This is a genomic window from Staphylococcus equorum (assembly GCF_029024965.1).
Classification (GTDB): domain Bacteria; phylum Bacillota; class Bacilli; order Staphylococcales; family Staphylococcaceae; genus Staphylococcus; species Staphylococcus equorum.
Map to the genome: position 1 here is coordinate 2,306,858 of NZ_CP118982.1, position 57,671 is coordinate 2,364,528.

54 protein-coding genes and 3 pseudogenes (1 of these 57 cut by a window edge) are annotated in these 57,671 nt (G+C 32.3%); 16 read left to right on the forward strand and 41 right to left on the reverse strand.

Annotation, left to right across the window (positions count from 1 at the left end):
• The 4 genes and pseudogenes from PYW44_RS11275 to PYW44_RS11290 all read left to right on the forward strand — a co-directional run.
• Positions 1-343 carry the 3' portion of a MerR family transcriptional regulator gene (locus tag PYW44_RS11275; RefSeq protein ID WP_057511680.1) on the forward strand. The gene continues 5 nt to the left of window position 1, outside the view, so the window shows 343 of its 348 coding nt (coding positions 6-348); its start codon lies off the left edge, out of view; its stop codon occupies positions 341-343.
• A 17-nt stretch (positions 344-360) separates the two neighbouring features.
• Positions 361-1,329: a type 1 glutamine amidotransferase family protein gene (locus tag PYW44_RS11280; RefSeq protein ID WP_057511681.1), complete on the forward strand. Its 969-nt coding sequence runs from the start codon at positions 361-363 to the stop codon at positions 1,327-1,329.
• A gap of 28 nt (positions 1,330-1,357) precedes the next feature.
• Positions 1,358-2,293: a low temperature requirement protein A gene (locus PYW44_RS11285; protein WP_057511682.1), complete on the forward strand. Its 936-nt coding sequence runs from the start codon at positions 1,358-1,360 to the stop codon at positions 2,291-2,293.
• Between the two features lie 195 nt (positions 2,294-2,488).
• Positions 2,489-2,893: pseudogene (locus PYW44_RS11290) on the forward strand (HAD-IA family hydrolase); the annotation flags it as partial.
• 61 nt (positions 2,894-2,954) lie between these two features.
• Here the strand turns inward: PYW44_RS11290 and PYW44_RS11295 are convergent.
• Entirely contained in the window at positions 2,955-3,374 is a 420-nt protein-coding gene (locus PYW44_RS11295; RefSeq protein WP_057511683.1) for a MarR family winged helix-turn-helix transcriptional regulator, read from the reverse strand.
• Positions 3,375-3,497: 123 nt separating this feature from the next.
• Here PYW44_RS11295 and PYW44_RS11300 point away from each other — a divergent pair, with 123 nt between their 5' ends.
• Complete coding sequence (locus tag PYW44_RS11300; protein ID WP_057511684.1) at positions 3,498-4,469, forward strand: oxidoreductase; 972 nt, start codon at positions 3,498-3,500, stop codon at positions 4,467-4,469.
• A 184-nt stretch (positions 4,470-4,653) separates the two neighbouring features.
• Here the strand turns inward: PYW44_RS11300 and PYW44_RS11305 are convergent, their stop codons facing one another.
• The 5 genes from PYW44_RS11305 to PYW44_RS11325 all read right to left on the reverse strand — a co-directional run bounded on the left by PYW44_RS11305 (position 4,654) and on the right by PYW44_RS11325 (position 10,149).
• Complete coding sequence (locus PYW44_RS11305; protein ID WP_031867995.1) at positions 4,654-5,391, reverse strand: SDR family oxidoreductase; 738 nt, start codon at positions 5,389-5,391, stop codon at positions 4,654-4,656.
• Positions 5,392-5,688: 297 nt separating this feature from the next.
• Entirely contained in the window at positions 5,689-7,062 is a 1,374-nt protein-coding gene (gene melB / locus PYW44_RS11310) for a melibiose:sodium transporter MelB (protein WP_107510956.1), read from the reverse strand.
• Positions 7,063-7,149: 87 nt separating this feature from the next.
• A complete protein-coding gene (gene melA, locus PYW44_RS11315) occupies positions 7,150-8,448 on the reverse strand; it encodes an alpha-glucosidase/alpha-galactosidase (protein ID WP_115076060.1) in 1,299 nt (432 codons plus the stop codon).
• Positions 8,449-8,584: 136 nt separating this feature from the next.
• Positions 8,585-9,469, reverse strand: coding sequence for an AraC family transcriptional regulator (locus PYW44_RS11320; protein ID WP_115076061.1), 885 nt, complete (start codon positions 9,467-9,469; stop codon positions 8,585-8,587).
• Positions 9,470-9,789: 320 nt separating this feature from the next.
• A complete protein-coding gene (locus PYW44_RS11325) occupies positions 9,790-10,149 on the reverse strand; it encodes a winged helix-turn-helix transcriptional regulator (RefSeq protein WP_232621036.1) in 360 nt (119 codons plus the stop codon).
• A 121-nt stretch (positions 10,150-10,270) separates the two neighbouring features.
• Between PYW44_RS11325 and namA the strand changes: the two genes are divergently transcribed.
• Positions 10,271-11,305: an NADPH dehydrogenase NamA gene (gene namA, locus PYW44_RS11330; RefSeq protein WP_107510952.1), complete on the forward strand. Its 1,035-nt coding sequence runs from the start codon at positions 10,271-10,273 to the stop codon at positions 11,303-11,305.
• 211 nt (positions 11,306-11,516) lie between these two features.
• Here namA and PYW44_RS11335 read toward each other — a convergent pair.
• The 10 genes and pseudogenes from PYW44_RS11335 to PYW44_RS11380 form a co-directional block, all read right to left on the reverse strand.
• Positions 11,517-12,181 (reverse strand): annotated as a pseudogene (locus PYW44_RS11335) (DMT family transporter).
• 306 nt (positions 12,182-12,487) lie between these two features.
• A complete protein-coding gene (locus PYW44_RS11340) occupies positions 12,488-13,288 on the reverse strand; it encodes an ABC transporter permease (protein ID WP_069801728.1) in 801 nt (266 codons plus the stop codon).
• 472 nt (positions 13,289-13,760) lie between these two features.
• On the reverse strand, positions 13,761-14,528 hold the full coding sequence (locus PYW44_RS11345; protein ID WP_069828181.1) for a hypothetical protein: 768 nt from the start codon (positions 14,526-14,528) through the stop codon (positions 13,761-13,763).
• A 149-nt stretch (positions 14,529-14,677) separates the two neighbouring features.
• A complete protein-coding gene (locus PYW44_RS11350) occupies positions 14,678-15,526 on the reverse strand; it encodes a M23 family metallopeptidase (protein WP_236593607.1) in 849 nt (282 codons plus the stop codon).
• A 594-nt stretch (positions 15,527-16,120) separates the two neighbouring features.
• Positions 16,121-16,951, reverse strand: a complete 831-nt coding sequence (gene yidC / locus PYW44_RS11355) for a membrane protein insertase YidC (RefSeq protein WP_081359085.1) — start codon at positions 16,949-16,951, stop codon at positions 16,121-16,123.
• Positions 16,951-18,054 (reverse strand): helix-turn-helix domain-containing protein, encoded by a 1,104-nt coding sequence (locus tag PYW44_RS11360; protein ID WP_071665193.1) that lies wholly within the window; start codon positions 18,052-18,054, stop codon positions 16,951-16,953. The genes yidC and PYW44_RS11360 overlap by 1 nt, the downstream gene beginning before the upstream one ends.
• Positions 18,055-18,303: 249 nt before the next feature.
• Complete coding sequence (locus tag PYW44_RS11365) at positions 18,304-18,675, reverse strand: DinB family protein (RefSeq protein WP_256092446.1); 372 nt, start codon at positions 18,673-18,675, stop codon at positions 18,304-18,306.
• A gap of 185 nt (positions 18,676-18,860) precedes the next feature.
• Positions 18,861-19,841, reverse strand: a complete 981-nt coding sequence (locus PYW44_RS11370) for a ketoacyl-ACP synthase III (RefSeq protein ID WP_069828401.1) — start codon at positions 19,839-19,841, stop codon at positions 18,861-18,863.
• A gap of 240 nt (positions 19,842-20,081) precedes the next feature.
• The gene (locus PYW44_RS11375) at positions 20,082-20,288 is read right to left on the reverse strand and encodes a nitroreductase family protein (protein ID WP_069828361.1); all 207 of its coding nucleotides are present in this window, start codon (positions 20,286-20,288) and stop codon (positions 20,082-20,084) included.
• Positions 20,289-20,327: 39 nt separating this feature from the next.
• The gene (locus PYW44_RS11380) at positions 20,328-21,293 is read right to left on the reverse strand and encodes an NAD(P)H-dependent flavin oxidoreductase (RefSeq protein WP_069813542.1); all 966 of its coding nucleotides are present in this window, start codon (positions 21,291-21,293) and stop codon (positions 20,328-20,330) included.
• Between the two features lie 125 nt (positions 21,294-21,418).
• On the opposite strand from PYW44_RS11380, the gene PYW44_RS11385 reads away from it, so the two are divergent.
• Positions 21,419-21,772, forward strand: a complete 354-nt coding sequence (locus tag PYW44_RS11385) for a winged helix-turn-helix transcriptional regulator (protein ID WP_056935298.1) — start codon at positions 21,419-21,421, stop codon at positions 21,770-21,772.
• Between the two features lie 78 nt (positions 21,773-21,850).
• Here the strand turns inward: PYW44_RS11385 and PYW44_RS11390 are convergent, their stop codons facing one another.
• Positions 21,851-22,459 (reverse strand): alpha/beta fold hydrolase, encoded by a 609-nt coding sequence (locus PYW44_RS11390; protein WP_236593598.1) that lies wholly within the window; start codon positions 22,457-22,459, stop codon positions 21,851-21,853.
• A 279-nt stretch (positions 22,460-22,738) separates the two neighbouring features.
• Between PYW44_RS11390 and PYW44_RS11395 the strand changes: the two genes are divergently transcribed.
• The gene (locus PYW44_RS11395) at positions 22,739-23,053 is read left to right on the forward strand and encodes an antibiotic biosynthesis monooxygenase family protein (protein WP_115076063.1); all 315 of its coding nucleotides are present in this window, start codon (positions 22,739-22,741) and stop codon (positions 23,051-23,053) included.
• 209 nt (positions 23,054-23,262) lie between these two features.
• Here PYW44_RS11395 and PYW44_RS11400 read toward each other — a convergent pair whose 3' ends face one another.
• Positions 23,263-24,024, reverse strand: coding sequence for an MBL fold metallo-hydrolase (locus PYW44_RS11400; protein ID WP_115076064.1), 762 nt, complete (start codon positions 24,022-24,024; stop codon positions 23,263-23,265).
• 115 nt (positions 24,025-24,139) lie between these two features.
• On the opposite strand from PYW44_RS11400, the pseudogene PYW44_RS11405 reads away from it, so the two are divergent.
• Positions 24,140-24,546 (forward strand): annotated as a pseudogene (locus PYW44_RS11405) (Lrp/AsnC family transcriptional regulator).
• 202 nt (positions 24,547-24,748) lie between these two features.
• Here PYW44_RS11405 and PYW44_RS11410 read toward each other — a convergent pair.
• From PYW44_RS11410 to PYW44_RS11430, 4 genes are all read right to left on the reverse strand, one after another.
• A complete protein-coding gene (locus tag PYW44_RS11410; protein ID WP_069813548.1) occupies positions 24,749-25,489 on the reverse strand; it encodes an SGNH/GDSL hydrolase family protein in 741 nt (246 codons plus the stop codon).
• 417 nt (positions 25,490-25,906) lie between these two features.
• Positions 25,907-26,890 (reverse strand): aldo/keto reductase, encoded by a 984-nt coding sequence (locus tag PYW44_RS11420; protein WP_069828364.1) that lies wholly within the window; start codon positions 26,888-26,890, stop codon positions 25,907-25,909.
• Between the two features lie 283 nt (positions 26,891-27,173).
• Entirely contained in the window at positions 27,174-28,250 is a 1,077-nt protein-coding gene (locus PYW44_RS11425; protein ID WP_046465042.1) for a branched-chain amino acid aminotransferase, read from the reverse strand.
• 317 nt (positions 28,251-28,567) lie between these two features.
• Positions 28,568-29,524, reverse strand: a complete 957-nt coding sequence (locus tag PYW44_RS11430) for an NAD-dependent epimerase/dehydratase family protein (protein ID WP_021339672.1) — start codon at positions 29,522-29,524, stop codon at positions 28,568-28,570.
• 458 nt (positions 29,525-29,982) lie between these two features.
• On the opposite strand from PYW44_RS11430, the gene PYW44_RS11435 reads away from it, so the two are divergent.
• Positions 29,983-30,219, forward strand: coding sequence for a hypothetical protein (locus PYW44_RS11435; protein ID WP_002511796.1), 237 nt, complete (start codon positions 29,983-29,985; stop codon positions 30,217-30,219).
• A 102-nt stretch (positions 30,220-30,321) separates the two neighbouring features.
• Here the strand turns inward: PYW44_RS11435 and PYW44_RS11440 are convergent, their stop codons facing one another.
• Entirely contained in the window at positions 30,322-30,807 is a 486-nt protein-coding gene (locus PYW44_RS11440; protein ID WP_002508484.1) for an SRPBCC domain-containing protein, read from the reverse strand.
• A gap of 418 nt (positions 30,808-31,225) precedes the next feature.
• Between PYW44_RS11440 and PYW44_RS11445 the strand changes: the two genes are divergently transcribed.
• A complete protein-coding gene (locus tag PYW44_RS11445) occupies positions 31,226-32,233 on the forward strand; it encodes a fatty acid desaturase (RefSeq protein ID WP_002508485.1) in 1,008 nt (335 codons plus the stop codon).
• 87 nt (positions 32,234-32,320) lie between these two features.
• Here PYW44_RS11445 and mmuM read toward each other — a convergent pair whose 3' ends face one another.
• Both mmuM and PYW44_RS11455 read right to left on the reverse strand, forming a co-directional pair.
• Positions 32,321-33,223, reverse strand: coding sequence for a homocysteine S-methyltransferase (mmuM, locus tag PYW44_RS11450; protein ID WP_002508486.1), 903 nt, complete (start codon positions 33,221-33,223; stop codon positions 32,321-32,323).
• Positions 33,224-34,561, reverse strand: coding sequence for an amino acid permease (locus PYW44_RS11455; RefSeq protein ID WP_021339673.1), 1,338 nt, complete (start codon positions 34,559-34,561; stop codon positions 33,224-33,226). It abuts the gene before it with no gap.
• Positions 34,562-34,848: 287 nt separating this feature from the next.
• Between PYW44_RS11455 and PYW44_RS11460 the strand changes: the two genes are divergently transcribed.
• The 3 genes from PYW44_RS11460 (at position 34,849) to PYW44_RS11470 (ending at position 38,554) form a co-directional block, all read left to right on the forward strand.
• Positions 34,849-36,093: a Glu/Leu/Phe/Val family dehydrogenase gene (locus tag PYW44_RS11460; protein WP_002508488.1), complete on the forward strand. Its 1,245-nt coding sequence runs from the start codon at positions 34,849-34,851 to the stop codon at positions 36,091-36,093.
• Positions 36,094-36,369: 276 nt separating this feature from the next.
• A complete protein-coding gene (locus PYW44_RS11465) occupies positions 36,370-37,314 on the forward strand; it encodes an agmatinase family protein (RefSeq protein WP_002508489.1) in 945 nt (314 codons plus the stop codon).
• 16 nt (positions 37,315-37,330) lie between these two features.
• Positions 37,331-38,554: an Nramp family divalent metal transporter gene (locus tag PYW44_RS11470; RefSeq protein WP_002508490.1), complete on the forward strand. Its 1,224-nt coding sequence runs from the start codon at positions 37,331-37,333 to the stop codon at positions 38,552-38,554.
• 84 nt (positions 38,555-38,638) lie between these two features.
• Here PYW44_RS11470 and PYW44_RS11475 read toward each other — a convergent pair whose 3' ends face one another.
• The 10 genes from PYW44_RS11475 to eda form a co-directional block, all read right to left on the reverse strand.
• The gene (locus PYW44_RS11475) at positions 38,639-40,267 is read right to left on the reverse strand and encodes a ribulokinase (protein WP_021339674.1); all 1,629 of its coding nucleotides are present in this window, start codon (positions 40,265-40,267) and stop codon (positions 38,639-38,641) included.
• A gap of 153 nt (positions 40,268-40,420) precedes the next feature.
• Complete coding sequence (locus tag PYW44_RS11480; RefSeq protein ID WP_021339675.1) at positions 40,421-42,142, reverse strand: ABC transporter ATP-binding protein; 1,722 nt, start codon at positions 42,140-42,142, stop codon at positions 40,421-40,423.
• A gap of 248 nt (positions 42,143-42,390) precedes the next feature.
• On the reverse strand, positions 42,391-43,212 hold the full coding sequence (locus PYW44_RS11485) for an SDR family oxidoreductase (protein WP_002508521.1): 822 nt from the start codon (positions 43,210-43,212) through the stop codon (positions 42,391-42,393).
• Positions 43,212-44,243 (reverse strand): mannonate dehydratase, encoded by a 1,032-nt coding sequence (uxuA, locus tag PYW44_RS11490; protein WP_002508522.1) that lies wholly within the window; start codon positions 44,241-44,243, stop codon positions 43,212-43,214. The genes PYW44_RS11485 and uxuA overlap by 1 nt, the downstream gene beginning before the upstream one ends.
• A 2-nt stretch (positions 44,244-44,245) precedes the next feature.
• Entirely contained in the window at positions 44,246-45,652 is a 1,407-nt protein-coding gene (uxaC, locus tag PYW44_RS11495; protein WP_069802451.1) for a glucuronate isomerase, read from the reverse strand.
• Positions 45,653-45,667: 15 nt separating this feature from the next.
• A complete protein-coding gene (locus tag PYW44_RS11500) occupies positions 45,668-46,963 on the reverse strand; it encodes a TRAP transporter large permease (RefSeq protein WP_002508524.1) in 1,296 nt (431 codons plus the stop codon).
• Entirely contained in the window at positions 46,960-47,469 is a 510-nt protein-coding gene (locus tag PYW44_RS11505) for a TRAP transporter small permease (protein WP_002511374.1), read from the reverse strand. Before PYW44_RS11505 ends, PYW44_RS11500 begins: the two co-directional genes overlap by 4 nt.
• Positions 47,444-48,481 carry a TRAP transporter substrate-binding protein gene (locus tag PYW44_RS11510; RefSeq protein WP_107515360.1) on the reverse strand — a complete coding sequence of 346 codons (1,038 nt, stop codon included), beginning with the start codon at positions 48,479-48,481 and terminating at the stop codon, positions 47,444-47,446. The genes PYW44_RS11505 and PYW44_RS11510 overlap by 26 nt, the downstream gene beginning before the upstream one ends.
• A gap of 29 nt (positions 48,482-48,510) precedes the next feature.
• Positions 48,511-49,482: a sugar kinase gene (locus tag PYW44_RS11515; RefSeq protein WP_107515361.1), complete on the reverse strand. Its 972-nt coding sequence runs from the start codon at positions 49,480-49,482 to the stop codon at positions 48,511-48,513.
• Between the two features lie 2 nt (positions 49,483-49,484).
• Entirely contained in the window at positions 49,485-50,102 is a 618-nt protein-coding gene (gene eda, locus PYW44_RS11520; RefSeq protein ID WP_002508528.1) for a bifunctional 4-hydroxy-2-oxoglutarate aldolase/2-dehydro-3-deoxy-phosphogluconate aldolase, read from the reverse strand.
• Positions 50,103-50,249: 147 nt separating this feature from the next.
• Here eda and PYW44_RS11525 point away from each other — a divergent pair, with 147 nt between their 5' ends.
• Positions 50,250-51,194, forward strand: coding sequence for a LacI family DNA-binding transcriptional regulator (locus PYW44_RS11525; protein ID WP_046465030.1), 945 nt, complete (start codon positions 50,250-50,252; stop codon positions 51,192-51,194).
• A gap of 831 nt (positions 51,195-52,025) precedes the next feature.
• On the opposite strand, the gene cidR is transcribed toward PYW44_RS11525, so the two are convergent.
• The 3 genes from cidR to isaB form a co-directional block, all read right to left on the reverse strand.
• Positions 52,026-52,901, reverse strand: coding sequence for a cidABC operon transcriptional activator CidR (gene cidR, locus PYW44_RS11530; RefSeq protein ID WP_002508530.1), 876 nt, complete (start codon positions 52,899-52,901; stop codon positions 52,026-52,028).
• Between the two features lie 40 nt (positions 52,902-52,941).
• Positions 52,942-53,790, reverse strand: a complete 849-nt coding sequence (gene bla, locus PYW44_RS11535; protein WP_002508531.1) for a class A beta-lactamase — start codon at positions 53,788-53,790, stop codon at positions 52,942-52,944.
• 196 nt (positions 53,791-53,986) lie between these two features.
• The gene (isaB, locus tag PYW44_RS11540) at positions 53,987-54,583 is read right to left on the reverse strand and encodes an immunodominant staphylococcal antigen IsaB family protein (RefSeq protein ID WP_069802445.1); all 597 of its coding nucleotides are present in this window, start codon (positions 54,581-54,583) and stop codon (positions 53,987-53,989) included.
• Positions 54,584-54,806: 223 nt separating this feature from the next.
• Here isaB and PYW44_RS11545 point away from each other — a divergent pair, with 223 nt between their 5' ends.
• Positions 54,807-55,112 carry a monooxygenase gene (locus PYW44_RS11545; RefSeq protein ID WP_002511369.1) on the forward strand — a complete coding sequence of 102 codons (306 nt, stop codon included), beginning with the start codon at positions 54,807-54,809 and terminating at the stop codon, positions 55,110-55,112.
• 108 nt (positions 55,113-55,220) lie between these two features.
• Here the strand turns inward: PYW44_RS11545 and PYW44_RS11550 are convergent, their stop codons facing one another.
• From PYW44_RS11550 to PYW44_RS11560, 3 genes are all read right to left on the reverse strand, one after another.
• Positions 55,221-56,060, reverse strand: coding sequence for a sialate O-acetylesterase (locus PYW44_RS11550; RefSeq protein ID WP_069802481.1), 840 nt, complete (start codon positions 56,058-56,060; stop codon positions 55,221-55,223).
• Between the two features lie 146 nt (positions 56,061-56,206).
• On the reverse strand, positions 56,207-57,169 hold the full coding sequence (locus tag PYW44_RS11555; protein ID WP_071563041.1) for an ornithine cyclodeaminase family protein: 963 nt from the start codon (positions 57,167-57,169) through the stop codon (positions 56,207-56,209).
• Positions 57,170-57,178: 9 nt separating this feature from the next.
• A complete protein-coding gene (locus tag PYW44_RS11560) occupies positions 57,179-57,598 on the reverse strand; it encodes a hypothetical protein (RefSeq protein WP_069802439.1) in 420 nt (139 codons plus the stop codon).
• Between the last annotated feature and the right edge of the window lie 73 nt (positions 57,599-57,671).

Consider the following 57,671-nt stretch of genomic DNA (forward strand, 5'->3'; position numbering starts at 1 on the left):
AGTAAAGCAAGTAGCCGATAATTTAGGCATCAGTGAACATACTATTCGATACTATGACAAAGCAGGGCTTTTTCCATTTGTTACCAGAAATAAGAATGGCTATAGAGATTTTTCAGTAGAAGACCTATATTGGATTGAATTTATAAAATGTATGCGTCAGACACATATGCCTGTATCAAAGTTAAAAGAAATTGCTGAATTGTATCATCAAGGAAGTTCTACCAAAATGAAACGAAAAGACATATTTTTAGAACATCAAAAAAATTTAATAGAACAAAAAAGACTTATAGATGAAGGTCTTAAAGTATTAGAAGAAAAATTCAAATTATTGGAAAACGAATAAGAGAATCGAGGTATACTATGAAAAAACAAGCTTTAATAATTATATCATCAGCAAATGAACTACCATTAAATAATCCCACTAAACAAAAAATAGACACAGGATTCTTTTTAGTTGAAATGGGAAAAATATTGGACACTTTTAAAGACGATTATGAATTTATTTTCGCTACGCCAAATGGCGAAAAACCGACATTAGATATTAATGGGGAATCTTTAAGTATGCAAGCTGGAGAAAAGCTAGGCATTGCGTCTGTGAAAGAAAAATTTTATAAAGATCCCACTAATTATCGTCAAAAGAATACCAAACTTGTCGACCGCAGAGAAAAGGAATTAAACACTTTATACGATTTACTTGGAAAACTGCCTGTATCGCAAAATTTGAGTAACACAGATGAAGAGACGAAAGAATTTAGAAAACAGATTGTTAGAAAAATGGATGACTTAGAAGAAAAGAAATTTTATTCTTTAAAAGAATTATTGGAAAACAATGCTGATAATAACAATGATTTTAGTTTTGAAAATTTATCATTCGTGCACCTACCTGGAGGGCATGCGCCTATGGTAGATTTCTTAGATAACCCAGAATTAGGCGAAGTGTTAAATCAATTGTCAGAACAAAAAGTCATCACTTCTTTAATATGTCATGCGCCCATTGCTTTAACGTCTGCTAGACTCAGAATTGATGATAAAGGTAAACCGTATAATTATGACAAATCATTATACGAAGGCGCCCATATAACTACAGTACCTAAAATAGGTGAGTTGTTCATGTTAATATCTGGGTACCCTAAAATAAAAAATAAAAAGACGCGGTTACACTATTACGTAGATAAAAAGTTAATTTCCTATAATTTCAATGTTAAAACAACAAAAAACTTTACAAAATCGCTTGTTGTATATGATAAAACCAGAAAATTATTAACTGGTAATGGACCACAAGCTATAGATGATCAAACAGATAAACTGAAGGAAATTTTACCTAAATAATTAAAAGACCAGGTTTAGGAGTGGAAAAATGAAGAAAAGAGAAGTCAGCATGACAGAATTATTTTTCGATTTAATATTTGTTTATATTTTATCTACTATTAATCAGACTGCAGAAGGCATTTCACATAATTTAATGTCTTTAGAAGAACTAGGAAAAAGCTTCATGCTTTTTCTCGTCTTTTTCTCTATATGGGTTTACCGTACACTTTTAGTTAATAGGTTCTTCAATCAAAAATGGTATCAATACATCTTTGTGTTTATAGATATGTATTTAATCGTTATATTGTCTAAAGCTATAAATAGCGATTTTCAACAAACATTTCTTCCATTTGTTTTAATGTCAGCCTTGGTATATCTAAGTATTTTTATACAATACTTCATTAATTATAAATTTACCAATGCGAAAGTAGATATGAAATTGGTTAAAGTTTATATGATTGGTTTATTATTAACAATTATTCTTTCTATAATATCTATAATGTTGCCATCACCGATTAATTTTAGGGTGTATTTTATAGGAATTTTTATCGTAGCAGTCTTTCCGCTACTCTTTTATAAGACTTCATATCGTAACCCTATATTCTTTAACCATTTGACTGAACGATTAAGCTTATTAGTGATTTTATTATTTGGTGAAGGCCTAGTTTTATTAATACAAAATATTGAATTGACCCGCTTAAATATTTTATATGCATTATGTTTCGCCTTTATTACGTGTTTATTTGTTATATATGTTCATCACTATAAATCAACAGATAAAAACACAACAAACAAAACAGGATTCACAACAATTTATGTACATTTATTATTAATATTTTCATTAGATATGATGTTTTTAATTATGAATAAACTGTTATCTCATGAACATCTGAATACATCTGAAATATATGGATTCATACTATTCTTAGTTTTATTTATAGTCAGTATATTAACAAATATAGGCTTACATAAGGAGAAAGCATAAATTGCTCTTTATACTTTTCTTTTTATAGTTCTTTAACTTTATAGAAAAAAATTACGCGTGAGATATTATATTAAAATAAACTGCAAAAATCCTTCAGTTATAGCTGAAGGATTTTTACAATTTATTAGAGAAACTTTATGCAATAGAAAATGATATCCTCAATTTTATATTGAGAGATTTTGTATCACAAACAATCTTTTAAAAGAATATTTGTATCTTACTCCCTATTCAGAAGTTAAAGAAGTACTAAATCAATTAAAAAATAAAAAACTTGCTGTGTTTTCAAACGGTTCACATGATATGCTAGACCCTCTAATTGAGAAATCTGAATTATCAGGTGAATTTGATCAAATAATTAGTGCTGACGAAGTAAAACATTTTAAACCAACTATCGAGTCATATCATTATGTATCACAAATTTTAGAAGTCAAACCAGAAGAAGTGTTATTTATGTCTTCAAATGGATGGGATATATCCGGTGCAAAAAATTATGGTTTTCAAACCGCTTGGATAAATCGTCAAAATCTTCCGATTGAAGAATTGAATTTAGAACCCAACATCATTTATCAAGATTTAAGTGGTATATTAGAATGGAAATAAAATATAAAAGAGGGGGCTTAAGAAAATCATTTCTTAAGTCCCCTCTTTTATACTATGAAAATTAAAAATCACTTTTATTTATTTTTAGTAATACCTTTTTAAAACTTTCAATTTCCTCATTAGTTAGATTTGAAAAGTAGTCATTATTGAGTTGATTGGCTATTTTTTCTAATGTCGGCCATAAGTCTTTTGCTTTATCTGTACTACTAATTAACACAGTTCTTCTGTTTTCATTATCAGTTCTACGTGTTATCAGCCCTTTTTTTGACATCTTATCTAGTATTCCAGATATTGTTGACGGTTCTAAATTTAAAGTATTACCAATCGCTTTAGGTGTATTTAATTTACTATTAATTAAACAATTCAAAACACCATATTCTGCCGGAGTAGTATTGTAAGGATTTAATAAACTTTTAAAATGTTTAAACACTTTATTCTGTGAAGTACTTAGTAAATAATTTATACAATTATCTAATTCCATAATTAAAACCTCACTTAAATTAATAATATTGACTAGTTTATTATATCATGATACATTCTAGCAAGAAATAGTTTTGTTACAAAAATATATTATGCCAAAATTATTATGAAAGAAGGCTAATAAATGTTCAATGCGCTAGTAGTGAAAAACAGTAAATCAAACGTTAGTTATAAAGTAGAAACCGTTGATGAATCTCATTTATCGGAGGGGGATGTATTAGTAAAAGTGGAGTACTCTTCTATAAATTATAAGGATATGCTCGGTTTGCAATATAAAGGCGGCGTAATTAGAGATTATCCTATGATTCCTGGTATAGATTTTTCTGGTATTGTTGAATCAAGTTCGAATGAAAAGTTTAAAGAAGGCGATAATGTTTTAGTTACGGGTTACGACGTTGGTATGACACATACGGGCGGATTCTCAGAGTATGCCCGGGTGCCAGGAGAATGGATTATTCCACTACCCCAAGAGATGTCTATTAAAGAATCTATGGTATACGGTACAGCCGGTTTTACCGCAGCATTATCCATTTTTGAATTAGAAAAACAAGGAATGAATATAGAAGCACAACCTGAAATTTTAGTGTCTGGTGCTACAGGTGGTGTGGGCAGTGTTGCTATACAAATTTTACGTAAAATTGGATATGAAAATATTACTGCTATCGTAAGAAAAGAGAAACAAATAGAAATAGCAAATGATTTAGGCGCAAAACAAGCGATAATAATTGAAGATGATAACAAACCACTTAAAAAAGGCACTTTTGATTATTTCTTAGATACAGTAGGTGGTAATGTAACATTATACGGTTTAAAACGTCTAAATTATCAAGGTGTTGCTACCGTATGTGGAAATGTAGCAGGAAATTCACTTAACGCTAATATTTTACCGTTTATTCTTAGGGGTGTTAAATTAATTGGTATTGATTCTGTATATGTTGAACATAATATACGTGAAGATATATGGAGTAAGTTAGCGAACGAATGGAATATAGGAAATTCACTTCTATATAATGAAATTGGATTTGAAGAATTTTATAAAACGATAGATCAGCTTTTAAAAGGACAACATTTAGGTAGGACTATTTTAAAAGTGTAATTTTTTGAAATAGTTCACAATAGGAAGGGCTCTACAAAACATCTAATTGTAGAGCCCTTCCTTACTTTTTATTTAGTTAAAATAGCCTATTTTATATAATATTCAAAATGATAATATATATTTACTCTTAAAAACATACTAGATTATTTACTAGTTCTGCTATTTCATATTAAATATTTTCTAATTATAGAATTTGATTACTTGGACGAATAATAAATTCGTTAACAGACGCATTTTCAGGTTCATTAATTGCATAGCTAATTGCTCTTGCAATAGCATCTGGTTTAATTGCATCTTCATATAATTCGTCTACGCCTTTTTTAATCTCTTTATCACTAATATGATCTGTTAATTCAGTATCAATAGCTCCCGGAGAAAGTATAGTAGTTCTAATCTTTGAACCTACTGTTGCTTCTTCTTGTCTTAACCCTTCTGTTATAGCTCTTACCGCATATTTTGTTCCACTATAGACAGCGCTTCCTGGGAATACTGCATGACCTGCTACAGAAGCCAAGTTAATAATATGTCCTGAATTTTGTTTTCTCATATAAGGTAAGGCAGCACCGATTCCATATAATACACCTTTTATGTTAACATCTATCATTTGATTCCATTCATCTTGTTTGTTTTTATCTAAGAAAGATTGAGGCATAAGACCAGCATTGTTAATTAAAACATCTACACGTCCAAAATCATTATATGCTGTTTCAATTAATGTATTAACATCCTCTGCATTAGTGACATCTGTTTTTTGTATACTCACATTATCACCAATTTTTTGTTGGATTTCTTCTAACTTATCGATACGTCTTGCACCTAAAACAAGTTTAGCTCCATTTTCAGCGAGTAGACTTGCTGTTTCTTCACCGATACCACTAGATGCTCCAGTTATAACTACTACTTTACCTTTTACATTATTCATTATATTACCTCCTTATGTTACGAAGAACTAGTATAGTATTAATTATATTCATTAGTAAAACGAACTGTTTTAAATTTGTAATAAATATAATCTCATTGCATTAACATAAAAATTCGTTATAAAAAGACATATTAAAAGAGCATCATTCTTAAAATCAAATACTGTCTATATAAGGAACCCATTAGAAAATTAAAGCAATAATCTTGTTTATAATAAAAGTACGCTAAAAGAGACTCCTTATTCAAAAGGAGTCTTTTTATTGTTTCAAAATAAAATTTTATCTTACTAAGAATTATTTTATGAATTATTTTCTTTTTTTCTAATGTTTAATACATTTACCACATCTTTAATATAAGCACCTTTTAGATTATAACTGAATTTATAAATAATATAACTTGCAATAACGCTTATAATCGGTAATGCAATCATCACAAAACGCAATCCATTCTTAGTGTAATCACTTTGTATCTGGCCAGGTTGATAGCCAAAAATTTCTAACCCCCAACCTGTCAATAAAGCGGCAACTGCCATAGCTGTTTTCATTAAAAAGGTTTGTGTAGATGTAATCACACTTTCGTTTCTTTGGCCAAATTTCATTTCACTATAATCTATAACATCTGCTATAGACACAGTTATAACCCCCATGATAAATCCTGTACCTATTTTAACAAAAGCAGTCCCAATAATTACAGGGATTGCAGCAGTAGGAGCTACATAACTCGCAAATAAAAGTATGATTAATCCTGCTGATAATGATATAGTTGCGATTGGGAAAACTTGTTCTCTCGTTAGCCATTTTGAAACTTTAGGGAATAGTAATAATGCGATAATTTCCATGAAGCCCATTCCGTTATAAAGAGCAAATAAAGCTTTAGATTCAGCAACATAACTAAAGTAATATATAGCTACATTACCTAAAATTTGAATACTCAAGAAAAATGTAACTAGAACACCAATGTATGCAAGTAACTCTTTGTTTGTAAATAAAATTCTCCAAATATCTTTAAAACGTAATGTAATACCTGTTTCTATGTTAGTTGGAGCTTCATATACATTTCTTACAGTAATAGATATTGCAATTATAAATATAACTGCAATTATAACTGTTATTATAAAGAAACCAGCAGATTGATCACCATTTCCGAATATATTGTCGAAATATAAGACAGCAGTTAATCCGAGGGTACCAACAAGTAGATTAGCGAAACTTGCAAATACTCTAGGGATAATAGAAACTTCTTCTCGCTCGATAGGATCATTAGTTAAGTTCGGTAACCATGACCAATAAGGCACATCCATCATTGTATATGTCATACCCCATAATATATATAAGACTGACACAAACACATATAAGCTCGTCCCGGTTAAACCAAAATTTGTGAATATGATAATAGTTATAATAGCATTTAATAATGTACCAATAACTAACCAAGGCCTGAATTTCCCCCATTTAGTTTTGGTTTTATCTACAATCATACCCATCACAGGATCATTTACAGCATCCCATATACGGGCAGCGAAAAATAATGTGCCTACAAAACTAGCTGCAATACCTAATACATCCGTAAAATAAAACATTAAAAACGTACCTGTTAGCCCAACAACTAAATCTTTACCAAATGCGCCAATACCAAACGAGTATTTTGCTTTACGGGTTACCTGTCTTTTCAAAAAAAGTCCCCCTTTAATCCACACATTTTTAAAGCGCTTACAAAAAAGTGTGTGAATTTTTATTTGTTAATTACTTTGACTTATACTTTATTCATAGGCAGGTAACCAAGCTCCATGTACTTCAATTAAATCATCACATAATGAAATTATATCTTCTATAGATAATTCGGAAGCCGTATGTGGGTCTAACATTGCTGCTTGATAAATTTTATCTTTCTTTTGAGTCAATGCGGCTTCAATAGTTAATAACTGAGTGTTAATATTTGTACGATTAAGCGCAGCAAGTTGTTCTGGTAGTTCTCCAATATAAGTTGGAGTTACACCGCTAGTATCGACTAAGCAAGGCACTTCCACAACTGCATTTTTTGGTAAATTACTAATTAATCCTCCCGTATTCAAAACATTCCCACCAATTTTATACGGTTTATTTGTTTCCATAGCTTCGATAATATAGGAGCCATATTCGTGTGAACGCTCATGTGTTAAATTTTGGTCGTTTACAATATCATCACGCATATCTTGCCACTCTTCGATTTGATTTACACAACGTCTTGGATATTCATCTAGGGGAATATTATACTTTTCAATTAATTCAGGATATTGGCTTTTAATAAAATATGGATGATACTCGGCATTATGTTCTGAGGATTCTGTAACGTAATAACCAAATTTATTAAGTAATTCAAAACGTACCATATCATTGTGTATTGTTTTTTGTTTTTCTTTTGCACGTGCTTTAATTTCTGGATATAAATCTTTTCCATCACGAGTAATTTCTAGTAACCACGCCATGTGATTGATACCAGCAATTTTTGAATGTATACGATCTGTAGGAAGTTCCAATGACTCTAACAGATCACTCGCACAAACTTGAACACTATGACAAAGGCCAACAGTTTTTATACCTTCTTTTAACATGATATTTGTTAATACAGCCATAGGATTTGTATAATTTAAAAACCAAGCATTTGGACAAACTTCTTTTATATCTTTTGCAAAATCTTGCATCACAGGTATTGTTCTCAAATTACGGAAAATACCACCAATCCCGAGCGTGTCTGCAATCGTTTGACGTAAGCCATAATTTTTTGGAACCTCGAAATCAGTAATTGTTGCTGGATCATAGCCTCCGACTTGTATAGCATTTATGACATATTTTGCTCCTCTTAATGCTTCTTTACGATTGCGATATGAACGTACTTTAACGGTAGCATTCATACCTTTTTTTAGATTGTTTAACATCATTTCAGAATCTTTCAAACGTTCTTCATCTATATCAAATAATGCAAATTCAAAATCTTGTAAAGCTTCTACTGTCATACAATCTCCTAAAACATTCTTAGCAAAAACAGTACTACCTGCACCTAAAAAAGTGATTTTGTTCATCAAATACTCCTCCTAAATAGATAATTTTTAGATATTTATAAAATCATTAAACTGGCTATAGCTTATATTTAGATTAGTTGTAATTTTCTAAAAATTCAATCGTAAATATTTCTAAAAAGAGTAATATGTTGCTCTTTTAGTCAGTAAATATTTTATTAACTGACATCGTTATTGTATCTTTCCTATACCTATTTGGTGATACACCTATAATCTTTTTGAACACTTTACTAAAGTAATTACTAGATTGAAAACCGACTTCTTGAGCAATCCATTCTACACTTTTAGTATTTGTAGAAAGAAAGGGAAGTGCATTGTTAATTCTTATATTTGTTAAATAACTAATTGGTGTGTGGTTGACGTATTTTCTAAATTGCCTAGTAAAATGGTATTTAGATAAATTAGAAATCACAACGATATCATCCAAAGTAATATCCTCTCTATAATTTTCTTCAATAAATTGAATTGCTTTAACGATAGGAAGTGGGTAATTGTTAGATTGTTGACAGCCATGTTCAAAATGTTCCAAACATTTCATGATAAAAGTATAGGCATAAGCAGAGGCGATATATCCGTGGTTAATACCAAGTGTTTTTATTTTTTCGAGTGTTTCTAATATGTATTGAATAGGTTCTGCATGTAAAGAAATTTCGAAAATGTGACCATGTGTGTCTGTAACTTGATGGAATAATTGATTAGCAACATCACCATATATAGTAAAATATAGAAACTCCCATTCATTTGAATCCTGAGGTAAATAATATTTATGATTACTTGGGACATGTACAAAGAAAGCATCGCCAGATTCTAAATATGTGGTTTGATTATCAACTCTAATAGCGCCACGTCCTTTCAAAGTATATTGGAAAATAAAAATATCTTTTTCTCCTCTATTCAGACCATTCCACTGATAATCGTGAGTCTGTTGAAGTTCATAGCCAATGGCATTTAGTCCTGCAACACTGTTTTGATACTCGCCTTTAAATATAAAACCATAAGAATTATAATCAAAATTTTTTTCCATAACTATTCCTCCACCTTTGAATATTGACCTATAAATATGTTAATCAACATTATAAATAAGGTCCAATCATTAACATAACCCATTATTATCAAAAGACGTATTAAAAGAGGCTCTTTTTCCGTAAAGAACCTCTTAATTGTTTCAAAATCAAATTTTATTTTAATAATAATAAAATGATGACTATATATAATTAAACATATACTTTCAACAAATTTCCAAGAATAGTTATTATATTTGGAAGAAGATCCTTTTAAACAACTACTATCAAAGTAAACGGTAAAAAATGAAAATACCCCCTTATTTTAAATTATTGTTACTTATTAAAGATTCTCTTGTTTATCCATATTTTTTTCATGATGTAATTTTTCATAGTCCTCCCCCCACTTTCTCATCATCATTATAATAGGTTTAAGTGTCTCACCTAATTCTGTTAATGAGTATTCAACTTTTGGAGGGACCTGATGGTAAACTTTACGATTAATAATACCATCTTTTTCGAGTTCTCTAAGCTGTAAAGTTAACATTCGTTGTGTAACATCAGGCATTAAACGGCGTAATTCATTAAAGCGATGTGTTTTAATTAAGTGGTAAATAATAAGACCTTTCCACTTACCACCAATTATATTAACAGTCGTTGATACAGGACATGCATCAGGATTAGGACAATTAGTTTTTTTCAATCTAAATTCCTCCAATAATCAGTATACTTCTTGATACTACATAACAAATATGTGCGTACTTACATAAATGAATTATAAGTCATAAAATATATTTATCAAATAAATATAGGAGGAGATTATATTGACGAATAAATTATTTTCAACTTTTAAGATTAAAAATACAGAATTTAAAAATAGAATAGTTATGTCACCAATGAGTATGCATAGTTCTGACGAAGAAGGCGAGGTGAAAAATTTCCATTTAACACATTATACATCGAGAGCGTTAGGTCAAGCTGGTCTTATATTCCTTGAAACTCTCATTGTGGATCCAGATGGTTTAGTTGGTCCAGGAGATTTGGGGATATGGGATGATAAACATGTTAAAGGATTGAGTGAACTTGTAGAACAAATACAAAGTTTTGGCAGTAAAGTGGGTGCTCAAATAGGGCATGCTGGAAGACTTGCTAAAAAAGAAGGTGTAGATTTAATAGCTCCATCTGCAATACCATTTAATGAAGATAAAAAAACGCCTTTAGAAATGAACAAAGAAGATATTAATTGCCTTATTTCAGAGTATAAAGAGGCTGCACAGCGCGCAAAAGAAGCTAATTTTGATGTTCTTGAAATCCATTGTGCTCATGGATATTTATTAAACGAATTTTTATCTCCACTATCGAATCATAGAAATGATGAATATGGAGGAAGTTTTGAAAAAAGGTATCGAATTATTAAAGAAATTATAGATACAGTCAAAGAGGTATGGCAAGGTCCTTTATTTGTTCGTATTTCAGCGACAGATTATCATAAAGATGGAAATACAAATGAAACTTATATTGAATACGCTAAACTAATGAAAGAACAAGGTATTGATTTAATAGACTGCAGTTCGGGAGGAATTGCTCCAGTTAAAGTAGATAGTTATCCTAATTATCAAGTCCCAGCTGCTGATAAAATCAAAAACGTAGTAGGTGTTCCAACAGGAGCTGTAGGATTAATTACAACAGGCAGACAAGCTGAAGAAATTCTTAAAAATAATCGTGCAGACTTAATTTTTGTAGGACGTGAAATTCTTAAGAATCCATTTTGGCCGCGCCAAGCTGCAGAAGAATTAAATGTTACTATTGACGCTCCCATTCAATATACAAGGTATGGATCAAGATGGTTAAGTCACTAATATATTAATAAATACTATATAAGTTTAAAACCCTAAGACACTTAGTCTTAGGGTTTTAAACTTATCTCATGAAAATATTAGTACATGAAACTTAATTTCTAAAATACTCTACTGTACTCAATTAGTGTTAGGACACCAAATTTTGGAACGTATCCTTTATTCATATAATCAGCAATATAACTACTAATGCCCGATTAAATTTCTTCATATTTTAAGAAGCTTTTTTGAATGATAGCAATAAAATTAAAATAATGATAAGTATAATACCTAATAATTGATAAGATAAAAATGTAACATTAAGCCATGTCGAGCTGGAAATAATAGCCATTACAGGTTCAATCGTTCCAAATAACGTAGTTTCTTTAGCAGTTAAATAATTTAAGCTTTTAATAAAGAAAAGAAAAGCTATTGCAGTTCCCGCAATAATACCAAAAACTAAATATAAACTAGTTGGGACATCAAGCGTTGTAAAATCAAACCATTTAAATGTTTCTTTTCCTCTAATGACACACCATAAAATAATATAAACAGGTGCTATATACTGCAATAAAGTAGCTACTGCTGCATTACCATAATTAATAGAAGCCATATATGAATATTGACGATTAACATTCCAAATATTGAAAAGATTAACAATTCAAGCAAACTATATTTACTTATAAAAATACTAAATAATGATCGTTGTTTATTCATTATTTTAAATATTGTTAAAAGAAATACGCCACTGATGAGTTGCTTAGTCGTGACATACCAATTTACGTCAATATGCCTTTGTTGAAATAAGAAATCCGATACTGTGCCGCCTAATCCCCAAAATGAGGCTCCGATAATTGCTAGTATTATACCTTGCAAATGTTGCTTATTTTTATTTATCATTTGATCACCTGTAAAATATTAATATAGAGGCCCTTAATAGTTTCAAAATTTATTTTATTAATGGATGTTAATTTACATAATTGACGATTATCAGAAGATATATTAAAAAAGACTCCCTATTCAATAAGGAGTCTTTTAATCGTTTCAAAATTAAATATTGTCTAAATAAGAATGATTATAGGAACTAGAATTATATATTTCAAATAAAGAGTTACTTTCTAAATTTAAAGAGGAAACAAACCTTTAAAAAGATATTAATTCCAATGCGTATTTTTGGAGTCGGTACATTAGTTTCAAACCATTTTATTACATATAATCGGCAAATCTATCTCTAAAGCGCATATGTAATATTGATCCTAAACTAAAGATTATAACAAATAGGAAAACATTGTATAATGCTAGTTCCCAATGCGTAATAAAATACCATTCGTGATGCAATATGGCTGCCCTATATCCTCCAGCTAAAAAATATATAGGATTAAATTGCATGACTGTTCCAACTATTTGATTATTTGGTAAATAGAGTATAGAAGAAACGAAAAATATCATCCTCATTAAAGCTTGTAGAATTAAATGTATGTCTCTAATTAACATACTTAATGTTGAGGCTAATAACGCTATAGCGTTGGTTAAAACTAACGCATAAAATAAGTATATAAATAATTGTAAAGTATATATAGAGGGCCTATATCCCCCAATGAAACAAACACCCATAACAATCACTAGTAGAAAAATATGGCCATAGAACTTACTAAAAACGACATAACTAGGAATAATAGAAAGTGGGAAATTCATTTTAGCTACTTGATTAAATTTTGTAGTAATGGACTTACTACCTTCTAGGACACCTTCATTTACGAAAAACCACATACTGATCCCAACAATGAGCCAATATATAAATGGGACGCCCTCCATTATCTTATTACTTCTTAGAGCTAAACCAAAAATAAACCAAAAAACCGCAATTTGCATAGTAGGGTTAATTAATTCCCAAGCCATTCCTAAATAGTTCTTTTTGTTAGAAATTCTTAATTGAAATTCGGCTAATCTTCTTATTAAATATAAATTTTTCAATTGTTCTTTTAATACAAACCATATTGAATTCATTTAAACATATCACTCTTTCTAACTATAACGTTGATTTTACAAATAAATTAAATGTTGATATATTTAATTTTAAATATAATTTTAATGAAAATATACATCGTTTATAATGATTATTTTTAAATTCTCTAAGCATGTTTTTTAGCATTACTAAACTTTACAATAACTTAATAAAAGACACAACTATTTAAATATATAAAATAAATAATAGGTAGGTAAAAAAATGAGTATCGCTGTTAATATTCAAAATGTAAGTAAAGAATATCGAATTTATCGTAATAATAAAGAACATTTTTAATACTCTAATCATACATACAGAAATACTGTTTTACTAGCATCGATAATGGTTCGATTAGGGTAGGCTCTAGAGGTACAAAATGAGTTGTAGAAATGTTAGAAGAAGGCAAAAAATTAGTAATATTTCTACAGAAGTAAATAATACAAAAAAGAGGTTCTCATATAAATATAAGAACCTCTACGCTATTTTTTTCTTATCTTGTTTTTTTACTATTTTTCTATATTTTTTATCATGCTTTTTTAACATTGTATCCGTTTGATCAACAATACCATATTGTAATTTATAGTCAAAATAAATTACAAAGCTATTAATAAACATAAATATTATTGATATGATAGTGACGGAAATAGTAAAATCATTTTTATTTTGGTCATATATTAATAAAAACATATTTAAAGCTAATAATGGGAATGCAAACGAAGTAATTATACTTAAAATATTGTATATAGTTGCCTCTTTATGCAAACGATGTTTGTTACTACGTTTTTTGTTAATTTCATTTATTTTTACTTTACAATTTAACGACCCATTAATATAATCGTATGCAATAATTTCACTGATAGTCTTAGCATATTGATTGAAATGCTTTCGATCTTTTTCAAATAACTTATTATCTTCTGCTATGATAAATGCATTTTTACGCTTATACCAATCTTTAAATAAAAATAGCACAGATGTTATTATTCCTGCTGTTGCAACTATCAATATTGATATAAGTTCCAATAATTTGCTATCATATGAGGAATTTAGAATTATAAAATAATAGTAAATTAGTGCAATAATATTAACCACCATATAAGAAGCAAAACTCCCTATTATACTTTGTCCATATATTCTTAGTTTACTTTCTGGATTATCTTTAAGATATTTCATAGTTCCTTTAATAATAAAATATATGGTAGTGCCTATAGGCACTATTGCACCTAATGCTTTTAATACTTCCATTATAGTGACTCCTTTTATGTTTTATTAAATTTAAAACTCCGCAAAAAAGCCTCCTTTGATAAATAATTCTAAAATAAAAATTACTTATATAATCTATATAATGATAACAAAAACACATACATAATATGTATGTGTTTTTGTTATTTGTTTTAACTATTCCAGTTTACTAAATCACCTTGTATTGGTATATCTGCGCTAGAAAAATTAATCTTAAGAGAACGACAATCATTAAATAAGGTTGGGCTGTCCATCAACTGAAAATGTATATGTGGCTCTGTAGAATTTCCTGAATTCCCACAATTTCCTAATAATTGCCCCTTTTTTACTATATCTCCTGGCTCTACTATTATAGATTGGTTTTTAAAATGCGCTATTAGGCTATATTCGTTTTCCATATGCCGAATAACAACATAATTGCCTAATGGATTTTTTTTTGTCATTTCACCAGGTATATTATCCCTTTCATTATTTTGGATGTCCACTATGACTCCTTCTTGTGGGGAGAAGATCTTTTGATTAAATGCAAAATAATCATTGTTATCCCCACCGTTTCCTATATAACTTCTGTCATCTTTTCTTATAACCAAATCATATGCATATCGTTGATTTATGTAAGGATAATGATAATTCAGTAATTCATTATGCCCCCCCCAAACAACAAACCATGTTTTATCTATAGGCATCGAATATTGAAGTTGAGTATCTTTACCATTGTCCTCGATATTAAAAGGCTTAAAGAGAATATATTCAATTAAATTATCTGAATTAAGTGTGAAGCTCATTCCTCCTTGATATGATTTATCAAAAAACACATATTGCGTAGAAAATTGTAAATCTATTTTTTTGTACAAGTAATGTTCAGTATTTCTTTTTACGTAAGAGTTCAATATTTTTTTTACAGTTCTTTTTTTTATATTATTCTTAAGATTGTCATTAAAAAAATTGTACAATTTTTTATAATCTTTTTTTTCAATATTATATATAATGTTATTAGACACATCATTCAATTTATAAAACCCCTCTAACGTTTAATGTTATTTATCTATTAATCTATACTTATTATTTAGTATGTCATCAATAAAAAAATCTATATTTTTTCTATTTTCTCGTGTTCATAGCTATTTTGTTTACTTGTTAATAAAACAATTGTGTATTTATTTTTACCTTGTTCAGTTGTGATAGCCTTGTTACTAATGTTTATAGTATAACCATTCTTTCCAAGAACATTATTACCTGAATGTGTATCTATAGTTAAAAGATTATATAATATTTTTTGGCTTTTCTTATTATGAGTATAATTTTCTATACCATTCAAAATATTTATATAGGATTGTGCAGTGGATTTTGGTAAATTATTAGATAAATTTACTTGTTCTTTTTCTGAAGGTTTTTAGCATTAAATTATTGAAACACACTATCATTGATATTTTTAATGTTCGTTATTAAGATACTATTTTTTATCTTTTTCAGAATTTATAGTAACCCAAAGAATAAAAAATAAAAAAATAGCTGAACCTATAAAATAGAAAACACTCATAGTAAAATCATCTTCCTTAAATTATTTTTATTTTATTAAATACTATCTAATTGAACTATAAAGAATCTTTAATCACTGTTTTGTTACTTTGAATTTTTTTCTCTAACTGATTAGCTTCTTCTTTCGCTAATTTAGAATAATACTTATTCGAAAAGAACATTTGAACGATTAAAAATGCAGCATTAATTGTCCAATACAATCCCAAGGCGGAAGCTGATGTGATTGATATATACATGATAAATATTGGAGAGATGATTGCCATCATGTAACCCATCGAACGTTGTTCTTTTGGCATGTTTTCAAGATTTATTAGTGGTTGGATGATGTATAGAATACCAGCGATTATAGTAATCCAAATATCAGGCTGTGTTAAATTAAACCAAAGAAAATTGGCATGCTCGGTTAAACCACCACTTGAGGGCCATTTTAGTGAAACATATAGCCCAAATAAGACGGGCATTTGTATAAGTAAAGGTAGGCATCCAAGCATCGTTTTCATAGGATTCATGCCATAAGCTTTATATTTTTGCATCATTTCTTGATTTGCAGTCATTTTGTCTTCTTGAGTGTTGGCATTTTTAATTTTTTCTTGTATTTTAGTCATTTCTGGTTTTACGATATCCATCTTCTTACGCATGAAATGTCCATTTTTAGATTGAGCTAACATAAATGGCAACATGATGAGTCTAACAATCAGTACGATTGTAATGATTGATAAACCATAGTTATTATCAAATATTGAACCTAACCAATGTAAAAGATTATCCATAGGTACTGCAAATGTACTATAGAAAAAACCATCTTTATTTTCTGATTTTGAATAATCACAACCGGATAAAGTGATTAATGATGTTAATAGTAATAGCATTATCTTTTTCTTATGTATCAATTAGATTCATCCTTTTTGTTATAAATTCTAAGCAAATCTTTCTTTATATATTTAAAATTTTCTAAAGTATTAAAGTGCTCGTTTTCCGAAACTAGTGAATACATAACACTCAAAGTATTTTCGTAATTAGCTGGTAATCGTTCTCCTAGGGGTAGTGTATCTAACCATTCATCAATTTCATTAAAGAAATCATCTTTTTGATATACAAAATCACTGACTAAATAATCAAAGCATTTGCAGTAATTTTTTAAATAATCAATAGCACGACTATCAGACTTCTCGACGTAATATAAGGCGAATTGATAATAACAATTAATACTTAGATGTGGGTATAAGTAATCCACGTTAAAAGCTTGATTTAAATGGTAAAGTTTCAATTCTAACGATTCTATAGAAACAGAATGTAAGTCACGTGAAAGCATCAAAGCAAAATCATGCATGAAAATCATTAAAGATTGATACATATCCGTTTGGATTACATTTTTAGCTTTTGAAATATTATCTTTTTGCAAATAAGCTATGGCTAATGTCGCATTTTCTCCGATTTTCAAATCAAAATCTGGTGTGTTTTCTATAACAGAAGAGTAATCACCTTCAAACATATATAGCAATGTTTTGTATCCTTGTGCATGTTTTTTTAAATGAATTGAGTCTGAATTATCCTCTGTAGTCTTAATAATTTCATGTGTTAGTGAGGCTGTTTCCTTTAGTTGCAATTCATTTTCGCAATATAAAATATTGTTTAATAAAATGCCTAATAACGAATTTAGAAATTTAAATTCATTACAATGCGTAATATAATATTCTCTCACAGTAGCTAAATATTCAGGATAACTTGTGTGATTAATCATTTTAGATAGTGATATAGATATTTTTTTAATTTCTTCATCAGTCATTGTAGTACTATAATCGAGCAAATCATCAACTGAAATATTAAATACTTTTGCTAATTTAGGAAGCATTGTAATATCAGGATAAAGTGATGCGTTTTCCCATTTGGAAATAGTTGTTTTCGTCGTATTAAGATATTCAGCTAATGCTTCTTGGGTCATTCCTCGTCTTAATCGTTCTTTTTTAATTGTCTTTGCTATTTGGATCATTAATAACACCTCTTGTATTTAATGATACTAGAAAATCCATAGAAGGTATATTTCCCATATAACAACTTACAGAAATAAAGTTTCTATATAAGAAACTTTATGATGCTAAAAACCCCTTCTCTTTTAATAGAGAAGGAGATAAACTTTTAACAAAATATCTCATATATTATGATTATCAAAGTATATTTTAAAATCATGGTGTGTATCAATAATGATCTAATATAATAATAATAATTTAATAGATCAAAGTTAATTTAAACCTAGTATATCTGTATTGTCAGAAGTGTAACCAAGCAAGCGTAACATTGCTACAATTTGTTCCTTATGATGAAATTCATGTGTAATTGAATGAATAAATAATTGTTGTGGTGTTTTTCTCACTAGTCCACTATTCATTTTCCATGAAAGTTCTTTTTCAATCGTTTCATCTATTTTTCCGGTGAATTGCTCAAGAACTCTATCAACATATAAATCAGCTTGATTAAAATAGTGCTGTATATCTTCTATATCCATAGTTTCAATGACTTCTTTGGTGATTAATGGTGAAGAGACTTCGGAAAGCACAAAAGATCCGAGCCAAGCATGGTAACATCCTGCAACATGCACTAAAGAATCTCTGATGCTCTAAAAACCAAATTCAAATACTTTTGTAAGCTCATCTTCTTGTAAGTCTCTACATTGGTCTAGCAATATCTGACGCGTTTGCTTTACCCATTCATATTCATTATGATTCATAGTAATCTCCTACTTAAATAATAATCTAAAATTTTTATCGCATCGTTATAAATCCATTATGAGAGTCACCTCTAGATAGTCCATCTGATTAAAGTGGATGCGTAAGCTAAACCACCGCCGAACCCAACTAATAGAATTAAATCGCCTTTTTTTAATTTATTCTCTTTAACTGCTAAGTCTATAGATAGAGGAATCGTGGCAGACGAAGTATTGCCATAGTATTTAAGGCTCATTAACGCTTTATCTTTTTCTATACCAGCTTTATCACAAATTGATTCTATCATTCTAGCATTAGCACTATGTGGGGCAAACCAATCTAAATCATCTTTATTGAGATCTGCTTTATTTAGAGTCTCATCAATAATTTTTGGGACATTACCAACTGCCCATTTATAAACACCGCGACCATTTTGAACAATATAACCTGGATTTTCTAAATCCTCATCAAACATTGCATCAGACAATTCTGAGCAATATAAGTTATGTCCTTTATCACCATCTGATCCAGCACTACTTGCTATAAAACTTGTTTCTTCTTCACTATATTCTACTAAAAAAGCACCAGCCCCATCACCAAATAATATACACGTATTACGATCCGTGTAGTCAGTAATTTTTGATAATGTTTCTGACCCGATAACCAATACTTTTTTATTTTGTCCAGAAGTAATGAGTCCATTTGCTATATTAAGCCCATATGCAAATCCAGCACATGCAGCGTTAATATCTAGTGCGCCTGCATTCTTCAAACCTAGTTTAGCTTGCACGTAAGATGCGACACTTGGCGTTTTATAATCTGGCGTTAATGTTGCATTTACAATCATATCTACATCTTTTAAATCCACTTGATATTTCTCTTGTAGATCAAGAATTGCTTTATAGCTGATGTCACTTGTATACTCATCTTCATTTGTAATTCTTCTTTCTACAATGCCAGTTCTTTGTTGTATCCATTCATCTGAAGTCTCTACAATTTTTTCAAAATCTTGATTATTCATAACTTTTTCTGGTACATATGAACCTTGTGCAGTTATTTTGGCAAGTGAACGCATCTAAACAAACCCTTCCATTTAATTTTTATTTAATTATAATATTTTATATTATTAATACTACTATTTTTGTTTATAAAATTAAATACTTTTTCCATTCATTTATTGATTATCTACATTTAAAAAGGACTATTTATCATAAAAAAACACTTCTTTATAAAAGAAGTGTTTAAACGTTTCAAAATTAAAATGCGTCTCAATTATTATCAATTTCTGTGCACTTTTTGTTAAAAATATAATCTATTAATTTTCTAATAATCCATGCTTCATTATTTTTTTGCGTATGGATTTATCAGTCACGCGAATAATAGTTACAGCTTGCAACAAACTGAAAGAAGAAGTTTGGTTTGCAGCTTCAAATATTTCATTAATTTGTTCCTCAGGTATCGCTTTATTTTCAAAATTTCTTATCGAACTATGATTTTTTAATAAGTTTATTGTTTCATTCATGATAATACTCCTCTTCTCATTTATATAATAAAGAACGCATCAGTGTGGTTTAAAATCTTGCATTAAATCATCAATAACTTCTTTTACACTTCGGATAGATTTGATAGGACTGATACCCGTACCCACAGAAACATAACCATTTTCTGTATCTCCTTCAACCATACCAAGTCTCATATTTCTTCCAGCACCCATATGTTGTCCAAGTTCTTCATTGGTTGCGCCTTCTTTATCCATGACTTCTAATTCTTTTGCTAATTTACCTGGTAGCGAACGATAATAAGCTGGAAGTGTTCTGAAAAGAATTAAATCTTCAGCTTTTGAATCAACAATGTACTGTTTTACATTTTCAGCAGCTGGGTTTTCATAAGTAGGTATAAGGACACTACCCACATATACCCCTTCAGCACCTAAGCTAAAGGAAGCTCTAACACCTCTCACATCACCAATGCCTCCAGCAGCAATAACTGGAATATTAATTACATCTGCTATCATCGGTACAATGGAAAAAGTGCCAATCACACGTTCTGGTACTGTTCCTCCCTCGTCAAATCCAGTTGCTACAAATACATCTGCACCCATTGCTTCAGCAGCTTTCGCATTTTCAGTTGTTGGCGTAATTGGTCGGAATATAATTTTCATATTATTATCTTTTAACTTAGTAAAAATTTCTTCATCTAATAGTCCATTGATCAATACAACTGGTACCTTTTCTTCAATAAGCATATCAACAATATACGCAACGTAAGTAAGATCTTCACTTACCATAATTGTTGAGGCAAAAGGTTTATTTGTGAGTTGCTTAATTTTTTTAATTTCTTTTCTCATACGCTCCGTCGTTTCAACTGGCGAACGTGTCACTCTAGCATCACCAGCATTAGGTCCCATTATTCCTAAGCCACCTGCTTCACTTACAGAGGCAATAAATTTAGGGGTTGTTAATGAATTCAAAGGTCCTTGAATAATCGGTTTTTCTATATTAAATATTTCAGTCACTCTGTTTTTCATTATGTTACTCCTTTTCAATAAATATCATATGTAGTATATTAATATGAATAGAACCATTATTGAAGTAGGCAATAAATAATGACATAGTATTAAAAATCGTACTATTGTGATATGGAGGGATTTATATGGTTAAAATATGTAATTATGGTTTTGATGAAAATGTTATAGAAGAACATCGAGATGTATATGGTATCGCTTATACCCAGAATATTTTATCAGGTCGTTATAAAAATTTAATTATATGGTATTTAAAAGAAAGTGATTATAGATTTGGAGAGATAAAGAAATTTTTAACAAGTATTTCTCAAGGTTCCTTAACGAAACAACTTAAAGAATTAGAAAATGATGGTCTTATTAATAGAACCGTTTATGCAGAAGTCCCGCCTAAAGTTGTGTATAGTTTAACAAACAAAGGTAAAGCTCTCATGCCAATTATAGATATGATGGAAGCCTATGGTAGAGAATACGGAGACATTTAACCCCGCCTAATAAAGGTGTCCCCTCTCAATTTTATATTAAGAGGGGTTGTGTCAAAAAAGAACTTTTTTTAAACTTTTCTATTTTAATATTGTGTTATTTAAAACATCTCTCAATGCTTCTACCATCTCATATTTTTTCTTTGTTGTGAATGAAACGTGGTTCCCTGGTACAGTAACATAAGGTTTATCTAGCTTTTCAGCAAGTACCCGAGCTGTTCTCGCATAATAAGCATCTTTACTGTCTGCGCCAGCCATAAATACGAGGGGCAAATTGTCTTTTTTTATTTTTTCTAAATCTGGTGTTTCACTCGAAATATGGGCATATTCGTGTGCAAAAAAATATTCAAGCGAGTTTGCAATCATCCCATCTTTATCATCAATTACATCGTTTTCGCTTCCTGCAGGATTAAAACCAACAAGTGAGTTACTGAATTCTTTCATTGCAGCAAAAGGTCCCTTTTCTTTATAAGTGTTATAAACGAAATCAACATATTCATCCCACTTCTCAGCATCTGGTAAAACTTTCATAATCGCTGGTTCATGTAAAAACTCACCAGCAATAACCTCCGGATAATCTTCAATGAGTTTCAAACCAATAGCGGCCCCACCACTGTTCGCAAATAACAATACTTTTTCAATTTTCATAGCACGAACGATAGCAAGGGCATCTCTAGCCTCTTGTGACACATCAAGATCTGCATTAAAATCTCCAGTACTTCTAGAATTGCATCTTCTATCGTAACGTACAATTTCATCTAAAAATCCACAAAAATAAATAGCACCCTAAAACAATGTTTGGGTGCTCTACTTTAAGTGATTCATTCAATATTTGCCCTACTTAGCGGGAATAAAGCAAAGACACTTTGGTTGAATAAATCTCAGAATATTAATTTAATGCATTTCATATGTTTTAACTTTTTATTTTTGCTAAAATTTAGTCAATAGCGTTAAGGAGGAATGAAATATATGTTCATAGCACAAGCCAATTTTACAGCTTCTTTAGAAGATAGAGCGATTTTGGACAACAAAGTAAGCCATGCTAAAGATGATTTTTCAGGATATGATGGTTTAATAGACGTAGAAATTTGGAAAAACGAAACAAAATCTAAAATTTCATACTCTATCTTATCGAAATGGAATGAAAAAAAGGATTTCCAAGCATGGGTGTCACGTCCAGCACATGTTGAAGAACATAAAAATATGCGCAAGGAAGCAAAAGAAAATACTAAACCTACAAGTATTGAAAAACAAATAAAACAATTTGAGTTAATAGATATATAAAATATAATCAATAATTATCATAAGAGACACAGTTTCTGACTGTGTCGGCATTTTTTGCACGTTTTTCTTAGGACCAGATTCTGTAGTATTAGTATAGTGCTTTATTAACTGTTCAGAAATAAATATGAAGTGCTTTCTATATCCGTATTAATTTCTAGTAATCACTTACTACGTATAGTAGAAACTATCTTATATTTAATTTTCATTATTTAAAAAGTATATTTATCCCCATCGTTTGGTACTTTAAGTTGTGAAGAAAATTGTTTTTCTTTTGCGAATTGCTTTAAATACTCTCTTGAAAGGTTCCAATGATTTACAGCTTCCATATGAACAACGATGATCTCAGATGATGGCATTAATTTAGCAACTTCATAAATATCATTTTCATCCATAACCAACGAACCGCCTTCATTAAATTGGTTATCTCCACTATTAACAACTATGATTTCAGGGTTAAAAGTTCTTAAAGTTTTTTCAACTTCTTCATACCAAACTGTATCCCCAGCAATGTATAATGATTTTTCATTATCATGTTGAAATATCAAACCACACACTTTACCTGCAATTTTCACTATATCACCACGACCGTGTTGACCTGATGTTTTAATCACTTGAATATCTCCGATTTGATTTGTATCTTCTAAAGCTTCAACATCTGTGAACCCAACATTTTTTACTTCTTCAGCGTCTTCACTGTTCTGTGTGTAAATTTTAATATCTATAGGTAATGATTTTTGAGACGCTTCATCGAAATGATCTAAATGTAAATGGGTCAAAATGACTGCATCTACACCTGTAATGATTTCATTTATTGACATAGGTAATTCAACTAAAGGATTATTTTGATTATCTCTAGGTGCATTTGGAAATGGTGGGAATGATCCTTTTTCTCCCAACATTGGATCTATTAGAAATTTTTTATCTGCGTATTCAACAATAAGTGTCGCATTTCTTACATGAGTTATATTCATTACAATTCCTCCTTTATGTGATACTTTTATTCTAATGGTATAAGTATCAACAATACATAACTTAGTGAAAGAGTTTTATCGTATTTAATTGATATTTGAAAAAGGAGTAACTAATATGACTATAGACAATACTGATAAGATGATTATTAATGAGCTACAACAAAATGCAAAAATCACAATGAAAGACTTGGGTAAAAAGTGAATTTAACTGGTCAAGCTGTAAATACAAGAGTCTCTAAATTAGAAAGTGATGGTGTTATTCAGAACTACACAATTCAAGTAAACCAAGAAAGTTTAGATTGTGCTATCCACGCTTTTATAAATATTTACATGAATAAAATATCACACCTACCCTTTTTAGAATTTGTCGATACAAAAAGTAGCTATATCCTACACAATTATAAAATAATAGGCGACGGATGTTATTTATTAGAATGTCGATTCCCTAATAATAAGCATTTGAATACATTTTTAGAAGACCTAAATGTTTTCGCTAACTATAATATTTCTACTGTTCTATAAGTTATACAAATATTTAAGTTTTATTTTTTTATTCTCAATAATTATAAGTAGACATGTTAAGAAGAGACTGCTTTTTTCTATTATGTTCCCTTCAAAGTAGACACTTAAAAAGTGAAATCTTTGGAGGGGCTTTTTTGTGTCTCGTAAACTTTAAGTTAAAAAATCATTAGCAAAAAGGAAGTTCTATTTTTATAGAAATCACTTAATCATTTAATATATCATTAAGCTTTTCAGAGAATATTGGTGTATACAAATATCGGTAACCCTTTTGTGTTGGATGGGCATCATCTGCCATCATCGTTTTATCATCTTTAGCTAGTTTGTTTATTATTTTGTCTCCCCATACATCAATAATATGGATATCCCATTTATTTTTTATTTCTAATAGTTTGTTAATCAAAAATTCATAATAAGGGTCTTTATCACGTATACAAGTATAAAATACAATAGGACAATCCCAATTTTCTTTAATATATGAAATAATAAATTCGATGGCACCTATGATTGTTTCCGTATCAAAATCATTAATACTATAAGAGTCACTAATTGATCCTATAGGCTTGTTGAATCTTGCGTCATTTGTAGATAACTGACATACAAAGGCATCTAATTTGTTATCTGCAGAAACATTGCTTTTTAATCTTTCTACATAACTTGATTTTTGTTTACCAGCTAGTGTTGTACCTGATTGAGCTTCTTTAATTGTATCCACACCATATTCTTTATTTAAAAATGCTACAAATGAATTACCTTTAGCTGCAGCACCATAAGTAATTGAAGAACCTAAAAACAATATTCTTTTATTATTCAAATTACTGTTTTTATCTAAATAACTTTCATTTGGTCCAAATTCATCTTTGTTACCTTTAATTATATTCGGTGTATTTTTGATTAAAGAGATTAATGTGCCTGTCGTCTGCAAAATTGTTCTGAGTTTATTCATCTATATGCCTGCTATTTTTCCTGCTATTGTTCTTGAATTTCCTTTTTTATTACTTTGTCGTTAATTTCTGCTGAATGCACTAGCTACTTTCTTCGTAGAAAAAAACACCTCCGCATAAATTCATTTTAAGATGAATTCAGCGAAAGTGTCTTTGTTTTACTGCCACTCATTGGAGTCCGTTTACATCACCAAATAATATACACTTATACCGGTCTCAGTAGTCAGTAATTTCCGACCCTGTTTCTGCACCAATAACTCATACTTTTTATTTTGTACAAAAATAATAAATCCATTCGCTATATTAAGACCATATGTATATCCTACACAAGTAGCGTTAATATCAAGCACTCTTGCATTTTTTATCTAGTTTAGCTTATACATATGAACCCTGTGCAGTTATTTTGGCAATTTACTTTATTAATAAATACCCATGATAGCATCTTTGACTTTTTCTTTGTAAAAGTTTTTAATTTTTAAATTTTCGTCCTCTGTGAAAGATTTAGTATCTAATGCCTCTAAATTTTGTTTCACTTGTGTCACATTTCTAAACCCTGGATTAATACAAGATATTTCTTTAGCATCTAAAATCCATCTTAATGCTGCATTTGCCATGGAAGGACGACCTTCTTTAATCCATGTTAGTTGATCAGATAATTCGACCCCTTTTTGAAAACCTAGTCCAGAAAATGTTTCACCTACATTAAAAGCTTCGCCATTTTCATTAAATTTACGATGATCGTCTTCAGCAAATTGAGTTTTCGTTGTAAATTTTCCTGTCAACAATCCACTTGCAAGTGGCACTCTTGTAATGATGCCTACACCTTGTTGGTACGCTTTAGGAATTAATTCCTCTAATGGTTTTTGGCGGAACATATTAAAAATAACCTGCAAGCTTGCTACATTAGGATATTCTAAACATATTAAACCTTCTTCAACTGACTCAACACTCACCCCATAATGTCTTATGAGACCTTCTTCTTTTAATTGGTCTAATACGTCAAAGACACTACCCTCTTTTAAAATTTCAGTAGCAGGGCAATGGATTTGAAACAAATCAATTGTATCTCTGTTTAATCGACGAAGACTATCTTCACAGTATGACTTTACCGTTTCATAACTATAATTTTGTGGGTCAGCAATATCCCCTTGTCGACAGAATTTTGTTGCAATATAAATTTCATCTTCTTTGCCAGCAGTCGCCTTAGCTAATAATTCTTCACTATGACCATCTCCATAAACATCAGCTGTATCAAAGAAATTCACGCCTTGATCAATTGCATATTCTAAAGCACTTAATGCATCTTCATCATTTGTTTCACCCCATGCACCACCTATTGCCCATGTACCAAAACTAACTTCACTGATCATCATACCTGTATTACCTAACTCGCGATATTTCATAAAATTTTCCTCCCCTTAAAATAAAAAAATAGTTCACCATCTCTATTTATATGCTTAATTTCATTTTTGTATAATTCTATGTTTTACACATGTTCTTTACCCTTTATTAGTAAAAGTAATAAGCATTAACTATTATTTTATATCTTTGTATAAATTAAAGTTATATTGTATTTTTTAAAGTATGATACATTAAATTTTGAAAAACAGACAATATAATTTGAATTACTAGATATATAAAATACAAAAGGCGCTTCTTTTAAAAGAAGCGCCTTTTGGTTATTTATTAATATCTTGGTACAACGACTCTCCAACCTTGTGGGTCTTCAAGTTTACCACTTTGGATACCAGTGTAGTTGTTATATAAATCTTGCGTGATTTTACCAGTTTCATTGTTATTAATTACAATTTCAGTTTCGCCATATTTCAATTGGCCTACTGGAGAAATGACTGCTGCAGTACCTGTACCGAATACTTCAGTTAACTCACCTTTATTATGTGATTCAATCAATTCATCAATCGATACACGACGTTCTTCTACTTCATAGCCTAAATTGCCAGCTAATTCAATGACTGTTTTACGTGTAATACCAGGTAAAATACTACCGTTTAATTCTGGTGTTACAAGTTTGCCATTCTCTACGAAGAAGATGTTCATACTACCTACTTCTTCTACATATTTTTGCTCTACACCATCTAACCAAAGTACTTGGTCATAACCTTGTGCAGAAGCATTTGTTTGTGCTAATAAACTTGCCGCATAGTTACCTGCGACTTTAGCGTGACCTACGCCACCACGAACGGCACGTACATATTCATCTTCTACGTAAATCTTAGTTGGGCTTAATGACTCGCCACCATAATAAGAGCCTGATGGTGATAAAATGATAAGTAATTTATAAGAGTATGAAGGACGTACGCCTAATATACCTTCAGTCGCGAAAACGTATGGTCGTATGTAAAGTGATTGACCTTCACCCTCTGGTACCCAGTCACGTTCGATATCTACTAATTGTTTTAGACCTTCTAATACAACTTCTTCATCAACTTTCGGCATATCTAAACGAGATAAAGAGTTATTAATACGTTTAAAGTTCTCAGATGGACGGAACAAATCAACTTCGCCATCATGTTTATATGCTTTTAAGCCTTCAAATACAGCTTGCCCATAATGAAGTGCTTGAGCTGCTGGAGAAAGTTCAATTGGACCATAAGGCACAATCTTTAAATCATGCCATCCTTGATCAATATCGTAGTCGAAACTTAACATATAATCTGTAAAATATTTCCCAAAACCTAAACCACTTGGATCCGGTTTTTCTTTAAGTGTTTCTCGTTGTACAAATTCAATTTTTTCTGACATGATTTTTCCTCCTAATGTTATTTCCTTGAGTATTACTTTAAATTATACCAATCCACAGGGCACTGTTCAATAATTTTCAAATAATTTAAAATATACTAAAAATGCACACTACTTACTTTCAAAAGTATTTTGTGATTAATAATATCCCAATATGTCTATAAAGCACTCGTATATCAACAATACCTATGCAAATATTGATGAATAATTTTTGTTTTAAAAAATGGCAGAGATTTGGGTCTACTCTTGCGTAAAAGCACTAAGCGAAGACTACAAGCTTAAAGCCCCCACTACTGTATGAGTGAGGGCTTTAAATTAGATTATCTTACTGTTTCTTTATCTTCTATAGCCTTTAACATCGTTTGAGTCATTTTAGTTAAATCATATTGTGGATTGAATCCCCATTCTGCACGTGCACAGCTAACATCTATACTGTTTGGCCAACTATTCGCGATAGACTGTCTTATTGGGTCTACATCATATTCTAATTGAAACTCAGGATAAAATTCTTGAATTGCTTCTTTCACCATTTCTGGTTCAATACTCATTGCACTTAAGTTATATGCATTACGATTAATTAATTTAACGCCGTCCGCTTCCATAAGTTGAATAATGGCATCTATAGCATCTTCCATATACATCATATCCATATATGTGTCTTTTTCGATAAAGCTAGTATAACGACCTTCTCTCACAGCTTTGAAATAAATATCTACCGCATAGTCTGTCGTACCGCCACCTGGTTCTTTTATGTGAGAAACTAAACCTGGGAATCTCACACTACGTGTATCGACACCAAATTTATCGAAATAGTACTGACATAATAACTCTCCAGCAACTTTATTCACTCCATACATAGACGTTGGTCGTTGAATCGTCACTTGTGGTGTATTCACTTTAGGTGTTGAAGGTCCAAATGCGCCAATTGAACTTGGTGTAAAGAATTGCAAGTTGTGTTCACGTGCTGTTTCTAAAGCGTTCATTAAACCACCCATATTTAAATCCCAAGCAAATAATGGATTTTTTTCAGCAACGCCTGACAATAATGCTGCCATATGCATCATTGTGTCTGGCTTAAATGTCTCAACTAACTCAAACATACGCGCTCTATCAGTAACATCTAATATTTCAAACGGCCCATCTACAATCGCTGAATCTGCTTCTGGTTGTTTAATATCTGTAGCTAAAACATTATCATTTCCATATAACATTCTACATTTCACTACGAGTTCGGTTCCAATTTGTCCTAAAGCACCTGTAATCATAATTTTTTTCATATTTCTATCTCCCCTTGTGCATTACAGAAACTGTAATGTTTTTCTCGTGCATACACAGTCCTTATTTTCAACTAAATTATACAATAAAAGCGCTTTATTGTATACATTGAGTGTACATTTTTTAAATGTTTTAGTATTTTAAATTTAAAACACACTCATTCAAACGTAAAAAACCCCCTTGCTACCATTAATAGCTAGGGGGTTAATGCACCAACATACTAAACTTTTGCCAATTTAGTTTTAACACCTTAGACTATATTATTGGATTGAACACACAGTATAATTGAGTTCCGTTCATTAGCTATGCAAACATAATGTTTAATACCCTGTTAATATAGATATTTTGATCATCTATACCACTTTCACAAAATTCATCTCAATAACAAGTACTTTAATGTATATTTTGAACAATAACTGATATTATTAATAAATAAATATGCAGTGAGAGGGATGACATAATGACTTATTTAATCATTATTTTATTCGCTGTTTTAATCATGTCATTAGTTTTAAGTTATTTTTGTTTTAAAGAAAGTAAAGCTGAAATTGACCAAAGTAAACAAGCGAAGCGTAGCGAAAACGAAAGAATAGGCGTAAAGCAACAGTCACATAAAGTACTAACCCTAGCCATCGTGTTACTTGTTTTCAGTGTACTCGTTTTAATAGGTATTATTTGGATTCTAATAGCAATGTAGATTCATTTATAAAAATTTAAAATGATTTAAATTTCCAAATATATTTAAAAGACGACCTTTTAGTTATAAGATCGTCTTTTTTGTATGCGATAAGCAGCTTTTTTACTTGTCATTTTCTAGTTTTATTTGCGCTTCGATAACTTCATTTTTACTATCAAAATCATAATTTTGAGAATTGAGCGGTTTCCCCGTTTCTACAATACTTTTTATACTTTCCATATGGAATTGCCAACCTGCAAAATCTATGATGATGTGTGGAAATTCAAATGGTAAATATTCAATAAATGTTAGTTCCGTTTGTTGAACTTTGTTATTTAATTCAAACTTCACATTCCCAATATCCCATGTAAAGCCAATCGTCTTATTTTCTTCAAGATGTGTGATTGTCATTTCTAAATCGTCTTCTTCCTCTAAATGGAAGTACATTTTTCCATTCACTTCTCTTTTTTCAAATGACAATTGTGGAAACCATTGCTGTATTCCTTCAGTAGTACTCAAATAATTAAATATCGTTTCCTTATCTCCATCTATATCTATTTGCAATGTTTGATAAACGCCTTGTCCATCTTTTGAATATTGTGTTTCCATATTTAAAGTTCTCCTCTCAATTCAAATATTATCTAGGAAAAATTTAAATTCTTAATTCTTCATGCTAATTTACCTAGACTCATTTAATACGTTTTACCCTTTTTCGTTATAAACTATTACTAATTCACATATATTTATTATGTGTCTCAACCAAATTTAATATGAGTAAAAAACTGAAATGACGCTATCCATGACCATTTAATTAGCTGCAATAGAGAATTAAATTTACCTATATTTTTCTCTTCACTCCCTTCTTTAATGCATCTTTTGCGTTTTCAAATTTCTCATTATTTTAAATTTTTCAATTTTTTTGTATAAATGTTTGTAAATTTCTATTTATTTATATACACTTAGTGAAATACTGGTGAGAGTATGTACTCTATTTTCAACTTATTCAGTAAAAGAAAGTTAGGTGTATATGGAAAAAGATAAGAAAAAGATGTTGAACAAAATGGTAAAACCTTTCGCAAAAACTAACTACACAAAAAGTACAATACAAATTATAAATACATTACTTCCTCTTATTGCAATTTTAGTAGTAAGCGGACTTTTATATAATGTGCATTGGTCATTAGCAATTATTAGTAGTATATTCGCGTCTATATTTTTAATTAGAACATTCATCATTTTTCACGATGCTTGTCACGGATCATATTTAAAAAAACAAAAGCACAATGATTTACTCGGAAACGTAACTGGTTTCCTTACGCTGTTTCCTTACAGAAAATGGCGTAGAGAACATTTAATTCACCATGCTGGTAGCGGTAATTTAGAAAAACGTGGTATCGGTGATATCTGGGTTATGACAGTAGAAGAATATACAGAAGCATCTAAATTCCAACGTTTAACGTATAGAATTTATCGTAACCCACTTGTGATGTTTGTATTAGGACCGTTCTTCTTAGTATTTATTTCTAATCGCTTTAATTCTAAAGACGCTAAAAAGAAAGAACGTATCAATACTTGGATGAACAACATTTTATTATTAGTCGTATACGGTGGTCTAATTTATCTATTAGGCGTAGGTCATTTCTTTGCAGTATTTGCACCAATGATCTTCATTGCTGGCATGTTAGGTATTTGGTTATTTTACATCCAACATACATTTGAAGATTCTTATTTCGAAGAAGCTTCTGAATGGGACTATGTAAAAGCAGCAATTGATGGTAGTTCGTACTATAAATTACCAAAAGTACTACATTGGGTTACAGGAAACATAGGTTATCATCATGTACATCATTTGAATCCTAGAATTCCTAACTACTCTTTAGAGGAAACACATGAAACTGTTACACCTCTACATCATGCAACATCTATTACGCTTAGAGAAAGTCTGACATCATTAAAATTCAAATTATATGATAAAAGTCATAAACGCTTTATCACTTTTAAAGAATTTTCACTTAGAAATAAACAACCATCATAAACACTTAATATTCAAACAAACAACAAAGGAGAAGTGCTTGTTAACCCAAGCACTTCTCCTTTTTCTATTTTGAAACTTCAATTTTAGTTAACTCATGCTATGTTTAATCTTTTTAATGTCCTCTGGTGTTGTTTGACAACATCCCCCTATAATTTGAACACCTTCCATTAACCACTTCGGAACTTGTTCAATAATTTCATCACTGTTAGCATCATTTTCCCATTTTTTGCTATCCGCATTATAATGAGAACCTCCATTAGGATACAACGCAATTGTCTGACTCAAACTAGCTAATCCTTTGTCTAATGATCGATTGATTCCTTTAACTGAAGAACAGTTAATACCAAAAATCGGAATAATAGTGCCCTTCTGTTTAATATAATCAATTAGTTTCTCGAATTCTGTTCCATCTGATAAATTTCCTGTGTCATCGACAGTTACAGAGATCCAAAATGTTTGTTCTTCGGTATAACTCGGTATAATATTTTCTATAATTGCTTGAATCTCTTCAAAATTAGGAACAGTTTCAAACACAAAATCATTTATCCCTCTTGAAATCAAAGCGTTTATGCGTTGTTCATGAAATTTAAAATAGGCTTCTCGACTTATTACATAATTCCCTGTATATTCTGAGCCGTCGCTTAAATATGCGCCATATGGACCCAAACTACCTACAACCACTTGATTATTATTTGTTGCATCCATAACTTGCTCTACCGCTATTGTAAAAAGGTCATCAATTTCCTCATTCTGCATTCCTATATCTGTAAATGTTTGATAACTTGCTTGATATGTACTTGTTAAAATAATGTCGGCACCTGCATTTGTAAAATCTTGATGGGCTTGCTTTATTTTAATTGGTTGATGTCTAAGTACTTCACTAGACCATAACGAAGAATTCAAATCACAACCAGCTTGTTCTAATGTAGTTGCTAGTCCGCCATCTAAGACAATTGGAGATTGTGTTTTCACTTTTTCTAACAGTCTCATCTATACTCCTCTTTTCTTATTAAATTTAACAAAATAATAAATTAACGCAATCGCTGCAAATGGTAGCCCGAAATAAAGTGCAGGTGCTTGATTAGGATCAAAAAGCATTCCAACACAAGAAATTAAGCATAATATAAACCCAATAATTGGAATCGATTGGTGTACTTTTAAGCTTCGGTCAATTTTTTTAGCATTAAAATATGCAATACAGATACTCATCCACACGATAACAACTGCTAAACCAGCAATTGAAACTAGAATTACATATAATGTATCTGCTACATACACGCTAGAAAATAAAGCCAATAAGCCACCAATCATGCTAAATAATGTTGCATTCACTGGCATATGATGTTTATTTAGCTTTCCAAACCATTTAGGAAACACACCTTCATTCGACAAACTCCAAATCATTCTGCTCGCAGCATATAACCCTGAATTAGCTGCAGATAACAAAGCTGTTATAATCACTAAATTCATAATGTCACCCGCATAAGGGATTCCCATTTTTTGAAAAATAACAACAAATGGACTTTCTAATGACTTACCTTGATAACTTGGTATTAAAATAGAAATAATAACCATCGTACCTATAAAAAAGACAATAAGACGCCATAACGTTGCTCTAATCGCTTTGGGTATTACTTTTTCAGGATTCTCTGTTTCACCAGCAGCAATGCCGATTAATTCAGTGCCACTAAATGCATAATTCACAGCTAGCATTGTTAAAAACACAGAACCTATACCATTAGGAAAAGTAGGATTCGTATATCTATCAGCAATTGTGTTTAAACCTCCATAACCATCGTAGTGAATAAATCCGATAATTACCAAAAGACCTAAAATAATAAATACGATAATCGCAATAACTTTTACTAAAGAAAAATAAAATTCAACTTCTGCATAAAACCGTGTCGATATAATATTAAATAATAAAATTAATATAATTGCAATCGTAGCAAAAATATAAACGGGGGTTTCAGGCATCCATTTCTGCATCAAAATACCCACTGCTGTAAATTCAGAACCTAATGCTACGGTCCAAGTTAACCAATAAAACCATGCTACGATATATCCAACAGATGGATGAATGTAAAGACTTGCATATGTATGAAATCCACCTGTAACAGGATGTTTGATCGCTAATTGCCCTAGACATAACATAACGAGATAAACTAAAATTGAGCCAATTAAATAAGATAGTACCGTTCCAAATGGACCTGCTTGTTGCAAAGTATATCCAGAACTTAAAAATAATCCTGTTCCAATAACACCACCAAAGCTAAGTAACATAAGATGACGTTGTTTCATTGCACGTTTAAATGATGGTTGTTCCATTAATGTTCTCCTTATCTTCAAGTTCTACACTTTTTAAATATAATTATTCATTCTATTAATTTCTGAAAATTTAGTCAATGTATTTTTTTCTCAATTCACTTCCCGCTCATATATATTGTCTTTAATGATTCTTTCGTTTTCAAAGAGAATTTCATCTATTTATTCACTGAATTTTCAAACTTTTATAAAAATTCAATCTCTAGTATTGATTTTCAGTCGTAAAGTCTATAACATTTATAGATAAGTAAGTACAAATATTATAAGTAATAGATAGAGGGGAAAATATAATGACAGAACATAATGACTTAGTGAAATCTACCCAAGAAATTACAAAAGAAGCATTACATAAATTAGGCTTTGACGATGGCATGTATGATTTAATCAAAGAACCTTTAAGAATACTAGAAGTCCGTATACCCGTCCGCATGGATGATGGTACTGTTAAAACTTTTACCGGTTACCGTGCGCAACATAATCATTCTGTTGGTCCTACTAAAGGTGGCGTACGTTTCCATCCTGATGTAAATAAAGAAGAAGTTAAGGCACTTGCAATGTGGATGACGATGAAATGTGGTATTACTAACTTACCATTTGGTGGTGGTAAAGGCGGCGTCATCTGTGACCCACGTCAAATGAGTAATCAAGAGCTTGAAAATCTATCTCGTGGTTTTGTTAGAGCTATATCACAATTCGTAGGTCCTGCGAGTGATATCCCAGCACCAGATGTTTATACTAATCCACAAATCATGTCTTGGATGATGGATGAATACAGTAAAATTAATCGTTCAAATGCTTTTGCCTTCATCACTGGTAAACCACTCTCTTTAGGTGGTTCAGAAGGTCGTAACCGTGCCACTGCGCTTGGTGCTGTAATTACTATTGAAGAAGCAACTAAACGTAGAAACATTGATATCAAGGGGTCTCGTGTTGCGATTCAAGGATTTGGTAACGCTGGTAGTTTTATTGCCAAAATCTTACATGATATGGGAGCAAAAATTGTAGCTATTTCTGAAAGTTATGGCGCTTTACATGATCCAGATGGTTTAGATGTTGACGAGCTTGTAGAGCTTAAAGAAAAACATGGCCGTGTTACACACTTATTTGAGGGCGTCATCCCTAATAAAGAATTATTTGAAGTCGACTGTGATATTCTTATCCCAGCTGCATTATCAAATCAAATTACTGAAGAAAACGCACATGACATTAAAGCAAGCATCGTTGCAGAAGCAGCGAATGGTCCTACGACAAAAGAAGCGACACGTATATTAACAGAACGTGGTGTGTTACTTATACCTGATGTACTTGCGAGTGCTGGTGGTGTAACTGTTTCTTACTTCGAATGGGTACAAAATAATCAAGGCTATTATTGGTCTGAAGAAGAAATAAACAGTCTACTCCGTGAAAAAATGGTAGAAGCATTCAATAAAATCTATGACTTAGCTGAAAGTAGAAAATTGGATATGCGTTTAGCTTCCTATGTTGTAGGTATCAAACGTACAGCTGAAGCTACACGTTTCCGTGGTTGGGCATAAATTTTCACAATATATCAATGTGATAAACATTGTCTTTTCAAAAGCTACACCTTCATTGGTGTGGCTTTTTATTATTATATTTATCTATACAGCTTCCAACAATTCTTCCTAATCCTTTTCACCCACCCTTTCCTCTTCATAATCTAATAAAAATTTATAAATAATCCTCTAATTCATATATATTTTGAATTATTCAATCAGTGAATTTTCTGATTTATTTGAAAAATAAAAAAATACTCTATATAATTATCTACAATAAAGGGGAGGATATAAATTATGAAAAATAACATTTATGGGAATACACCATGTTTTTTAAATAGTAAAAATTTAAATCAATCAAATACTTTAGATACAGATGTAATTGTATATGGAGTACCTTTTGAAGGCGAAAGCACTTGGGGAGATTATACAGGTGTAGAACTTGGTCCAAAGCAAATTAGACTGTCCTCTGCACGTTACAGTCAATATCTACCAGAACTAAACCACATTGATATTAGTGAACACTTATCTATGGGGGACGTCGGTGATGTGCCATTTGTCGCTCATGACAATAAAGAAAGCTATGATAACATTACAGATTTCACTAAAAAACTATGGGAAAGTGAAAAATTCTTAGTTGGCTTTGGCGGCGAACACGGTGTCACTTATCCTATTCTTAAATCATTAACAGAAACTGGTAAAAAAGTCGGCATCATTCATTTAGATGCACATTATGATAATATGCCAGATTATGAGGGTGAAGCTTATGCCCGTAATACACCTTTCATGAGACTTTATGAAACAGACGGTGTACGTAACGAAAGCATTATTCACACTGGTATTCACGGCCCGAGAAATCATCCATCAACAGGACGTTACGCTGAAGAAGCTGGTGCCGTAACGATAACAATCAATGATATCCGTGAATCAAATAATATAAAACAGTTTGCCCGTGACATCTACGCTCAAGCAAGTGCCGATGTAGATGTCGTATATTTAACAATATGTAGTGACGTATTGGATTTCGCTTATAATCCAGGTGGACCTGTCGATGGTAATGGTCTAACGTCCTATGAATTATTAACGATGATTCACGAATTTGGTGCGCTCGGCCTATGTGGTATGGATTATGTAGAAGTTTATCCTATGAAAGATGCCAATCAGAATTCTGCCCATTTCGTTTCTACAGCAGTATTATATGTACTTGCTGGCCACGTCGCTTATTTAAATAAATTAAAATAATCTGAGGAGTGGTTAAATGTTTAAACACGCGGGTAAGATTTTACGATCGCTTGGCCCTGGTATGATTATCACTGCTTCATTCATTGGCCCTGGTACAGTAACAACCATGACTCAAGGTGGCGCAGGATTTGGCTATAGTTTACTATGGGCAGTTGTCTTTTCAATCATCGCCACGATCGTGTTACAAGAAATGATTATTCGTTTATCTCTCGTTACACGTGAAGGCTTAGGTGAAGCAATTCAAGATTTATTTTCTAATAAAATTGGTAAGCTAATCATCGTGTGGTTCACACTCATTGCTGTAACCATTGGGTGTGCTGCCTATATTAGTGGTGACTTGATTGGAACCTCACTTGGGGCATCTTACTTACTTAATTTACCTGAGAATTGGGTTGCTCCAGTTATCGGCGTTATTATATTACTCATTGGATTATTTGGTAACTATAAATTTTTAGAAAAAGTTATGCTTGTACTTATGGTTATCATGGGCGCAATATTTATCACTACGATGATTGTTATAAAACCAGATGTTATGGGCATTTTAAAAGGTGCCTTCATTCCAACAATACCAGATGGTTCTATTCTTACTGTTATCGCTCTAATCGGTACAACCGTTGTGCCATATAACTTTTTTATCCACTCAACAGCTGTACACGAACGTTTTAATGGTGTTAAGGAGTTGAAATTTGCACGTTGGGATACAATTATTTCAATTACTGTCGGTGGTGTGATTTCTGCTGCAATATTAATTTCAGCAGCCACTTTAATTAAAGGTGAAGAAGTATCAAGTGTCATTCAACTTGCTGGACCGTTAGAACCTGTTCTTGGCGATGCTGCACCTATAGTGATTAGTGTTGGGTTATTCGCTGCAGGTCTGTCATCAGCCATTGCTTCTCCAACGGGTGCCGCTGCAACAATTAGTAGTCTACTCGGTTGGAAAGGCGGCATGCAAAGCAAGAAATACAAACTTGTCTTTGTTGTGATTATCATTATTGGAATTATTACTTCAGCACTTGGTTTTGAACCGCTTCAAGTCTTACTTATTGCGCAAGCGTTAAATGGTATGATTTTACCTATTATTGCAATACTTATCTTTATTATTATTAATAAGAAAAATCTAATGGGCCGCTTTGTAAATACACTTTGGCTCAATATTATCGGAGGACTCGTTGTTTTAACCGTTTCCTTCTTAGGTATCTATAGTTTTATCGATGCTATAACAAGTTTCATTTCAGGCTAAATTTATTTATAACAATAACCCAGATGTAAAGTATCATCACTGATATATTACTTCTGGGTTATTTTAATTAAACATTTAATTCTCTTACATCAATTTTGCAACATCACGCATAATGCTCGCTTTTTTATAGCCATGTAAGTCATGCAGTGATTGATATGCGTTAAATAACTTTTTATAGATTTCCACTTTATCCGGTTGAGGTTCAACAGTATATAATACGGGTTCTTTCATTGCTTCGACCGCCTCACTAAAGTCCGTATGCGCCCCACCACATATTGCGCCTAAAATAGCTGCGCCAATTGCTGGTGCATATTCGCTATCAATAACCGTCACTCGTTTGTTCAGCACGTTCGCATAGATATCCATGAGTAATGTATTCTTTTTAGGAATACCACCACAAGCAAATACATGATCCACTTCCATATGCCATCCTTCATACTGTTGCATAATCATTTTAGTACCAAATGCGGTTGCCTCCATGTACGCACGATAAATTTCTTCATGTTTCGTATGTAATCCCATGCCAAATAAGCAACCTTTCAAATTACTATCACTAAGTACACTTCTATTGCCGTTGTGCCAATCTAATGCGATAAGTCCACTTTCGCCAGGGTATAGTTTAGCGGCCTTTTCATTTAATAATTCAAAAATTGAAATATCGCGTAACTTCGCCTCTTTGACATCATCATACGGCGTTTGTTTCGCCACGTACTCAAATAAGTCACCTACAGCAGTTTGTCCTGCCTCGTATGCATAAAGTTCTGGAATAATGGCACCTTTAACTGAACCAGAAATACCAGGCACCTTATGTTGTTCTTTATTAAGCATTAAATGACATGTACTTGTGCCCATAACCATAGTCATTTCTTTATCTCTTTCTGAACCTATCCCTAATAAGCTTGCATGTGCATCTATAATAAATGGACTAACTTGCGTTTCTGGTGAAAGTCCCAGTTTATCTGCCATTGTCTGACTAACCTTACCTACAGTTTCACCTATATTAACGACCGGTGCTTCCACTTTCTCTCTTACAATAGTAGATAAATCATTATCTACTTTATCAAACAAATCATAATGGAATCCTGTGTCCGCTTCCCAAAACGATTTAAACCCTAAGCCACAATTTGATCTGACGTTTTGATCAGTGAGTCGATTGACAATCCAGTCCCCCGCCTCCATAATATACGCACTCTCAGCTATCACTTCAGGCGCCTTATTGTTTACTTCCATAATCTTAGGTATCATCCACTCACTACTCACATTAAAGCCATAAAAGCCTAACCAACGATTCTTCTCTTCAAGTGCAGTCTTAAATAATACATCTGCCTCGTCTTGCGCACCATGATGCTTCCATAATTTAACGTAAGCGTGTGGATTATCTTTAAATCCTTCCTTATTATGAATAGGCTCCATATTTCCATCCACAAATACCACAGTTGACGATGTAAAATCTATACCGATACCGACAATTTCGTTTGGCGCAATTTGTGTTTTTGCTAAAATAGCTGGAATGCCTTCTTCAATGACTTCCATATAATCATTCGCATTTTGTAATGCATAACTTTGAGGTAGTTTTTGACCATCAAGTTCTCCTTCTATCGTGCCATGTGTATATGTTTTAATAAATTGCTCTACAATTTCACCATTCTCTGTATTTATAAGAAAGGCTCTACCTGAACCTGTTCCAAAATCTATCCCTATACTGTAAGCCATACTTTAACCCTCCAGATCTTCCCATACGAAAGAAAGCGCTTTCTTAAATCATAATTAAGATTCTCTAAAAATACAAGGGAGTGGGATAGAAATCATAATTTGATTTCTATCCCGCCCCCATAACACTCACTATTATAATCACATTAAAACATTTTAAAACGTTTCAACTTCATTAAACTGTGATAAATAAAGTTGTTTATAGTGTCCATCTTGTTGCATTAATACTTCGTGACTACCTTCTTCTAAGATTTCGCCATCTTTGATAAAGATAATACGGTCTACATCTTTAATTGTTGATAAACGATGCGCAATAATGAGCGATGTTCTATTTTCAGACAGCTTTTTAAATGCCAATTGAATTTTATTTTCTGTTTCTATATCTAACGCACTTGTAGCTTCATCTAAAATAATAATAGACGGGTCTTTTAAAAACATTCTAGCGATGGAAATACGCTGTTTCTGTCCACCAGATAATTTCGTACCTCTTTCACCTACGAGTGTATCCAAGCCAAAGGGTAAGTCCTCGATAAATGTTTCTAATTGCGCATTTCTAACTGCGTCCCATATTGCAGTTTCGTCAGCTTCTAAATGACCATATACAATATTATCTCTTAAAGTACCAGAGAAGAGGAATACATCTTGCTGTACGACACCAATTTCTGCACGTAGTGATGCTAACTGAATCGATTTGATGCTTTGGCCATTAATTAAGATATCACCGTCATCTACTTCATAAAATCTCGGCAATAAAGAACTGATTGTCGTTTTACCACTACCACTTGGTCCAACCAATGCAATCTTCTCACCATGCTGAATATCTAAATTTAGTTTTTTTAGAATTGGTGTTTCGTCATATCCAAATGTTACATCTTTATATTGAATCGTCTTAGGATCACTCGGCATTTGAATCGCATCTGGTGCATCCTGTATTTCTGGAGTAATGCTTAATATTTCGCTAAAGTTTTTAAATCCTGCAATTGCTTTTGGAAATAGCTCTATAATCATATTAATTTGTTGTAATGGTTTAAAGAGTACATTCGTAATCATGATAAATGCAACGATACCACCATAAGATAAATCACCATTCAACACAAAATAACTTCCGACTACTAACACAATAATTAATGTCAGATTTTGGGCAATATGACTAATTGTAATATTCCAAGACATATAATTATATGCTTTTAATTTTGTAGCTCTAAAATTATCGTTTATATTTCTGAATTTCGTTTGCTCATGTTTTTCATTTGTAAAGGCCTGTACAAGTCTTATGCCACCCACATTATCTGCGATTAATTCATTAAAACGTGACACATTTGTAAATAAGTTCTTAAATGCACGAGACATTTTTTGGCTGAAAAATATAGCCAAGATAAAAACAATAGGCACCACACAAAACGTAATGAGTGCTAACTTCACATCAATCGTTAACATGATGACAAATGCACCAATCAGCGTCATGATAGATAAAAATACATCTTCTGGGCCATGATGGGCAGCTTCACCAATATCCATCAAATCATTCGTCAGTCGACCAATGAGCTTTCCGGATTTTTGGTTATCAAAATACTTAAAATTCAATTTCTGAATATGACTATATAAATCATTACGCATATCACGCTCTATATTCGTACCTAACTTATGTCCCCAATATGTCACGATAAATTTAAGTACCGCTACAATTCCAAAGACAAACAGCAATGCAATTCCAAAAATCACTATGAGATTCCATTGATTAGTAGGTAATAAACGGTCAATATATATACTTGTAATAAGCGGGAAAATTAATTCCAACAAACCTACAACAATTGCCGAACCAAAATCTAAGAAAAACAAACCCTTATATGGTTTGTAATAGCTAAAAAATGCTTTCACAACACCCCACCTATTCTATAATTCAATATTTTATTTATTCTTTACATATACTTTATATTATGGAGTAATTGATATGGATTATCAATAACATTCAAATCATATTTGTGACATTTTAAAAAGTGAATTTATAACACTTAAATAAATTTTTATTTCATTCCTTTTCATCTTTACCATATAAAATAGCAACAAAAAATAAACTCCTTAACCAATGTTGAATTAAGGAGTTTATTTTAAATTTTATATCTATTCTATACGCCAGAATAAGACGAGAAGCCGCCATCTACAGGAACGACGATACCTGTAACGAATCCGCTTAATTCTTTATCCATCAACCAATAAAGTGTGCCTAGAATATCTTCTGGTACACCGAAACGATTCATTGGTGTTTGTGAGAGAATTTTTGAAGCACGTTCTGAATAAGAACCATCTTCATTTCTAAGTAAAGCTTTATTTTGAGCTGTTTCAAAGAATCCAGGTGCAATTGCATTCACTCGAATGTGACCGGCAAAGTAAGTGCTCAACCATTGCGTAAAGTTACTTACAGATGCTTTTGCGCCACTGTATGCTGGAATCTTAGTCAGTGGTGTAAATGCGTTCATTGATGAAATATTAATAATTGTACCTGCCTCAGATGAAACGACATCTTTACCAAATACTTGAGACGGTAAAAATGTACCTGTGTAATTTAATTTAAATACTTTATCAATACCATCTTCTGTTAAATCAAAGAATGTTTTATCACCCTGTTCATCATACATTTCATCATTTGTTGTGGCATTCGGGTTATTACCACCTGCGCCATTAATCAGAATTGTAACTGCACCAAATGTATCGTTATATTTAAGTTTCGCTTGTGTTAAAGCATCTTTATCCAACACATTTGCCACTAATGCGACTGTTTGTTGTCTTTCTTTATCAATTTCATCTTGTAACTCAACAATTTTATCTTCAGAACGTCCTAAAATACCTACGTTGGCACCTTTTTCTACAAGGCCTTTGACGAACGTTGATCCAATAACACCTGTTGCACCAGTGATTACTACATTGACTCCTTCAAATTGTCTTGACATCATTTGCTCACTCCTTCAATTAAACCATTAATATAAGTTGCGCCTAATGCTCTATCGAACAATCCATAACCCGCTTTACCTGTTTCGCCCCAAATCATACGTCCGTGATCTGGTCTGATTGTGCCCTTGAAGTTAATATCTTGCAGTGCTTCTACCACTGCTTTCATATCTACTGAGCCGTTTTTAGATAAATGACCTGTTTCCAAGAATGAATGTGAATCTAGCCGTTTCACGTTACGCATATGCACGAAATGGATATGCTCGCCAAACGTTCTAATCATGCTTGGTAAATCATTTTCAGCTAATGAACCTAAAGATCCAGTACAGAAACAAATACCATTATTTTTACTATCATTTATAGAAAGTAAACGTTCATAGCTATCTTTATTTTTAATGATACGTGGAATACCAAATATAGGCCATGGTGGATCATCCGGATGTATCGCCAAATCAATGTCATGTTCGATTGCAGTTGGTAATACACCATCTAAGAAGTACTTCAAGTTCTCCCACAATTGCTCATCCGATATTTCACGATAAGATGTAATTAAATGATTCATTTCTTCTCTCGAATAACTTTCGTCCCAACCTGGTAAGTTTAAATCGGTCGTTAATGGATCAATATCTTTTAACTGATCATGTTTATAAATCAACGTATTAGAACCATCAGATAATTCATAGTCTAATTGTGAACGTGTCCAATCAAAGACAGGCATGAAGTTATATGTCACTGTCTTAACACCATTTTCAGCTAAATTCACTAATGATGTCTTATAATTTTCAATCAGTTCATCACGTTTATCTGTACCTAATTTAATTTCTTCACTTACAGGTAAACTTTCAACGACTTCAAATTTCAATCCTGCCGCTTCGATTGTTTGTTTTAATTTTGCGATTCTTTCTGTTGTCCAAACTTCACCTACAGGTACATCATAAATTGCAGAAACGATATGCTTCATGTCTGGAATTTGTTTAATGTTCTCTAATGTAACTGGATCATCTTCACCGTACCAACGAAATGATAATTCCATCGTTATACCTCCTTAACGCCTTCTATTTTGAATAAATTCACTGCATTGTTATAGCAAATATCTTTTAACATTTGTTCAATTGTTGCATCTGATAAGGCAATCTCACCTTTTTCAATCTTTTCTCCTAAGAAATTACATAAAATTCTTCTGAAATACTCATGGCGTGTATAAGAAATCATGCTACGTGAATCTGTCAGCATACCTACAAATTTAGCTAATAAGCCAACGTTCGCATAATCTACTAAGTGCTGTTCCATGCCTTCTTTCGTGTCATTAAACCACCATGCAGCACCTAATTGCACTTTATGCTCGCTGTTAGTAAAGTTACCTGCAGTAGCTTGAACCATAAGATGATCATTACCATTATTAGGATAAATAATCGTATCTGATAAGGCATTGTGTTGTTCAAGGTGATCTAGCATCGCGTTCAATGTTTTAGCGCTTAGTTGTTCACCTACACTATCGAACCCACTGTCAGTACCTGCGACTTCTAACATTTTCGAATTATTATTTCTAGTTGGTCCTAAATGGAATTGTACGACCCAATTTAATTCGTTATATACTTTACTAATTTCAGTTAGAATGTAACCCGCTAATTCGTATTGTTGCGTTTCAGAAACTGCTTCACCCTTCAACATGGACTCATAGATTGCCGTAGCTTCTTCTGTTGTCGCATACATTAATGGTGCTTTTTCAAAACTTTGGTCAGAACTTCTTGCACCTTGTCTATTAAAATAATGAACACGTGTTTTAAGTGCTTCGATATAACTGTTTAAATCTTTAATTTCACCGTCAATCGTTTGATCAAGCTGCTTAATCTTGTCTTTAACTGTTGTTTCACTTAAGAATACGTAACTATCTGGTCTGAACGTAGGAATCACTTTAAATGTTACTTTTTTATCTTGATTTAATAATTTGTGATATTCCAAATCATCACATGGGTCATCCGTTGTACAAACTACAGAGACATTACTTTGTTTAATTAAGTTTTGAGGTGTATGTGATGATTTCGCTAATTTACGATTTAAAGATTTATATAGCTTTTTAATATTCACTTTATCTAAATCAGCTTCTTCGTTAAAATAGCGTTTTAATTCAAGTGAACACCAGTGATACATTGGGTTAACGATTGAATAAGGCAACATGTTCATAAATGCTTCAAATTTATCGAAATCATCTGCATCACCAGTAATTAATCCTTCTTCTATACCGTATGCTCTCATTAAGCGCCATTTGTAATGATCTCCGGCTAACCACAATTGCGTAATGTTTTCATAGTTTTTATTTTCATAAATTTCTTTTGGGTCTAAGTGACAGTGAAAATCATAAATTGGTAGATCTTTAACCTTTTGATATAACTTTACTGCTGTTTTATTATTTAATAAAAAATTGTCATTAATTAATGCCATGTTATTGCCCCTTTTCTATAATCCTAATAATTTAGGAAGGAATAATGAAATTTGCGGAATGAACGTTACGATTAACAATAAAATAATGAGTGCGATAAAGTAAGGCACTAAATATTTGAATACTGATTCCACACGAACACCGCCGACACTCGCACCAACAAATAATGCACTACCAACTGGTGGCGTGATATTACCAATACATAAATTAAATGCAATTAAGATACCAAAGTGAATTGGATCTAAACCTAAAACTTCTGAAATAGGTAAGAAGATCGGTGTGAAAATCAATACTGCTGGTGTTATATCCATAAATGTTCCGATGACTAATAAAATTACGTTCATCATCAGTAGTAAAATGATTGGATTATCTGTCATTGATAGAATGCCATTTGAAATGGCTTCAGGTAGTCCTGTATAACTCATTACGAGTGAAAATAGTGCAGAAGCTGTAATCAAGAACAGAATCATACCACTAATTTCTGCCGTTTCTTTGATGACGTTAGGTATTTGTTTGAGTGTCAGACTTTTATATATTAGTGATAACACTGTAGCGTATAACACTGCTACTGCTGCACCTTCTGTTGCTGTGAATATACCTGACACAATCCCGCCAATGACTACGATAATTAAAAATAGACTTGGCAAAGCATCTAATGTTAAAAATAATTTATCTTTCCAACTAATGCGTTCAGATACTCTGTAACCTTGTTTCTTCGCCATAACATAAGCCACGATCATACAAGCAACGCCCCATAAGATACCTGGTATATAGCCTGCGATAAATAGTGCTGCTATTGAGGTGCCACCACTCACAAGTGAATACACAATCAATAGTGAACTTGGTGGAATCAATAAACCAGATGGCGCAGATGCTATATTTGCCGCTGCAGAGTATTCTTTTTTATAGCCTTGTTTTTCTTCCATTGGTCCCATGATGCGTCCCATTGCGGCCGCCGCAGCGACACTAGAACCAGAAATAGAACCAAATAGCATATTACCTACAATATTCGTATGTGCCAGTGAGCCAGGTAATCTACCTACTAACACTTTGGCAAAGTTCACTAATCTAAAGGCGATACCACCGTTATTCATAATAATACCTGCCAAGACGAATAACGGAATGGCAAGCATTGTAAAATCATCAATGCCCGTAACCATACGCTGTGCTGCCGTTATAATCGTTACATCGAATGGTAATATCATTAATAACGTTATGATAGAACTCAAAATAATAGCCAATGCGATAGGCAAGCCGAATATCAAGAAAGCGAAGAATGTGATGAACAATACTAAACCTGCTGCAAGTGTCATACACGCTCACCCCCGTCTTCTTGATTGGCTTCTTTAACTGCTTCAAGTTCTCCTTTATCTAACAAGTTATATATTGCGTAGAAAATGATAAAGACGCCCGAAACAGGTAATGCGCCGTACATCGCTGCCATAGATAAGCCAGTAGATGGTGCAATTTGTGACCATGTTAAATTCACAACTTCATAGCCACCCCAAATCATGAGTACGAGTGCTACGATAATGATTATGACGTCTGAAGCCTTTTCCATAATAAGTTGTATTTTTTCAGGAAATCTTTCTCGAATAAATAAAATGGCTATATGTTGTTTTACACCAAATACATAACTGGCACTGAGCAAACCAAACCAAATCAATAAGAATCTAACGATTTCTTCACTCATTGTACTTGGACTATTCAAGATAAAGCGTGTAGCAACTTGATAAACGGATAATATAACCATTACAAAAAGTGCAATACCGGCTAACGTGAGGAGGAGTTTATCAATGATCTTTTTTGCTTTCTTCATAAAGCTGCTCCTCCTTCTCGATTAGTTTATAATCATCTTTTGTATCTGGGTTCTCTTTAAATTCATCTTGTAGAGGCTGAGAAGCTTTTTTGAAAGAAGATTTATCTACGTTATGGAATTTCACACCCATGTCTTCTTTGGCTTTCTTTTTAGCCTCTTTCACTTCTTTATCCCAAATTACTTCATGTTTTTCAGTAGAATAAGCTGCTGCATCTTTCAACCATTTCTGCTGTTGTTTCGTTAAGTCATCATACGTATCTTTGTTCATAATCAAGATATCTGGAACAATTGCGTGTTCCGTATAATGATAATTTTTAGCAACTTCACCGTGGTTGTTTGTTGTGAGTGAAGTTTCATTATTCTCAGCTGCATCAATCACACCCGATTGTATCGCTGTATATACTTCACCGTAATCCATTGGTGTCGGTGTGCCGCCTAATGACTTAATTAAATCAACACTCGTTTTGCTTGGTTGAACTCTTATTTTCATACCTTCTAAATCACTATTATCTTCAATTTTTTTATCTTTCGTGTATATATTACGCACGCCAGCGTCATAGTATGTGATCCCTAGAAACCCCTTATCTCCAGTGGATTTGAAAAACGCATCTTGTACTTCTTGTTTTTTCATAACATGACGATAATTCTCTTCTGATTCAAATAGATAAGGCATGTTAAACAATGAATATGTTGGAGAAAAGCTTTCCAATGCAGCCGATGACACTTTAGTCATTTGTATTGCATTGGTCTGCGTCATTTCAATTGCTTCACGTTCACTACCTAATTGACCATTCGGATAAATATTAACTTTAAGTTGACCATGAGATGTTTCTTCTAATCTTTCTTTAAAAATCTCAAGTGATTTATGAACCGGATGGCTCGTCGGTTGATTATGCGCTAACATAATTTCTTTTTGCTTCTCTTCCGCATTAACATAACTATGAGGAAGTGATAAATCTAACATTCCCGCTATAAAGAATGCGCTTACAAATAGTGTTAAAAATTTTTTCATATATCTCTTATGCCCCTTTGTTTAAGGTTCTATCGACTAAGCCCACCGAAATGAGAGGATAAATTATGCACATCGCTTTCTTCTACACTTAATGCATCCTCGTTTGTCGTATGTTGTAAGACTGAACATTTCGTCGCAAAATCTATAGTCTCGTCTAATTGCCAATTACGAATCAGTCCATGTAAGACACCAGCCATAAATGCATCACCGGCTCCAATGCGATTCAATACCGTATATTGATAAGCTTGGCCTTCAATATAGCTTTGTTGCGATAACATAATACCTTGTAATGTACTTTGCTCAATATCTCTATTACTGGAAGCCATTAATGGTATCTCATATTGTGATTGAATCGTTTCAGCACATATCTTCATATCATCTTCTTCAGAATTTGTCTCAAGTAAATGTGTCGCATCCTTTTTACCAAAGAAAAGTACGTCAACAAGTGGCAGTATCGATTTGATTACTGGTACGGCTTCTTCTTTAGACCACAAGTTACTTCTGAAATTAATATCAAATATGATTTTAACGCCTTGTTGCTTTAATTTAGTTAATGCATCAACGATATGTTGTCGTACTGTTGTATTAACTGCCAATGTAATACCAGTCAATACAAAGTAATCACCACTTTGTATTGGTAAGTCATCGATGACGCTTGACCCATATTCTGCGAAAGTTGAATGTTCGCGATCATAGATGACTTTACCACTTCGGAAGTCAAAGCTCTCTTCCATATAATATGTGCCTATTCTACCTTCTTGTTGTTTCAAAAATGTTGTACCTACTTGTGTCTGATACAGCTTTTTCATAGCTAAATTGCCTAATGCATGTTGTGGTAATACCGTTAACATTTCAGTAGCGTGCCCAAATTGAGATAAGGTCACGAGCGCATTTAATTCTGCACCTCCAACATTAACACCAAAGGTATTGGCATCTTTCAGTTGTTTGTAATCAGGTGGAGTATAGCGTAGTAATACTTCTCCAAATCCAAATACCGTCATAGTTATACCTCTCTTTTTAATTCAGAAATATATTGCACTAAAGCTTCTTGTCCTTGTTGTTGATAAATTTTTGTAATTTCACTGCCAATGCCTACTGCAAAACTACCTGCGTCTAACCATTCTTTTTGATTATCTTTACCCACGCCACCAGTTGGAACAATCTCAATTTGTGGTAATGGACCTTTGAAATCTTTGATAGATTTAGGTGAAAATTGTGTTGCTGGGAATAGTTTCAATACTTTACAACCATAGCGTAACGATTCAACCATTTCTTTAACCGTCATACATCCTGGAATATAAGGAACGTCATACAAGTTAGCGATTTTAGCTGTTTCTTTATCAAAAGATGGACTTACAATAAATTTAGCACCGTTTAAAATCGCTGTACGTGCTGATACACTATCAAGTACAGTACCTGCACCAATGAGCGCATCTTCTCTCTTAGATAATTCAGCAATAATTTCTATCGCGTTTGGTGTCGTTAACGTTACTTCGATAATATTAAGCCCTTGTTCTATAATTAGATTCGAAATATCTAAAAACGTCTCCGGGTTGTCTGTACGCATTACTGCAATATGTTGACCTTCTTGAATATACTTCATCGTATCTCTTGAATTCATCTTTACATCTCCTTATAAATTTCATCTTTCGTGTTTGACCTCTGAAAATAACAACGTTGTTATTAAGATTCAAAAAAATATTCTAACGCTTATCTCTATGGTATAATTAATTCTAACTTAAATCAATCTATTTCAAGGAGAACTTTTATGGCTGTTACTTTAAAAGACGTTGCCGAAGCCTGTGGTGTCAGTTATTCCACGGTCAGTAAAGCATTAAAAAATTCCCAACTCGTTAAACCAAAAACAAAACAAATGATTCAACAAAAAGCGCTTGAAATGAATTACATACCTAATCATTCGGCCCGAGCACTCGTTTCTAAAAGAAGTGGCACGATTGGATTAATCTGGCCTTCCGTAGATCGTGTTGCCGTGACACATCTCATTTCAGAAATTAATAGAGCCATTAAATCACTCGGTTATGTCATGTTTGTTTCAATCGATGACGTTGCGGCCGCTTCAAAGAAATTTGTTGAATTTGGCTGTGATGGTATCGTTATCTTTGACGAAGGTGACAATTCAAACTTACCGCCTGAAATTTATAATAACGTACCGGTAGTCGCATATGGTGTAGATAGAGATATTCCCTACCCGATTATCAATGTCAATCATGCAGAAGCGATGATTATGGCCATCAATGCCTTATTAGAACAAGGTATCCAAACGATTGATTACATAGGCGATATTAATACAAACGACGCCCGTCAAATCGCTAAAAAAGATGCAATTACTAATTATTGCAATGCACAAAACATCACCTATCGTATTATCGATTCTAATGGATTGAACGCGATAGAAGCAGAAGCATCCGTGAAGCAACATTTGAAAACTGACACGCTTTCTCCTGGCGTGATTTGCGGAAGTTACGATATTACTGTAGGGACGATTAATGCCATTGGACCTGAGAATCAACCAATGATTTACTCTTACGATAATATTCCACAAATTAAAAAATTAGATTATCCTGTCAATGCTATCGGTGTTCCTACATCTGAAATCGCTCAACAAATCGTGACTACATTAGATAAAGTTATTAAAAATGAACCAACCGATGCAGCATATCATTTACATCCATCATTACAGAATAATATTTAATACATGCAAATTTCATTAAATTAACAAAGCGACCCTAGCTACATTGGACAGTGTAGTCAGGGTCGCTCTTGTTTGAGAGATATTTATCTAGAGGGTTATTACTTTTAATATTACTTCAACTGAAGCATAAGCTTTCTTAAATATATGAAGGCATCTAGCAAGTGATTTTTATAATCTAGGAATGCCATTACCAAATTGCATTGTGCCTGTCTTGTTGTCTGTTATACAACATCGCGTACACCTATCACTTTATAATGTAATGACATGCTACTTGCTAAAATGCCGTTAATATAACGCGCGCTTTATATATTGCTTGCAAGTCACGTGTTACAACACATCTTGTTTGTACAGAAAAAAGTTAACCAATATTTAGAGAGATAGGGGTTGTTTTCAGTTTTTTAATGGGAGAACTGATGAATTTTATTGGTTTTAACTATAATTCTAAAACACGCAACTGTGCAAGCATTGGTTAACATACGATACATTTGTATCTATATTACAAATGTATCACGTATCTAATCCTACTTTCATCTCTGATTAGTACGTTATGATTACCATCTTTATAAAATTTGAGGACTCCCTTAGTTATCTTCTGCCGTTATGAGTCCTGAGTTGAATTATCATTTATTATAAAAGCTATCATATATTGATTGTACGTGGATATTCATACATATTGAAAACTCAACTTATAACCATTTCGCAATGATCAGTTAATCAGTACTCATAACCCTCTACAACTTCTATTATATTACGCCTTTATCTATGATTAAAATACATAGTTGGAATATTTGACATTCCTTAGTGGAATACTTCAACTTTGATGACACTTTTTTATTTCAAATCCTTTAAAAAATTAATCCATTCATGCGTAACGTGATTCATATAACTTTCTTTCTTCCATATAACACCTAAATTCCACGCTACATCAGCACCACTTATTTCAATGCCGACAACACCATCATTTAAGATATTGACGATACTTTCAGGTAATATACTCACGCCAATACCATCACGAATCATATTTTCTATAAAAGTAATTTGAGACATTTTAGCTACTGTTTTAGGATGAAATCCTACTTTTCTACAGCTTTCTATAATTTGATCTTTCAGGTAATAGTCATCATGAAACATAATAAAGCTCTCATCTTTCAAATCACCTAAATAGATAGATGATTGTTGGGCTAACTCAGAATTTTTATCAACGATAAGTAATAACTTCTCCTTATATAGAGGTACCGCATGATAGATATCCTCATCCACTGGTAAAGTTGTAATACCGACGTCAATTTCATCGTTGTTCAAATAAAATTCGACCGCTTTCCCGCCGCCTTCAATGACTTCATATGTCACATTAGGATACTGGGAATGAAACTGGTTTAAACTTTCCGTAAACAACCTGACATTCATAATTGCCGATATGCCGATGCGGATATGACCTCTTTCTAAATTCGTGACGTCGCCCATTTCTAATGATAAATCATCTAAGACTGCTAATGCTTCAACACACTTATCATAAAAAATCTGTCCTATATCCGTTAGAATAATATGCTTTTTTCTTCTATCAAACAAAGTAATATCAAATTCGTTTTCAATGCTTTTAATATTTTTACTAATTGTAGACTGTGCGATATATAAATGTTCTGAAGCTTGTGTCATTCCACCATTTCTCACAACTTCTACAAAATATTTCATTTGTTTTATTTCCATATTCTGCTCCTCTGAATAGCCCTATCATCATTTTATTAACTTAGCGTAATTGTGCAATTGCTTCTTCAGCAGCATCTGCGATTACTTTATCATCTGGCTGACCATCTTTGTCATCTTGTTTTGTATAAATTGCAAGAATAATTGGTTTTTTATGTTTATCTGGATAGATAAATGCTAAATCATTACGCGTAGCATATGTTAAGCCCTGGCCACTTTTATCTCCAACGATATAGTTGTCTGGTACACCTGCTTTAATTAAACTATCGCCTGTTTCATTTTCAATCATAACTTGTTTCAGTAAATCTAAATTCCCGTCACTTATTTGGTCACTTGTTAAAATTGTATTTAATGTCTGTGCTGCAGCTCTAGGTGTTGTAGTATCGGCTGTACTATTTGGATCATAGAGGTTTAACTCCGGTTCTAAGCGTTGTGGATTAGAAATATTGTCACCCAATTGCTTCAACTCATGTTTAAAGGCTTTAACGCCACCAAGTTCTTCCATTATTTTATTATTAGCCGTATTATCACTTTGTAACATAGATGCTTTAATTAAATCTTTAAGTGTCATCTGTTTGCCTATGTAATTTTCAGTTACAGGTGAATATTCTACAATATCTGCTTCATTAATTGTTATTTTTTTATTTAAATCTTTTTCTGAATAATTATTTAATAACACACCGCTCGCGATGGCTTTAAAAGTAGAAGCAAATGCAAAACGTTCATTCGCATTGTGTTGAACTTTTTTACCATTCTCAGTATTAATGCCATAAACCCCAACTGTTGTATTATTATCTTTCTCTATTTTATCAAATTCATTCGCTGATACCGTACCATTGCTCATCATGAAAAATAATGCACTAAACACTAAACCCCAAAAAACTTTTTTCATAACTATCCAACTCCCCTTAATTTAAATATAACCCTATACTTATGCTAACTATAATTACTATATTACAAAAATACAATTATTTATAAATACTGAATTTTTTGCTTCTACAATAAAAACCCCTCATTGTCATAATCACTAACAATGAGGAGTGAACGAGTCATACTTTATAATAACTGTAACTCATTATTCTGTATGGCTATTGGCTTATAGTCATTTCCATTAAATTATCTTTTGTATCAAAGAACGCTGTGTAGCTACCTTCATTTGTTTTATATTTTACAAACGTGCCATCCTCGTTACCAAGTTTTCCTTCTTCAGTTATTTCATTAGAACTGTGTGCATCTTTAAACGTATCCTTTGAAACTGAATCTGGTTTAGTGAAGAAAGTTGTTTGAACAACTTCATCATCTTTATTAAATGATGCTGTTGTATCATAAATTGTTTCGTTATATTCAACTTTAGAGTCTGCTTTTGGATCTACTTTATAGCCATCGATTGAGACATTATCATATTTTAACGCTCTTACAAAGTTGTAATCTTGTGTAAATGAAGCATCATATGTTGTATAACCTTCGTAGTTATACCATGGTGTTTCAGCTTTTAATTCTACACCAATCGCACTACTTTCAGTGTTGGCACCGCTAGCGCCACCTTCACCGTGCCCCCATTTCTGTACTTGCTCTGACTGCGCTTTGACTTCTTGATTATTACTCGTTATATACGCTGCGGAAGAACCTACGACAAGTGTTGATACTATGACTGTTGAAGATAGTAACTTTACTACTTTATTCATAATAAATCACTCCTATTTTGTAGTTTCCCTTTTGGCAAGTGTAATTATTCACCCTCATCATACTCCAAATCATGTTAATTGCAAGGATTTTCTCTTTTATATATTAAAATTATTATCAGAATTAAATTAGATTTTTTAACTTAAGCAGTTGAAATTTTACCAGTATACCAATTAAACATGTATAGTGAATATATGATTATGAAATTAGAAAGGATGATTTTTTATGGTACATATCTTACAAGTCGATTTTCCTTTAGATGGTCCGTTTGGAGATGAAATGGCACGACAATTCGAGGATTTAGCAAAATCAATTAATGATGAACCAGGATTTTTATGGAAAATTTGGACCGAGAACGAAACATCCAAAGAAGCAGGTGGTATTTACGCCTTCGACAGTAAAGCGCATGCTGAAAGTTACTTAAATATGCATAGCGAACGACTCAACGCTATGGGAGTGACGGAAATCAACGCCAAAATATTCACTATAAATGAAGGATTAACACAGATTACACACGGTCGTGTTGAGTAGATTTTTGACAATAGCATATTAAAAATACCCCAGCAATAGCGTCACCTGAAAAGTGTGCGTATTGTTGGGGTATTCTGTGTGAATTTTAAAATTTCCTAGGTAATCACTTTAATACATCTTTGCCATTTCTTCTGTAAATGTTTGGTAAGTTATTTCATTCTTAGATAATCGTGCTACTAACATATACATTTGTTCACTCTTTGTATATTCTTTTTTATACAATAAATGATCTGCTTTCTTTTCATCTGGTAACGAGTCTTTAATGTTGGCACCTTGTGAAAATGCTGCATAATATCGCATACCGAATAAGCGCTGTGACTGGGCATCGATATGAATCTCATCAGGATTGGCTGTTAAACCTTGTGCCGTTACGTAGAAACAGTTATCTTTTGCTTCTGCTACAGTTTTAATCACTTCATTAATTTCAGTGTATTCTGATGCACTTTGACCAAATGCTGCTTTGCCTAAGAAGTCTCCTAGCAAGCCCATTACGAATGGCAGTTGAGGTGCATTAAGCGCTTGTCTAAAATGATCCACAACTTGATTTAACTTAATTTCGTAGTCAAGATGCTTACCCTCTAAACTATCACTTTCACCTTGATGCCATAATATACCGATAAGTTCACTGCTTTCCATCGCAAATTCAGCTTCAGAAATCGCATGTCGTGTTAACACTTGATCCTCTGCCCAATCATCAATCGTTGTACCACCATCTGCACACGGGATTAAGCCAATTGTTTCATCTGGATGATTATCTAACCACAATTTAGCAAACGATGCTGCGGGGCCTATACCTGCAACAGAACGATCACTATGTATCGGTTCGTCCATCATTTGCCATCTACCATTTTTCAATACTTGAATGCGCTCATCTACGATTGGTTTCACGCTATCGATAAAGCCACGCCCGGCCATATTAGACTGCCCTATAAGTAAAATTGATTTCATATAAATTTCCCTTTCCATTTTTGGAATGTATGTACTATTAGTCATAAATATCATACCTTAAGTGTGTATTTGATTGAAGTAAAAAGGGGTTTTAGTATGTATAGACATAAAAATGACTACCAAATTAATGGTAGTCATCTTTAGATTTATTCACTTTGTTGTTTCAATAATTTTTGATAAAAGTAATTGGCTACTACGATATCAACGATGGCTACGCCTACGGATTTGAAAATTGTAATTTCATCTTCTGATAGTCTGCCTTCTAATTTTGCAGAAACAATGTTCCCGAGTTCTCCGTATAAACCATCTGCTTTAAATACACCTTCTGCTACCGGGTTGATTAAGTCTCCTGTTTCTTCCATGGCCGCTTCTACGGCTTCTACAACAACCTTGTCTGCATCTGCAATGGCTTGAGATGGTAATTCTTGCATATCTGGTTTAAAGGAACCAACAGCATTTAAGTGAACGCCTGGTGCTAAACGCTTATGAAATACTGGTTCTGATGCATTGGTAGCAGTTACAATGAGATCCGCGTCTTCTATGGCCTCGTCTACGTTATCAAACACTGCTAAATCTAGATTTGGATATTCACTTTGTACTTCTTCAGCAAAGGTCACAGCTTTTTCATACGTGCGATTGTAAAACTGTATACGATCAATCTGCCTTACAGCAAGGACTGCTTTAATAAGACCTTCCGCTTGATCTCCTGTGCCTATGACGCATAATATTTTAGCGTCTTCACGTGCAAGGTATTTCGTTGCCACACCTGATATCGCACCTGTACGTATCTTCGTTAAATAAGAGCCTTCGAGTACTGCTAGTGTTTCACCCGTTTCATAATCAGATAAAATAACAGATCCCACGATGGTTTTCTTACCGACTTTAGTATTATTTGTTGCCACGGTCACTGTCTTCAGTCCGACAATCTTCAATTCATCTGACAATGCCGGCATCACGAGATAACGGTTATCCTCGTTAAAAGGTAACGAATAGCGCAAAGGTGTATCAGTCTTGCCCTCTGAATATGCACGTAAAGATTCCGCTACTGCTTCAACAATTTCTGACATATCTAATAATTGTGCTTGTTCTTGTGCGCTTATAAAAAGCATAAAACACCTCTATTCTGTATCATTTGTTTCAAGAATGTCGGTTTTCTTTTCAAATTTATTCTCAAATAGTATTAAGAATCCAAATAAAATGACGATTATCAATAATATAAGCCACGCCAAACTATTTTTTATAAATAAAAAGTCAAAAAAGATTGCTGCCATCAGTACATAACCAATCATATCTTTAATGTATAAAATCCAATAGTCAGCTTTCACACTAATAAACGTGTTTATATTGTTATCTTGTGTTTGTATATCATATAAAGTCACTTTCAATCTACGAATGACAATAAAAATCAATATTAAAATCATAACTGCAGTGAGCATTTTATTATACAAACTATTTTCTAGTATTTCCGACATTGCAAGACAAGCAATGGTAAAAATAATAGATACCCAACTTGTATCATTTGCGTCTGGACCTTTCATCAGTAATTCACCCTCAAGTCATCAATATATTAAGTTATCTATAACATAACATATTTTTATTGAAAATTATCAC

Bases quoted from the DNA above. Each gene is read 5' to 3' on its own strand.
- PYW44_RS11280 (WP_057511681.1), top strand. From the start codon at position 361: ATGAAAAAACAAGCTTTAATAATTATATCATCAGCAAATGAACTACCA.
- PYW44_RS11285 (WP_057511682.1), top strand. From the start codon at position 1,358: ATGAAGAAAAGAGAAGTCAGCATGACAGAATTATTTTTCGATTTAATA.
- PYW44_RS11295 (WP_057511683.1), bottom strand. From the start codon at position 3,374: ATGGAATTAGATAATTGTATAAATTATTTACTAAGTACTTCACAGAAT.
- PYW44_RS11300 (WP_057511684.1), top strand. From the start codon at position 3,498: ATGTTCAATGCGCTAGTAGTGAAAAACAGTAAATCAAACGTTAGTTAT.
- PYW44_RS11305 (WP_031867995.1), bottom strand. From the start codon at position 5,391: ATGAATAATGTAAAAGGTAAAGTAGTAGTTATAACTGGAGCATCTAGT.
- melA (WP_115076060.1), bottom strand. From the start codon at position 8,448: ATGAACAAAATCACTTTTTTAGGTGCAGGTAGTACTGTTTTTGCTAAG.
- PYW44_RS11320 (WP_115076061.1), bottom strand. From the start codon at position 9,469: ATGGAAAAAAATTTTGATTATAATTCTTATGGTTTTATATTTAAAGGC.
- PYW44_RS11340 (WP_069801728.1), bottom strand. From the start codon at position 13,288: ATGAATTCAATATGGTTTGTATTAAAAGAACAATTGAAAAATTTATAT.
- PYW44_RS11345 (WP_069828181.1), bottom strand. From the start codon at position 14,528: ATGGAAGTATTAAAAGCATTAGGTGCAATAGTGCCTATAGGCACTACC.
- PYW44_RS11360 (WP_071665193.1), bottom strand. From the start codon at position 18,054: ATGATCCAAATAGCAAAGACAATTAAAAAAGAACGATTAAGACGAGGA.
- PYW44_RS11370 (WP_069828401.1), bottom strand. From the start codon at position 19,841: ATGCGTTCACTTGCCAAAATAACTGCACAAGGTTCATATGTACCAGAA.
- PYW44_RS11375 (WP_069828361.1), bottom strand. From the start codon at position 20,288: ATGAATGAAACAATAAACTTATTAAAAAATCATAGTTCGATAAGAAAT.
- PYW44_RS11380 (WP_069813542.1), bottom strand. From the start codon at position 21,293: ATGAAAAACAGAGTGACTGAAATATTTAATATAGAAAAACCGATTATT.
- PYW44_RS11385 (WP_056935298.1), top strand. From the start codon at position 21,419: ATGGTTAAAATATGTAATTATGGTTTTGATGAAAATGTTATAGAAGAA.
- PYW44_RS11395 (WP_115076063.1), top strand. From the start codon at position 22,739: ATGTTCATAGCACAAGCCAATTTTACAGCTTCTTTAGAAGATAGAGCG.
- PYW44_RS11400 (WP_115076064.1), bottom strand. From the start codon at position 24,024: ATGAATATAACTCATGTAAGAAATGCGACACTTATTGTTGAATACGCA.
- PYW44_RS11410 (WP_069813548.1), bottom strand. From the start codon at position 25,489: ATGAATAAACTCAGAACAATTTTGCAGACGACAGGCACATTAATCTCT.
- PYW44_RS11420 (WP_069828364.1), bottom strand. From the start codon at position 26,890: ATGAAATATCGCGAGTTAGGTAATACAGGTATGATGATCAGTGAAGTT.
- PYW44_RS11425 (WP_046465042.1), bottom strand. From the start codon at position 28,250: ATGTCAGAAAAAATTGAATTTGTACAACGAGAAACACTTAAAGAAAAA.
- PYW44_RS11430 (WP_021339672.1), bottom strand. From the start codon at position 29,524: ATGAAAAAAATTATGATTACAGGTGCTTTAGGACAAATTGGAACCGAA.
- PYW44_RS11435 (WP_002511796.1), top strand. From the start codon at position 29,983: ATGACTTATTTAATCATTATTTTATTCGCTGTTTTAATCATGTCATTA.
- PYW44_RS11440 (WP_002508484.1), bottom strand. From the start codon at position 30,807: ATGGAAACACAATATTCAAAAGATGGACAAGGCGTTTATCAAACATTG.
- PYW44_RS11445 (WP_002508485.1), top strand. From the start codon at position 31,226: ATGGAAAAAGATAAGAAAAAGATGTTGAACAAAATGGTAAAACCTTTC.
- mmuM (WP_002508486.1), bottom strand. From the start codon at position 33,223: ATGAGACTGTTAGAAAAAGTGAAAACACAATCTCCAATTGTCTTAGAT.
- PYW44_RS11455 (WP_021339673.1), bottom strand. From the start codon at position 34,561: ATGGAACAACCATCATTTAAACGTGCAATGAAACAACGTCATCTTATG.
- PYW44_RS11460 (WP_002508488.1), top strand. From the start codon at position 34,849: ATGACAGAACATAATGACTTAGTGAAATCTACCCAAGAAATTACAAAA.
- PYW44_RS11465 (WP_002508489.1), top strand. From the start codon at position 36,370: ATGAAAAATAACATTTATGGGAATACACCATGTTTTTTAAATAGTAAA.
- PYW44_RS11470 (WP_002508490.1), top strand. From the start codon at position 37,331: ATGTTTAAACACGCGGGTAAGATTTTACGATCGCTTGGCCCTGGTATG.
- PYW44_RS11475 (WP_021339674.1), bottom strand. From the start codon at position 40,267: ATGGCTTACAGTATAGGGATAGATTTTGGAACAGGTTCAGGTAGAGCC.
- PYW44_RS11485 (WP_002508521.1), bottom strand. From the start codon at position 43,212: ATGTCAAGACAATTTGAAGGAGTCAATGTAGTAATCACTGGTGCAACA.
- uxuA (WP_002508522.1), bottom strand. From the start codon at position 44,243: ATGGAATTATCATTTCGTTGGTACGGTGAAGATGATCCAGTTACATTA.
- uxaC (WP_069802451.1), bottom strand. From the start codon at position 45,652: ATGGCATTAATTAATGACAATTTTTTATTAAATAATAAAACAGCAGTA.
- PYW44_RS11500 (WP_002508524.1), bottom strand. From the start codon at position 46,963: ATGACACTTGCAGCAGGTTTAGTATTGTTCATCACATTCTTCGCTTTC.
- PYW44_RS11505 (WP_002511374.1), bottom strand. From the start codon at position 47,469: ATGAAGAAAGCAAAAAAGATCATTGATAAACTCCTCCTCACGTTAGCC.
- PYW44_RS11510 (WP_107515360.1), bottom strand. From the start codon at position 48,481: ATGAAAAAATTTTTAACACTATTTGTAAGCGCATTCTTTATAGCGGGA.
- PYW44_RS11515 (WP_107515361.1), bottom strand. From the start codon at position 49,482: ATGACGGTATTTGGATTTGGAGAAGTATTACTACGCTATACTCCACCT.
- eda (WP_002508528.1), bottom strand. From the start codon at position 50,102: ATGAATTCAAGAGATACGATGAAGTATATTCAAGAAGGTCAACATATT.
- PYW44_RS11525 (WP_046465030.1), top strand. From the start codon at position 50,250: ATGGCTGTTACTTTAAAAGACGTTGCCGAAGCCTGTGGTGTCAGTTAT.
- cidR (WP_002508530.1), bottom strand. From the start codon at position 52,901: ATGGAAATAAAACAAATGAAATATTTTGTAGAAGTTGTGAGAAATGGT.
- bla (WP_002508531.1), bottom strand. From the start codon at position 53,790: ATGAAAAAAGTTTTTTGGGGTTTAGTGTTTAGTGCATTATTTTTCATG.
- isaB (WP_069802445.1), bottom strand. From the start codon at position 54,583: ATGAATAAAGTAGTAAAGTTACTATCTTCAACAGTCATAGTATCAACA.
- PYW44_RS11545 (WP_002511369.1), top strand. From the start codon at position 54,807: ATGGTACATATCTTACAAGTCGATTTTCCTTTAGATGGTCCGTTTGGA.
- PYW44_RS11550 (WP_069802481.1), bottom strand. From the start codon at position 56,060: ATGAAATCAATTTTACTTATAGGGCAGTCTAATATGGCCGGGCGTGGC.
- PYW44_RS11555 (WP_071563041.1), bottom strand. From the start codon at position 57,169: ATGCTTTTTATAAGCGCACAAGAACAAGCACAATTATTAGATATGTCA.
- PYW44_RS11560 (WP_069802439.1), bottom strand. From the start codon at position 57,598: ATGAAAGGTCCAGACGCAAATGATACAAGTTGGGTATCTATTATTTTT.